This is a genomic window from Kribbella sp. NPDC050281 (genome assembly GCF_040655855.1).
In the GTDB taxonomy this organism is placed as follows: Bacteria; Actinomycetota; Actinomycetes; order Propionibacteriales; family Kribbellaceae; genus Kribbella.
In genome coordinates, this window is the sequence record NZ_JBFAKS010000033.1 from 1 (window position 1) to 57,671 (window position 57,671).

General features: G+C 66.1%; 48 protein-coding genes and 1 pseudogene (1 of these 49 running past the window's edge). 23 read left to right on the plus strand and 26 right to left on the minus strand.

From position 1 onward, the window contains the following. The 4 genes from AB0I34_RS30285 to AB0I34_RS30300 all read right to left on the minus strand — a co-directional run. The coding region (locus tag AB0I34_RS30285) for an iron chelate uptake ABC transporter family permease subunit (RefSeq protein WP_360451686.1) at positions 1–365 on the minus strand (365 nt) is incomplete at its 3' end. 1 nt (position 366) lies between these two features. Beyond that, the gene (locus AB0I34_RS30290) at positions 367–1,389 is read right to left on the minus strand and encodes a Fe(3+) dicitrate ABC transporter substrate-binding protein (RefSeq protein WP_360451688.1); all 1,023 of its coding nucleotides are present in this window, start codon (positions 1,387–1,389) and stop codon (positions 367–369) included. A gap of 5 nt (positions 1,390–1,394) precedes the next feature. Then, positions 1,395–2,267: a PHB depolymerase family esterase gene (locus AB0I34_RS30295; RefSeq protein ID WP_360451690.1), complete on the minus strand. Its 873-nt coding sequence runs from the start codon at positions 2,265–2,267 to the stop codon at positions 1,395–1,397. Next, positions 2,264–3,394, minus strand: coding sequence for a C45 family peptidase (locus AB0I34_RS30300; protein ID WP_360451692.1), 1,131 nt, complete (start codon positions 3,392–3,394; stop codon positions 2,264–2,266). Before AB0I34_RS30300 ends, AB0I34_RS30295 begins: the two co-directional genes overlap by 4 nt. A gap of 126 nt (positions 3,395–3,520) precedes the next feature. Here AB0I34_RS30300 and AB0I34_RS30305 point away from each other — a divergent pair, with 126 nt between their 5' ends. Continuing rightward, a complete protein-coding gene (locus AB0I34_RS30305) occupies positions 3,521–5,263 on the plus strand; it encodes an amidohydrolase (protein ID WP_360451694.1) in 1,743 nt (580 codons plus the stop codon). On the opposite strand, the gene AB0I34_RS30310 is transcribed toward AB0I34_RS30305, so the two are convergent. Beyond that, positions 5,244–5,945, minus strand: coding sequence for a GntR family transcriptional regulator (locus tag AB0I34_RS30310; protein WP_360451696.1), 702 nt, complete (start codon positions 5,943–5,945; stop codon positions 5,244–5,246). The two genes, AB0I34_RS30305 and AB0I34_RS30310, sit on opposite strands and share 20 nt — an antisense overlap. A gap of 99 nt (positions 5,946–6,044) precedes the next feature. Here AB0I34_RS30310 and AB0I34_RS30315 point away from each other — a divergent pair, with 99 nt between their 5' ends. Next, a complete protein-coding gene (locus AB0I34_RS30315; RefSeq protein ID WP_360451698.1) occupies positions 6,045–8,930 on the plus strand; it encodes an aminotransferase class III-fold pyridoxal phosphate-dependent enzyme in 2,886 nt (961 codons plus the stop codon). 27 nt (positions 8,931–8,957) lie between these two features. Here AB0I34_RS30315 and AB0I34_RS30320 read toward each other — a convergent pair whose 3' ends face one another. The 6 genes from AB0I34_RS30320 to AB0I34_RS30345 form a co-directional block, all read right to left on the minus strand. Then, the gene (locus AB0I34_RS30320) at positions 8,958–11,876 is read right to left on the minus strand and encodes an aminotransferase (RefSeq protein WP_360451700.1); all 2,919 of its coding nucleotides are present in this window, start codon (positions 11,874–11,876) and stop codon (positions 8,958–8,960) included. After that, a complete protein-coding gene (locus tag AB0I34_RS30325) occupies positions 11,873–12,643 on the minus strand; it encodes an SDR family NAD(P)-dependent oxidoreductase (protein ID WP_360451702.1) in 771 nt (256 codons plus the stop codon). Before AB0I34_RS30325 ends, AB0I34_RS30320 begins: the two co-directional genes overlap by 4 nt. 84 nt (positions 12,644–12,727) lie before the next feature. Beyond that, entirely contained in the window at positions 12,728–13,636 is a 909-nt protein-coding gene (locus tag AB0I34_RS30330; RefSeq protein WP_360451704.1) for a MurR/RpiR family transcriptional regulator, read from the minus strand. Positions 13,637–13,713: 77 nt separating this feature from the next. Further along, positions 13,714–15,756 (minus strand): glycoside hydrolase family 36 protein, encoded by a 2,043-nt coding sequence (locus tag AB0I34_RS30335; protein WP_360451706.1) that lies wholly within the window; start codon positions 15,754–15,756, stop codon positions 13,714–13,716. Further along, the gene (locus AB0I34_RS30340; protein ID WP_360451708.1) at positions 15,728–16,513 is read right to left on the minus strand and encodes an FCD domain-containing protein; all 786 of its coding nucleotides are present in this window, start codon (positions 16,511–16,513) and stop codon (positions 15,728–15,730) included. The genes AB0I34_RS30335 and AB0I34_RS30340 overlap by 29 nt, the downstream gene beginning before the upstream one ends. Beyond that, positions 16,510–17,829: an L-fuconate dehydratase gene (locus AB0I34_RS30345; RefSeq protein ID WP_360451709.1), complete on the minus strand. Its 1,320-nt coding sequence runs from the start codon at positions 17,827–17,829 to the stop codon at positions 16,510–16,512. The genes AB0I34_RS30340 and AB0I34_RS30345 overlap by 4 nt, the downstream gene beginning before the upstream one ends. Before the next feature lie 142 nt (positions 17,830–17,971). Here AB0I34_RS30345 and AB0I34_RS30350 point away from each other — a divergent pair, with 142 nt between their 5' ends. The 5 genes from AB0I34_RS30350 to AB0I34_RS30370 all read left to right on the plus strand — a co-directional run bounded on the left by AB0I34_RS30350 (position 17,972) and on the right by AB0I34_RS30370 (position 25,529). Continuing rightward, positions 17,972–20,347, plus strand: coding sequence for a glycoside hydrolase family 95 protein (locus AB0I34_RS30350; protein ID WP_360451711.1), 2,376 nt, complete (start codon positions 17,972–17,974; stop codon positions 20,345–20,347). A 25-nt stretch (positions 20,348–20,372) separates the two neighbouring features. Next, a complete protein-coding gene (locus tag AB0I34_RS30355) occupies positions 20,373–21,362 on the plus strand; it encodes an ABC transporter permease subunit (RefSeq protein ID WP_360451713.1) in 990 nt (329 codons plus the stop codon). Beyond that, positions 21,359–22,309 (plus strand): carbohydrate ABC transporter permease, encoded by a 951-nt coding sequence (locus AB0I34_RS30360; protein WP_360451715.1) that lies wholly within the window; start codon positions 21,359–21,361, stop codon positions 22,307–22,309. Before AB0I34_RS30355 ends, AB0I34_RS30360 begins: the two co-directional genes overlap by 4 nt. Before the next feature lie 34 nt (positions 22,310–22,343). Continuing rightward, the gene (locus tag AB0I34_RS30365; protein WP_360451717.1) at positions 22,344–24,029 is read left to right on the plus strand and encodes an ABC transporter substrate-binding protein; all 1,686 of its coding nucleotides are present in this window, start codon (positions 22,344–22,346) and stop codon (positions 24,027–24,029) included. Between the two features lie 66 nt (positions 24,030–24,095). Further along, a complete protein-coding gene (locus AB0I34_RS30370) occupies positions 24,096–25,529 on the plus strand; it encodes an alpha-L-fucosidase (RefSeq protein WP_360451719.1) in 1,434 nt (477 codons plus the stop codon). 121 nt (positions 25,530–25,650) lie between these two features. On the opposite strand, the gene AB0I34_RS30375 is transcribed toward AB0I34_RS30370, so the two are convergent. From AB0I34_RS30375 to AB0I34_RS30385, 3 genes are all read right to left on the minus strand, one after another. Then, a complete protein-coding gene (locus AB0I34_RS30375) occupies positions 25,651–26,604 on the minus strand; it encodes an aldo/keto reductase (protein ID WP_360451721.1) in 954 nt (317 codons plus the stop codon). A gap of 473 nt (positions 26,605–27,077) precedes the next feature. Further along, entirely contained in the window at positions 27,078–27,551 is a 474-nt protein-coding gene (locus AB0I34_RS30380; protein ID WP_360451722.1) for a YcxB family protein, read from the minus strand. Positions 27,552–27,962: 411 nt separating this feature from the next. Then, positions 27,963–28,388 (minus strand): hypothetical protein, encoded by a 426-nt coding sequence (locus AB0I34_RS30385; RefSeq protein ID WP_360451724.1) that lies wholly within the window; start codon positions 28,386–28,388, stop codon positions 27,963–27,965. Positions 28,389–28,689: 301 nt separating this feature from the next. On the opposite strand from AB0I34_RS30385, the gene AB0I34_RS30390 reads away from it, so the two are divergent. Together AB0I34_RS30390 and AB0I34_RS30395 are read left to right on the plus strand one after the other, a co-directional pair. Continuing rightward, positions 28,690–29,721, plus strand: coding sequence for a hypothetical protein (locus AB0I34_RS30390; RefSeq protein ID WP_360451726.1), 1,032 nt, complete (start codon positions 28,690–28,692; stop codon positions 29,719–29,721). 631 nt (positions 29,722–30,352) lie between these two features. Beyond that, positions 30,353–30,697 carry an Imm8 family immunity protein gene (locus tag AB0I34_RS30395; protein WP_360451728.1) on the plus strand — a complete coding sequence of 115 codons (345 nt, stop codon included), beginning with the start codon at positions 30,353–30,355 and terminating at the stop codon, positions 30,695–30,697. A 269-nt stretch (positions 30,698–30,966) separates the two neighbouring features. Here AB0I34_RS30395 and AB0I34_RS30400 read toward each other — a convergent pair whose 3' ends face one another. From AB0I34_RS30400 to AB0I34_RS30425, 6 genes are all read right to left on the minus strand, one after another. Beyond that, on the minus strand, positions 30,967–31,437 hold the full coding sequence (locus tag AB0I34_RS30400; RefSeq protein ID WP_360451730.1) for a hypothetical protein: 471 nt from the start codon (positions 31,435–31,437) through the stop codon (positions 30,967–30,969). Between the two features lie 174 nt (positions 31,438–31,611). Next, on the minus strand, positions 31,612–31,920 hold the full coding sequence (locus AB0I34_RS30405) for a hypothetical protein (RefSeq protein ID WP_360451732.1): 309 nt from the start codon (positions 31,918–31,920) through the stop codon (positions 31,612–31,614). Positions 31,921–32,084: 164 nt separating this feature from the next. Further along, positions 32,085–32,657 carry a hypothetical protein gene (locus AB0I34_RS30410; RefSeq protein ID WP_360451734.1) on the minus strand — a complete coding sequence of 191 codons (573 nt, stop codon included), beginning with the start codon at positions 32,655–32,657 and terminating at the stop codon, positions 32,085–32,087. Between the two features lie 259 nt (positions 32,658–32,916). Continuing rightward, positions 32,917–33,312 (minus strand): hypothetical protein, encoded by a 396-nt coding sequence (locus tag AB0I34_RS30415; protein ID WP_360451736.1) that lies wholly within the window; start codon positions 33,310–33,312, stop codon positions 32,917–32,919. A 189-nt stretch (positions 33,313–33,501) separates the two neighbouring features. Then, on the minus strand, positions 33,502–33,633 hold the full coding sequence (locus AB0I34_RS30420; protein ID WP_360451738.1) for a hypothetical protein: 132 nt from the start codon (positions 33,631–33,633) through the stop codon (positions 33,502–33,504). Positions 33,634–33,692: 59 nt separating this feature from the next. After that, positions 33,693–34,040, minus strand: a complete 348-nt coding sequence (locus AB0I34_RS30425; protein ID WP_360451740.1) for a hypothetical protein — start codon at positions 34,038–34,040, stop codon at positions 33,693–33,695. 195 nt (positions 34,041–34,235) lie between these two features. Between AB0I34_RS30425 and AB0I34_RS30430 the strand changes: the two genes are divergently transcribed. Then, entirely contained in the window at positions 34,236–34,508 is a 273-nt protein-coding gene (locus tag AB0I34_RS30430) for an SOS response-associated peptidase family protein (protein WP_360451742.1), read from the plus strand. 62 nt (positions 34,509–34,570) lie between these two features. On the opposite strand, the gene AB0I34_RS30435 is transcribed toward AB0I34_RS30430, so the two are convergent. Beyond that, positions 34,571–35,101: a hypothetical protein gene (locus tag AB0I34_RS30435; RefSeq protein ID WP_360451744.1), complete on the minus strand. Its 531-nt coding sequence runs from the start codon at positions 35,099–35,101 to the stop codon at positions 34,571–34,573. Between the two features lie 885 nt (positions 35,102–35,986). Here AB0I34_RS30435 and AB0I34_RS30440 point away from each other — a divergent pair. From AB0I34_RS30440 to AB0I34_RS30455, 4 genes are all read left to right on the plus strand, one after another. Continuing rightward, a complete protein-coding gene (locus AB0I34_RS30440; RefSeq protein WP_360451746.1) occupies positions 35,987–37,543 on the plus strand; it encodes a hypothetical protein in 1,557 nt (518 codons plus the stop codon). Positions 37,544–38,111: 568 nt separating this feature from the next. Beyond that, positions 38,112–38,615, plus strand: coding sequence for a hypothetical protein (locus tag AB0I34_RS30445; protein ID WP_360451748.1), 504 nt, complete (start codon positions 38,112–38,114; stop codon positions 38,613–38,615). 309 nt (positions 38,616–38,924) lie between these two features. Then, positions 38,925–39,119 (plus strand): hypothetical protein, encoded by a 195-nt coding sequence (locus AB0I34_RS30450; protein ID WP_360451750.1) that lies wholly within the window; start codon positions 38,925–38,927, stop codon positions 39,117–39,119. A gap of 178 nt (positions 39,120–39,297) precedes the next feature. Beyond that, positions 39,298–40,467, plus strand: coding sequence for an MFS transporter (locus AB0I34_RS30455; protein ID WP_360451752.1), 1,170 nt, complete (start codon positions 39,298–39,300; stop codon positions 40,465–40,467). A 3-nt stretch (positions 40,468–40,470) separates the two neighbouring features. Here AB0I34_RS30455 and AB0I34_RS30460 read toward each other — a convergent pair whose 3' ends face one another. Then, the gene (locus AB0I34_RS30460; RefSeq protein ID WP_360451754.1) at positions 40,471–41,847 is read right to left on the minus strand and encodes a PLP-dependent aminotransferase family protein; all 1,377 of its coding nucleotides are present in this window, start codon (positions 41,845–41,847) and stop codon (positions 40,471–40,473) included. Between the two features lie 113 nt (positions 41,848–41,960). Here AB0I34_RS30460 and AB0I34_RS30465 point away from each other — a divergent pair, with 113 nt between their 5' ends. From AB0I34_RS30465 to AB0I34_RS30485, 5 genes and pseudogenes are all read left to right on the plus strand, one after another. Further along, entirely contained in the window at positions 41,961–42,086 is a 126-nt protein-coding gene (locus AB0I34_RS30465; RefSeq protein ID WP_360451756.1) for a hypothetical protein, read from the plus strand. Between the two features lie 180 nt (positions 42,087–42,266). Further along, a complete protein-coding gene (locus AB0I34_RS30470) occupies positions 42,267–42,431 on the plus strand; it encodes a hypothetical protein (protein ID WP_360451758.1) in 165 nt (54 codons plus the stop codon). 37 nt (positions 42,432–42,468) lie between these two features. After that, positions 42,469–42,963 carry an SRPBCC domain-containing protein gene (locus AB0I34_RS30475; RefSeq protein WP_360451760.1) on the plus strand — a complete coding sequence of 165 codons (495 nt, stop codon included), beginning with the start codon at positions 42,469–42,471 and terminating at the stop codon, positions 42,961–42,963. Positions 42,964–43,102: 139 nt separating this feature from the next. Continuing rightward, complete coding sequence (locus AB0I34_RS30480) at positions 43,103–43,375, plus strand: hypothetical protein (protein ID WP_360451762.1); 273 nt, start codon at positions 43,103–43,105, stop codon at positions 43,373–43,375. 165 nt (positions 43,376–43,540) lie between these two features. Further along, positions 43,541–44,299 (plus strand): annotated as a pseudogene (locus tag AB0I34_RS30485) (IS481 family transposase); the annotation flags it as partial. A 21-nt stretch (positions 44,300–44,320) separates the two neighbouring features. Here AB0I34_RS30485 and AB0I34_RS30490 read toward each other — a convergent pair. Further along, positions 44,321–44,680 (minus strand): hypothetical protein, encoded by a 360-nt coding sequence (locus tag AB0I34_RS30490; protein ID WP_360451764.1) that lies wholly within the window; start codon positions 44,678–44,680, stop codon positions 44,321–44,323. A 161-nt stretch (positions 44,681–44,841) separates the two neighbouring features. Here AB0I34_RS30490 and AB0I34_RS30495 point away from each other — a divergent pair, with 161 nt between their 5' ends. Further along, positions 44,842–45,333, plus strand: a complete 492-nt coding sequence (locus AB0I34_RS30495) for a helix-turn-helix transcriptional regulator (RefSeq protein WP_360451766.1) — start codon at positions 44,842–44,844, stop codon at positions 45,331–45,333. Between the two features lie 1,245 nt (positions 45,334–46,578). Here the strand turns inward: AB0I34_RS30495 and AB0I34_RS30500 are convergent. Beyond that, complete coding sequence (locus tag AB0I34_RS30500; protein WP_360451768.1) at positions 46,579–49,791, minus strand: hypothetical protein; 3,213 nt, start codon at positions 49,789–49,791, stop codon at positions 46,579–46,581. 228 nt (positions 49,792–50,019) lie between these two features. Here AB0I34_RS30500 and AB0I34_RS30505 point away from each other — a divergent pair, with 228 nt between their 5' ends. Next, positions 50,020–51,333, plus strand: a complete 1,314-nt coding sequence (locus tag AB0I34_RS30505; RefSeq protein ID WP_360451770.1) for a hypothetical protein — start codon at positions 50,020–50,022, stop codon at positions 51,331–51,333. Positions 51,334–51,994: 661 nt separating this feature from the next. Beyond that, complete coding sequence (locus AB0I34_RS30510) at positions 51,995–54,490, plus strand: CHAT domain-containing protein (RefSeq protein WP_360451772.1); 2,496 nt, start codon at positions 51,995–51,997, stop codon at positions 54,488–54,490. 6 nt (positions 54,491–54,496) lie between these two features. Here the strand turns inward: AB0I34_RS30510 and AB0I34_RS30515 are convergent, their stop codons facing one another. Both AB0I34_RS30515 and AB0I34_RS30520 read right to left on the minus strand, forming a co-directional pair. Then, positions 54,497–54,955: a hypothetical protein gene (locus AB0I34_RS30515; RefSeq protein WP_360451774.1), complete on the minus strand. Its 459-nt coding sequence runs from the start codon at positions 54,953–54,955 to the stop codon at positions 54,497–54,499. A 592-nt stretch (positions 54,956–55,547) separates the two neighbouring features. Further along, positions 55,548–55,730 (minus strand): hypothetical protein, encoded by a 183-nt coding sequence (locus tag AB0I34_RS30520; protein ID WP_360451776.1) that lies wholly within the window; start codon positions 55,728–55,730, stop codon positions 55,548–55,550. 630 nt (positions 55,731–56,360) lie between these two features. On the opposite strand from AB0I34_RS30520, the gene AB0I34_RS30525 reads away from it, so the two are divergent. After that, on the plus strand, positions 56,361–57,671 hold the 5' end (the start) of the coding sequence (locus AB0I34_RS30525) for a S8 family serine peptidase (RefSeq protein ID WP_360451778.1). It continues 2,613 nt past the right edge of the window; the window shows 1,311 of its 3,924 coding nt (coding positions 1–1,311); its start codon is at positions 56,361–56,363; the stop codon falls past the right edge of the window.

Consider the following 57,671-nt stretch of genomic DNA (forward strand, 5'->3'; position numbering starts at 1 on the left):
AACACCGCACCGGCATTGACGCCCATGATCTCCGGCGCCGCCAGCGGGTTCGCGGCGACGGCCTGCATCAGAGCACCCGCCACCGCCAGGGCGGCACCGACCAGCAAGGCCAGCACCACCCGCGGCAGCCGGATCGACTGAAGGATCAGCTCATCGGGCTGGTCGGCCTTGACGAGCGCTCCGGGCAACCGTGACAGCGAGATGTGCTGACTGCCCATGGACAGACCCCAGACGACGCCGATCACCAAGAGGGCCAGCAGGACCAGGGCTGCCCAGGTGACCCGCTGCTTGCTGGTGACAATCCTCGGACGACGGTGAGTTGCGTCCTCGGTGGCGGTGGGCAGAATGCCCGTCGACTGCGACATGTCAGGTCCCGTAGAGGTTCTTGACGGCTTCCTGGGCGATCAGTTCCGAGGCGACCAGACCACGTGATCGCGACCAGACGTTCTGGTCGACCTTGTACGTCGCGTTGTCCTTGACCGCGGGAATCTCCTTCCAGAGCGGGCTTTTCTCCCACGTGTCGGCCAGGGTGTCGCCGGTCTGGCCGGCGATGAACATGATGTCGGGCTTGGTGGTGACAACTGTCTCCAGCGTGAGCGAGACGGTCGCGTCGCCACTGTCGTCCGCCAGCGGGGACTTGATCCCGAGCAGGGCCAGCACGCCGGGGGTGTAGGCCTTCGGTGGGAACCCGGTGAACTCCTTGTCGGACGACACCGCGAACAACGCCGTGCGGGTCTCACCGGACTTCGCCTTGGCCTTCAGATCGGTCAGGATCTTGTCGTGCTCGGTCAGCCGGGTCTTCATCTCGTCACACTTGTTCAGCGCGATCGCCGCGGACATCTCGCTGTCCATCACCTGCTGGTAGTTGCCGTTGAGGCTGGCGTAGGCGACGGTCGGCGCGATCTTCGCCAGTTGGGCGTAGATCGCCTTGTGCCGGCCGCTGTCGGCCAGGATCAGGTCGGGCTTGAGTGCGGTGATCACCTGGATGTTCGGCGTCGCCCGCAGGCCGACCGACTTGTACTCGCCGACCTTGTCACGCAGGCCGGGGATGATCCGCTCCGGCTTGTCGTCGTCGGCTACCCCGGCCGGCGCCAGGCCGACCGCGACCAGCGCGTCGACGAAGGAGAACTCCAGCGCAACCACCCGCTTCGGGTCGCCGGTGACAGTGGTGGTGCCGAGGTCGTGCTTGATCGTCCTGGTGGCCTTGCCGCACTGCTCGAGATTGACATCCGAGCTGATCCCCTGTGCGGCCGCGGACCGGTTGGCGTTCGGCGCGTCGCCGGTGGCCGGCGACGCGGACGTGCCGCCGCATCCGGCCAGGCCGACCGCCGCGACGGTCAAGGTGAGGACGGCGATCGACCGCCGCGGCCTCGAAGCGGTGTTGGACATGGCAATCACTCCTGGTGTCGAAGATGCGTTACAGGGGTGGGGCGGCGAATCTGGGGCCGGGACCGCAGCAGTCCGGCGAAGAAGTCCCGGACGGCCGGAAGGATCAGTGAGCCGCGGTGGGCGACTCCGGGGACGAGTTCGAACCGGACGTCGATGCCCTGGGCAAGGAAGTCGCGCTCGAGTGTGCGGAGCCGCTCGATCCGGGTACTACCGGTCTTCTCGGCGCCGTCCATCCAGTTGGACTCGCCGGGGTTGTCGATCTCCCAGGTCTCGACGTCGTTGTCGCCGACAACCATCAGGATCGGCACGCGGCGCAGCGAGTCGAGGTCGACCGCACGACCGAAGCGCTGCTGGAGATCCTTGGTGCCGAGCCACCAGGGAAGACTGTCGTCGAGCTGGGTGATCCGGCCGGGAGCACCGATCGACACTCCGGCCAGGCGATCGGGATGGAGATAGAGGAAGCGATGGGCGAACTGACCGCCGCCGGAGAATCCGTGCAGATAGAACACGTCCGGGTCGACCGGGTACCGCCGGCCGACCTCGTCGACCATGGCGAGCAACGCTTGGTCGTACCGGATGCCCTGGTACTCGATGAACTTGAAGTTGTGCAGATCCTCCGGATCGATGATCCCGGCGGGGAACAGCGGCGCGAGTACGACGATCTGGTGCTCTTCGGCGAACGCGGCCATGTGGTCGCGGTACAACGAGGCGTTGCGCTCGGTGCCGTGCTGCATGACGAGCAGCGGGGCCCGGTCGGTGCCCAGGGTCTGCGGCACGTAGAGGCAGTAGCCGAGCCGCTGGTCGTACTGCGAGGCGAAGATCGGGGTCTTGCCCCGCGCGAAGTGGGCCGAGGTCGGCTCGGCGGGCTGCCCGGTCATGGCCGGAGTTCGTCGTACAGGTTGAACGGGACCAGTTCGTACTTGTTCTCGCACGGAGATCCCGCGGCCACGTAGTACTCGCCGGTGGTGAGATCGACGCAACTGGACAAGGTGGTGGACCACTGCTCGACGGCGGGAAGCCGCTCGTCCGGGTGGGCGCAGAGCGAGTCCGGGTAGCCGAGGTGGTCCGACATCGCTGTGTGGATTGCGTTCCGGACGTCGTCCGGCATGGCCCCCTCTGCTGCCTTCACCAGGCCCCGACGAGCGCGTGGTACCCGGATCAGTGAGTCGGGGGAGATCAGTCGCCCGGTGCTGCCGACCTCCGTCGGATTGAGGACCTGGTAATGGTTGCCGTGCACAATCAGCCCGTTCTCGCCGTACTCCCAGCCGTGTCCGCCTGGAGTGGTCTCGATGTCGATCGAGAAACCGTCGCGATGGGTGAGCAGGGCGTTGCTGGCGATGTGGGCCTCGGTCGAGGTGAGGATCTTGACCGCGTCGGCGATGTTCGCGGCGTCGAGCACCGCGCGGCGGATGACCGTCTGAGGCATCCCGACCGAGTCGTCGAAGCGCCCGCCCAGGCCGTTCGCGTTCAGTGCGAGGCCGTCGGAGTTCGCGCCGTGCCGGCCGATCTGCCCGGCCTCGACCTGCAGGATCAGCGTCGGCTTCGGTGGCTGCACGACCCGGAGGACGACGACGGATCCGCGGACCGCTTCGCGCCAGTCCCAGTTCTGGCCGGCGTACACGTGCCCGTCGCCGGCCGCTCCGTCGATCAGGGAGAACGACGTACAGCCGTCGACGTCCTCGCGGACCGGGGACTCGGGGAACCAGTTGTCGTAGATGATCTCGCCGCGACAGTTGAGGGCGACGATCTCGGGCAGCGTGACGCCGGCGCCGTCGGCGATCCCGGCCATCTCTGCCAGCAACTCGGGGTGGTCCCGCTCGACGAGACGCTGCCACGGCCGGGTGTGATCGAGCACCTGATCCCAGGACAGACCGGTCTGGTGCGCGAAGCCCTCGCGGTAGTACGCAATCGCGTCGGCGATCAGATCCGCGGCGGCACTCCCGTACTGACGGCCACGTTCCTGGGCGGACGGGCTCGCGATCTCGATGACTCGGAGACTCGGCACACGCGCTCCTCAGCTGAACACTCTTGGCTAGAAAGAGAACATTGACGCAATACTGTAACGGCTATTACGGTCCTGTCCAGACCTTGCGCACAACGGACCTGTAATCCAGGTGAGGAGCCACAGCGGATGACCACTCCACCGCCCACACTCGAGCCAGTCGACCTGATCCTGTACGGCGGGATCGTCTGGACCGCCGATCCGCACCACCCGCTCGCCTCCGCGATCGCGGTCACGGGGGACCGCATCGCCCGCGTCGGCGGGGACCCCGAGATCCTGCCCCTGGCGAGCGAGGGCACAGAGTTGGTCGACCTCGCCGGACGGATGGTGTGCCCGGGCTTCAACGATGCGCACACGCACTTCGAGAACGCCGTCGACTGGCATTTCCAGGTCGCACTGACCGACGTCAACGACCAGGTTCGGCTCGAGGAACGCGTCGCGGCCACGGCTGCGCGATTGACGCCCGGCGTCTGGATCACCGGGGGAGATCTCGGTGACTTCGCCTCCACCCGGGAGGAGGCCGTCACGCTGATCGAGCCGGACCTGGCCGCGATCGATGCACTGACGCCCGGCAACCCACTGCTTATCCGCCGTGCCGACCACCAGTACTTCGCCAATTCCAAGGCACTCGAGGTCGCGAACATCGATCGCGAGACGCCGGACCCGCGCGGTGGCAGGTTCGGCCGGGACGCCGACGGCGAACTCACCGGCATGCTCTACGGACAGGCCGGTGAGTTCCTGCACCGGCTGGTCACCCCGATGTCGCTGGAGCAGAAGCTGCTCGGTGCGCGCGGCGTGATGGCAGGGCTGAACGCGGTCGGGATCACCTCTGTCCACGACATCGCGCGGCTGCCGTCGGTGACCGACGAGACGATCCCGCCCGTCTACCTCGAGCGCAGCTTCTCGAATGCGCAGATCTTCCAGACCCTCGCGGACCGCGGTGAGCTGTCCGTCCGCGTCTACGCCTTCCTCCCGCTCGACACCCATGACCGGCTGCCCGGTCACGGCGTCACGCCGAAGACCGGTGACGACTGGCTGCGCTTCGGGGCCCTGAAGATCTTCGTCGACAGCGGTGCGATGCTTGCGCCATTCGACCTCGCGGGCGCATCAGGTACCGGCCTCACCGACAGCTGGTCGTACCGCTTCGTCGGCGAGGAACGCCTGGCCGAGCTCGTACTGGCGGGTGACGCGGCGGGTTTCGACATCGGCGTCCACGTCCAGGGCGATCGCGGCTGCCGGATCGCGATCGACGCGTTCGAACGGGCGGCGCTCCTGAATGGCCCGCGCGACCGGCGGCACCGGCTCATTCACGCCTGGCACCTGGCAGCCGACGACTTTGCTCGCGCCGGCGAGCTGGGACTGATCGCCGACGTGACGTCGGACCAACTCCTGCATTACTCCGCGAACCTCGACCAGGCGCTCGGCCTCGCCCGCTCCGCGAACGCGTTCGCCTGGCGCCGGATGATCGACAGCGACATCACCGTCAACCTGGTCTCGGACCTCCCCGGAGCGTTCAACAAGTCGCACGTCGCCGAGATCAATCCCCTCCGCAACATGTACGCCGCGATCACCCGCAAGGCCGGCGATTCAGCGCAGAGCGAGCCGTTCCACCCCGACCAGGCGATCACTGTAGACGAGGCGCTGCTCGCGTACACCGCCAACCCCGCCTACTCGTCGCACGAGGAGGACGTGAAGGGAAGCATCACCCCGGGCAAACTCGCCGACCTCGTCGTGCTCAGCGAGGACATCCGTGCCGGCGCTCCCGAGGTTCTGCTCAGGGCGAGCGTCGAGCGCACGTACCTCGGCGGCCGCCTGGTCCACGCCGTCACTGACCACGGCGCCGGTACGACGGTCAGCGTGCGAGAGCCGTGATGTCTGTCGAGGCCACCACGTCGACCAGGAGTCGCTCGTTGGACTCGGCGTGCTCCAGGACCAGGCGGCCGGCTTCGGCGGCATCGCGGCGCACGAACGCCTGACAGATGGCCCGGTGCTCGTCGAGCGCCTCGGCGGGCCGATGGGTCGACTCCCGGTAGGTCGTCTCCAGGATCGACAGCGCGAAGCGCATCTCGACCGCGATGTCGGCGAAGAAGTCGTCGACCCGGGTGCTGCCGATCAGGCCGACCACCGCCTGGTGGAACTCCAGATCGCGCTGCACGATCGCCTGGGCACGGCCGGAGGTCGTCGCCTCAGCGAGTTGGTCGAAGGCCTCGGTCAGCCGCTGCAGCTGTGCATCGGTCAGCGTGGCAGCCAGCGCCGCGGCGCTGCTCTCCAGCGTCTTCCGGACGCGGTAGAGGTCGTGGATGTCCGCCTCGGTGAACAACACGACTCGCGAGCCCTTGTGCCGGTAGTGCCGCACGATCCGCTCCCGCGCCAGAATGCCGAGCGCATCCCGGACGGTCCGGCGGGAGACGTCGAACTGCGCTGACAGGCCTTCCTCGCGCAGTTGCTCGCCCGGCTTCAGCCGGCCGTCCATGATCGTCTCGCGAAGCAGGGCCGCAACTTCCTCGGCGGTCGTACCGCGATTCAGCATCGAGACTCGTCCGTCGACCGGCATGCGGCTTCCCCTCTCACCTGCGCAAAGCTCCAGCGCACTCTATCGCGCACCACAACCATGGTAGCATTGGTGCATTGTTCACCAATCGTGTGGGGCGTGATGAGCACTGTCCAGTCCAGGTCTCCCGTGGCGCAATGGAGCCAAGCGAGCATCGCCGAAGTTCTCGCCCAGGAGTTCGGTCTCCGGGCGGTCGCACAGTCGCCGTTGGGTGGCGAAGTCGATCAGAACGTGGCTGTCGATCTCTCCGACGGATCCCGCGTCGTCGTCAAGATCTCCTCGCCCGGAGCCGATGCCGACGAGATCCGCTGGCGGCACGGCCTGCAAGCGCTGGCCGGCCGGCCGGGTGTCCTCGGGTCGGTGCACGTCGCCACGGCAGTTGCCGCGTGCAACGGAGATACCGCCGTTGCGATCGACCGCGACGGGACGCGCCGGATCGTCACAGTTCAGTCGTGGCTGGCCGGTCGGACCTTGTCCGAGCTGAACAGTCATTCCCAACAGCTCAGGGGCGAACTCGGCCTGACCGCCGCTCGCATGGTCCAGGCGCTCGCGCCGGCCACCAGATTGCCCGGGGCAACGACTCATCACTGGGATGTGCTGCGGTCGCCGGAGGCGATTGCCGACGGCATCGATGCGGTCGAGGACCCGACCCGGCAGTCCCAGGTCCGGCGGATCGTCGGGTGGTTCGACCGGGCGATGGACAGTCACCGTGCCGGGCTTCCGAAGTCGGTCGTCCACCAGGATCTCAACGACTTCAACGTGCTGGCCCGGCCGGGGACAGACGGTCGCCACCATGTGCACGCCGTACTGGACTTCGCCGACGCGCTGTACACCGTGCGGATCGGCGAATTGGCCGTGGCGGTCGCCTATTCGATGCTGCGCACGGCGAATCCGCTGAGCGCGGCCGCGGCCGTGATCCGCGGGTACGCCGCGGAGTTCGAGCTCACCGAGGACGAGCTCTCCGTGCTCTACCCGCTGGCCGCGACCAGGTTGTGCGTCAACGCCGTCACGTGGACGAAGCGTTGTGCGGACAGCGGTACGTCGTACGGCCACGAGCGGATGAAGCACACCTGGCCGGCGATCGCTCTCCTCGCGGCAACCCCACCGGAGGTCGGCGAATTCGTCGTTCGCTCGGCGGCCGGCGCTCCGGTCGAACCGGGGAGGCCGGTGCCGGGTGCCGGCGGTCGATGGTTGGTGCCTGGCCTGGACCTCGTGCCCTTCGCACCCGCGCACGAACCGGTCGGTCGTGATCACCACGCCCGGCTGGGCCGTCATCTGCAGGCCGATGCCGGCACAGTCGTGCGGCGAACGACCGCGTCGGGTGAGGCGGCAACGCTCAGGCTCGGCGTGGAGATTGCGGCTTCACGGCCGTTTCAGGTCGTCGCGCCCCATGCCGCGGTCGTGGAGGAGCGTGATACGCCGTACCTGATCCTGCGACACGAGGGCGCGGAGACGATCTGGTCCCGATGGACCGGACTCGACTCATCGCTGTCGGCCGGCGCCTCCGTGGCCGCGGGTGACCCGATCGGTGACGCGCGGGCAACCCTCCGCGTAGCGATCTTTCGTTCCCACGAGACAGCACGCGTCAGTGGGAGGCAGTTGGTCGCGCCCTCCGAGGCGCCTGCGTGGGCGATCGTCTCGCCCGATCCGTCGGAGTTCCTCGGACTCGGTGCCCGGCCGGGCGGCGCCACGGACTGGACGGCCGACAAGGTGCTGGCGACGAGGAACGTGCGGTTCGCCCGGTCGCAACGCTCGTACTACGACCGGCCGATGAATCTCGTCGGCGGGCGGGGCGCCTGGCTGTACGACGAGTTCGGCCGCGGCTACCTCGACGCGATGAACAACGTCAGCCACGTCGGCCACGGCAATCCCCGCGTCGTCGAGGCCGCGACCGCGCAACTGTGGCGGCTCAACACGAACAGCCGGTTCCTCTACCCGGGCATCGCCGAGTACGCCGAACGGCTGACCGCGTTGCTGCCCGATCCACTGGAGGTCGTGTTCCTGGTCTGCAGCGGGAGCGAGGCCAACGACCTGGCCGTCCGGATCGCGCGCACGGTCACCGGGCGCTCGGACGTCCTGGTGGTCGACGGGGCCTATCACGGCAACACCTCGGTGATCACCGGGCTCAGCCCGAACCGCTACAAGGGCCCGGGAGGCACCGGTCCCGATCCAACCACCCACGAGGTACAGCAACCCAACCGCTATCGCGGCCCCTTCGGGTACGACGATCCGGACGCGGGCAGCAAGTACGCCGCCGACGTCCAGCGGCAGGTCGATCGGCTCACCGCGCTGGGTACGCCGCCGGCTGCCTTCATCGCGGAATCGGCGATGGGCACGGCCGGCAGCATCTTCTATCCGGATGGCTACCTCGAACGGGCACACGCCTCCGTCCGGTCCGCCGGTGCCCTCTGCATCGCCGACGAGGTCCAGGTCGGTTTCGGTCGCTTCGGTGACGTGTTCTGGGGATTCCAGAGCCAAGGTGTTGTTCCGGACATCGTCACGATGGGCAAGCCGATCGGCAACGGGCATCCGATGGCGGCCGTCGTCACAACCCGGGAGATCGCCGACGCCTTCGACACCGGGATGAGGTACTTCAACACCTTTGGCGGCAATCCGGTGTCGTGTGCGATTGGGACCGCCGTACTCGACGAGATCTCCGAGGGAGGCTTGCAGGCCCACGCGGCTGAGACCGGGCGGATCTTCAAGGACAGGCTCGACGAGCTCGCCGGGCGGCACGAGTTGATCGGGGACGTACGCGCCCACGGCATGTATCTGGGCATCGAGCTCGTCCGTGATCGGGTGACCAAGGAGCCGGCGGCACGGGAGGCGCTGGTGCTCAGCGAGCTGATGAAGGACGAGGGGATGCTGGTCTATCCGGCGGGATCGGCCGGCAACGTGCTGAAGATCAAGCCACCGCTCGCCTTCACGCCGGCCGACGCCGAACTGTTCACCGAGGTCCTCGACGAGGTACTGACCCGGGACTGGTGATCGGGGTTCCGCACGGTCGTGGCAGCTTTACCACCCTTCGGTGAGAACGCGGTCAAGTGTGTCGGCGAAGAAATCGGCGTCGGGGATCGTGATGCCCAGTGGCGGCTTGATCTTCAGTACACACAGGCGATCCGACGTCGGCTGCATGATCACGCCGAGCCGGCGCATCCGCTCGCAGATCGCTGCGGTCTCCGCCGGTGCGGGCTCCAGCGTTGTGCGATCGCGGACGAGTTCGACACCGACGTACAGCCCCATCCCGTGCACGGCGCCGATGATCGGATGGCGGTCGGCGAGCTCCAGCAGTCGCGCCCGCAGATGGTCACCCACCACGCGCGCATTCTCCTGCAGTTGTTCGTCGCGAAGTACGTCGAGAACCGTCACGCCGGCGACACAACTGACCGGACTGCCGCCGGCCGACGAGAAGAAGTAACCCTGGCTGCGGTAGCCCGCCGCGATCCCGGCCGTCGTGATGACCGCACCGAGCGGATGCCCGTTGCCCATCGCCTTCGCCACCGTGACGATGTCCGGGACGACGCCTTGTTGCTCGAAGCCCCAGAAATGGTCGCCCAGGCGGCCGTATCCGACCTGGACCTCGTCGGCGATGCACAGGCCGCCGGCCCGCCGTACCGCAGCGTAGATCTCTTGGAGATAGCCGTCCGGGAGAGCCATGCCGCCGGCGTTGCCGTAGAACGACTCGGACAGGAACGCAGCGGGCGGGCGGCCGGCCTCGCTCAGCTCGTTGATGTAGGCAGCGGCATCCTCGCCGTACCTGTATGCGTCGGCTCCTCGGTACTGCCCGCGATAGGCGTTCGGTGCGGCGACCGTGTGGACCCACGAGGGCCGCGAATCGAGGGCGTTGGGATTGTCGGCGACCGACGTCGAGATGGCATCGGTGGCGTCGGACCAACCGTGGTAGGCCTCTCGGACCGCAACGATGTCACGCCGTCCGGTGTTGGCCCAGGCGAGCCGGAGGGCGAGGTCGTCGGCCTCGGTGCCGCTGTTGACCAGGAAGACCGTGTCCAAGGGGTCGGGCAGTAGCGCTGCCAGGCGCTCGGAGAACTCGACGACCGCGCGATAGTGGAAACGCGAGTTGGTGTTGAGCAGACGCCACTGCCGTTCGATCGCCGCGGCGAGGCGCGGATGCCCGTGGCCGAGGATCGACACGTTGTTGACCATGTCGAGGTACGACCGGCCATCGGTGTCGAACAGGTGGTTCCGCCAGCCGCGCTCGATCTGCGGCGGCTCCCGGAAGTAGTGCTCCTGGACCGGAGCGAACGCGGTATCGCGGCGATCCAGCAATGCCTCGCGATCGGTGGCCAGGGGAGTGCGGACCCCGGCCGGATCGATCAGGCCAGTCGGGTCCGGGCACGACTCTGCCCACGCGTCGGCCAGACTTGCCGGAACGAAGAACGGCGGCTGAGCGTCGAGGTCGCTGACCTGCACCCACAGCGCGGCCCCCGATGCCAGCCGACCGAGTACATCGCCGGTCTCGACAGCGCCTTCAGCAGTAACGTCCGCACCGCTGAGCCACAAGGTCACACCGTCCGGGCCCGTGAGCGCCGCGGTGTCGCCCTGCCGCTGCACTACCCCGGGCCACGGCGCCCGGATCTCCAGCTCTCGTCCTGCGAACACCTCGACGCCAAGACCGATGGAAGCCGGAGCCTCGAACGAGTTCAGCCGAGTACGCGTCAACCGCGGCTGGAGGAACGGAACAGCCACGGCCGCCGATCCGGCCCGCTTGATCGCCGCCGCAGCCGCGGCGGCCTCCGCGCCGTCGAGCAGGAAGCGTCCGTCGTGCAGGTCGGCACTCGTCGCCGACAGATCCAGCTGAGCCGGAACGACGGGCTGGTCGTCGATCCACAGCAGGGCGGAGCCGTCGGCGGTCCGGTGCTCCTTCCGGGGTCGCACCGAGGCGCGGATCAGTTCGGTCAGGACCTCGAGCGGAACCGAGATCGCCCGCTCGAAGATGCGCCACTCGCGCGCGAGGTTCTCCGTCGCGTACCGGTTGTCGCGGTCGACTTGCGTCTGCTGCTGACCACTCACCATCAGCGCGGCGGCCCGCAGTACGACGAGCGGCCCGAGCGCCGCGAGTCCGTCGTCGGAGATCGGCCGGATCCGGTCGTACGCGACGATCGCCGGGAGCATCGTCGACGGATCGGAGGAGTAGTGCAGCAGCGACGTACAGGTCACCGCGAGTTCGGCGATCGACCAGCTCTCCGTGAGGTCGCCGAAGTCGATGACGCCGACCGGCCGGCGACGCCCGTCGGCGTCGACGGTGGCGATCACGTTGTCGTCGGTCAGGTCGCCGTGGATGGCCTGTAGTGGCAGGTTTCCGGCGTACGGCGCGAGCGCCTTGGCGGCCGTCCTCGCCGCGGCGCGGGCGGCGTCCGGTCCGCCGGGCACGGTCACGAAGTCGGCCAGTCGTGCCACCACCTCGGCCGCGTTCCGGAGATCCCATTGGAGCGAGCGGGGCGGGACCTCGCCGGCGAAGCCGGCCAACGCGCGTGAGGTGCGAGCGGCGAGATCGCCCAGGGCAGCGACCACCTCGGGCGCGAGGTAGCTGCTGTTGCTCAGGACGTCGCCGGGCACGAAGGTCACCAGCCGCGCGTACGTCGGCCGGCCGCCGAGCGTGACGCGCTGCACGGTCGAGCCGTCGGCCCCGGGGACCGCCACGGGGACCTGAATGTCAGGCTCGCGCTGGGCGACCTGGGCGGCTGCGAGATCCTGCGCTGCCAGATCCTCGCGCGTGAAGGCGGCGTTGGACACCTTCAGGACGTACTTGGTGGCCGCCGCGCCGACGAGGAAGTTCGCATCCTGCTGGCTGCCGAGTTCGGTGACCTCGCCCTCGATGCCGTACGTCTCCCGCACGTACTCCAGCGCCTGGGCCACGGTGATCTCCGGTGCGGGGAGGGCCGCTTCCTCGAAGAAGTTGAAGGACTGGGTCATGCACGTTCCTCCGCGATCGAGTTGCCGCCGTCGACAATGACGCACTGGCCGGTGAGATAGGACGAGGACGGTGAACACAGATAGGCGATGAGGCCCGCGACTTCCTCCGGGGTACCGCTCCGGCCGACCGGGGTCCGGAGCCCCTGCCGGTGCTCGTCCGGCGTCTGTGAGTCGGTGGCGATCCACCCTGGGGCCACTGCGTTGACCGTGACCCCAGCGACCGCGGAGTCGAGCGCGAGTCCTCGGACCAGCCCGACCACGCCGGCCTTGGCGGCGCAGTACGCGACCTCGCCGCGCATGCCCATGGCCGGTCCGGTGAGGCTGGCGACCATCACCAGGCGCCCGGCGCCGGACTCCTCGAGCGCCGGCATGACGGCGCGGGCGAAGAGGAAGGCCGAGTCCAGGTTGCGTGACAGGCTCGCCCGCCACGTCTCGAACGACAGCTGCCCGACTGCTCCCGACTCCGGCTCCGGACGAGTGGTCGAGGTCATGCCCGCACAGTTGACGGCGATGTCGAGCCGGCCGAACCGGGACGTGGCGGCTCGGACAAGGACCCTGGCGGTGTGGTCCCGGGTCAGATCACCGGAGATGGCAAGGGTGCCGGTGGGGAGTTCGGCTGCGCGCTGGTGGACCCGGTCGCCGGTCGCCGAGATGACGAGCGACGCACCACGGGCGCTCAGTGCCCTCGCCACCGCGAAGCCGATGCCACGTGGTCCGCCGACCCCAGTCACCACCGCGGCTCGGCCCGCCAGGTCGAGGTCGCCCACGCACCGCCACCTTCCTATGATTGGTGACCAATGTAGCAGCTACGGAATTGGTGAGCAATCGTGGGTTACAGCGGTGGGACGAGGTCAGAAACCGAGTCGCCGGCGGAGGGCCGTGAGCTGCTCGGACGCCTCGACAGACCGGGAGGCCTCCAGGGTCGCGACGCCTTGCGCCAGCACGTCCCCGACGACGATCGAGGTCAGCGGTTCGCCGGTCAGGCCGGTGGGCGTCGTCGGGGAGTGGAGCGTGACTGTCACCTCGTGGGCGAGCTTGCTGCTCGGGTCTTCGGTCACCAGTACGGTCGCGGCCCCGACCTCTCGGGCGCGGTCGAGCAGGACTTCGACCTCGACGACCGAGCGGCCGGGCGCGAAAAGGACGACCACGTCACCCGGGCCGATCGCGAGGAGGTCGTCGGCGAGCCGGAAGCCCCCGGCATGGAGGGCCGTCACCCGGAGCCCCACCCGCCGCAGAACCAGGGCCAGATGATCCGCGGCCACGAACGAGGCACCGAAGCCGTACGTCAGTGTGTGCTTGGCATCGAGCAGTAGCTGCACGGCGTGCTGGTAGGTGTCGAGGGAGAATGTCGGCTGCATCAGCTCGAGCCGGTCCAACGACTCCGCCAGCACCTGGTGCCAGACGCTCTCGAGATCCCCACCGGTCGACTCGACCCGCTGGCGGGCGCGGACCGCCGGTCGGTTCGCCTGCGTGAACGGCGCCGCGATCTTCGCCTTCAGCTCCGCCAGGCCGGAGTACCCGAGCGCCTGGATGGTGCGGATGACCGTCGCGTTGCTGGTCTTGGTCTCGGCGCCGAGGTCGGCCGCCGACAGGAAGAGCAGTTCCTCCGCCGGCCGCTCGGCCAGCGACCGGCTGACTGCCCGCGCGGCCGGCGAGAAGCCTTCCCAGCGCTCCCGGATCCGCGACCGCAGGTCGGCGATCACGTCTGCCTGGGTCGCAGCGGTGACGGCGTTCGTGGAAGCATCGCGAGGCTCATCCATGTCATGGATGGTACGAGTCGGAGCCACCCTGCGCGGCGGCCGACGTTCGGGAGAGTCGCCGACGACATCGCGATCGCTTATGTTCGTTCGCCGGCGGGGGTCAGGCGCAGGACGCGGGCTGAGGGCTCGAGGGTGTTGGTGGTGATGCTGAGTCCGTCGTCGGTCCAGGTGTAGGTCCAGTCGCCGAGGTCAGTGGGGAAGTGGGGGGCAATGCTCGAGGGTGGGATCGGGAGGGTGATGGCGGACGGGCCGGGACCGCGGTGCCACAGAGTCAGATAGGAGGTGTCGGGGCCGTTGAGTGCAAGGGCGATCCACTCATCGGTCCAGGCCGGGAGTCCGAGTGGCCATGCGGGGACGAGTGTGTGCAGATCGCCAAGTACGGCGCGATGGGCGGTCAGGGCGGACTGGACGAGGTCGAGCTCGGCCGGTGTCATGCGGTTGAGGTGACCTGTCAGGTAGAGGCGGCCGGGGATGCCGTTGACGAGGGCGAAGGTGAACTCCTCGCGGGTGGTGCCGGTGATCGGGTAGGCCCAGTGGCCGGCTTGTTCGGGGCGTACGGCGGCGGGGGCGGCGGCGGTGATCGGTGCGTAGAGCAACGGATGTTCCTGGTCGGACGTCGACTGCAGATGAAGGCGGGACAGCATGGCGTAGTCCATCCGCATCGCGCCCGAGGCGCAGTTCTCGATCAGCAGGTCCGGGTGGCGTGTGTGGAGGCCGTCGAGCCAGTCGAGCAGCGCCCGTTGGTGTTCGAGCAGTCCATGGCCGAGCGACGTACCGCCCTTGTCGGTGCCTGGGCCGGTCATCGTGTTGTTGTCGAACTTGAAGAAGCCGATGCCGAAGTCGGACACCAAGCGGTCGACCGTGTCGTCGAGATGCTTGCGGGCGGCTGTGCTGCGGAGGTCGAGCAGGTAGCGACCGGACTCGGCGACCCTAACGCCGCGGCGGGTGAGGAAGGCTTCGTCGGGGAGTTCGCGTGCGATCGGTGAGCGGACGCCGATCACCTCGGGTTCGAGCCAGAGGCCTGGGACCATGCCGCGTTGGTGGATCCGGTCGATCACCTCGGCAAGCCCCTTCGGGAAGCGAGTCGTTGACGGTTGCCATGCGCCGACGGTGTTCCACCAGTCGCCGTCGGCGTACCAGCCGGCGTCGATGCAGAAGTAGTCCGCCCCGACGTCCGCGGCCGCGTCGATCAGCGGCAGGAGTTTCTCTGTCGTCGGGTCGCCGACGAGGGTGTTCATGTAGTCGTTGAAGATCACCGGCATCCGGTCGTCGATCGGACGCCGGTTCCGTACGGCGCGGCGTTGCCGGGTGAGTGCGGCGAACACACTGTCTCGATCCGTTCCGGCGACGAGTGAGACGGGCACCGTCGTGAACGGCTTGTCGGCTGTGAGCTCGACACTCCATTGATGTTCCTGGTCGGTGGGGCCGCTGAGCAGCAAGTAGCCGCCACGCCGGGTCTCGCCGATCTCGTAGTGCCACGGCCCGTTGTGCTCGATCTGCCAGCCGAGGGCGTACGGCGTACCCGACTCGACCAGGACACCGACGGGCAGCCGCTCTCCGCTCGACCATGAGCCGGTGTTGGTCACCGCATCACGGCTTCGGGCGACGTGATGATGCGGATCGCGGACGATGTTCGCCAGAGCCTCAGCGCGCAGTGGTCGGCTTGACCACCGGTTCTCCGCCATCCAGCTGTTGGCGGCGGAATACAGCTCGGCGTCGATCGACGCCAGGCCGACGACCAGCGACGACAGGAAGGTGAGCTCGAGCGTGCCCGGGCCGGTCATCGAGGCTTCGGACCAGGCGCGCACGCCGGTGTGGGCTTCGAACACAGTCGTGACGCGCAGACCCGTGGTGGGCTCCTCCTGGATGATCCGCAACGTGCCGTCGCCTTCTTCGTGACGGACGTAGCCCAACTGTTGGCCGAGACTGGTGTCGACGTGCCGGTTGGTGCTCGGCGAGAGTCCGTGCCCGACGGCAGACACCTCGACCAACGGCTGGCTCGGAACTAGATCATCGCGGTCTGGCCGGGAGGCTTCGCGGACGCCGATCAGTCGCACCGGACCGTTGTCGAGAGCGAAGGTCAGTGTGAGCTCAGGGCTGCTCCAGCGCAGGAGATTCATCCACAGGTCTCGTTTCGTCGTCGGTTCGGCGGCGGGTCTCGAGGAGGTAGTCCTCGACCGTGAACAGGTGGGCTGCCATCCGGATCCGGGCCCGATCGGGGTCGTGCGCCGTCAGCGCGGCGAGGATCGAGAGGTGTTCCCCGTGGGCGGTCTCGTCGGCGCCCGGTTGGGTGATCGATCGGCGCAGCCGGTCGCGCATCGTTCGTCCACCCAGCGCGTTGATCAGTGCCGCCAGCACCGGGTTGTCGGCCGCGTCCGCGATGATGCGGTGGAAGGCGATGTCGTTCTCGATCACCGTCTCGTGATTGGGTTCGTCGTGCCTCAGTTCGGCCTCGTTGTTGCGCAACAGTTCGGCCGCGGCCTCGAGGTCGGCCGGCGCGATCTGTTGCGCCGCGAGGGCAGCCGCCTCGGTCTCGAGGACCCGTCGTACCGCGTGCAGATGGTGCGTTCCGCTGCCGTCCTGCAGGTCGACGACGAATCCGATCGGTGCGAGCAGCATCGACGGATCGAGCTTGGTGACGTAGGTGCCGTCGCCTTGCCGGGTCTCGAGAACTCCCATCATCGACAGCGCGCGGACCCCCTCGCGCAGCGGGTTTCTGGACACGCCGAGTGCCGTGGCGAGGTCCTTCTCGACCGGAAGCCGGTCGCCGGACCGGAGCCGGCCGTCGATGATCATCTGCCGGATGCCCTCGATGACGACATCGGTCTGGGAGGTGCCGGGTGTACGAGCTTTCTCGACCACCTTGCCGGGGGTCATGGTCGTGGGTCTCGTTCCGTGCCGGCCGACCAGTAGACGCCGTCCGGGAACCGATAGGTCTGAAGTGACTCCCTGTGCATCTCGGCACTGTAACCGGGCGCGGCCGGAAGCACGTACGCACCGTCGCGGATCACACAGGGGTCGACGAAGTGTTCGTGCAGGTGGTCGACGTACTCGGTGACGCGGCGGTCGAGGCTGCCCGATACGGCCACGTAGTCGAAGATCGCGAGGTGCTGGACGAGTTCGCACAGACCGACGCCACCCGCGTGTGGGCAGACCGGCACGTCGAACAACGCGGCGAGAAGGTAGACCGCGAGTACTTCGTTGACGCTGCCGAGGCGGGCTGCGTCGAGCTGGCAGTAGTCGATGGCGCCGGCCTGGAACATCTGCTTGAAGAGCACCCGGTTCATCCCGTGCTCGCCGGTGGCGACGCCGATGGGCGCGACGGCCTTGCGGATCGCGGCGTGACCGAGGATGTCGTCGGGACTGGTCGGTTCCTCGATCCACAGCGGGTCGAACTCGGCCAGCGCCTTGACCCATTCGATCGCCTGCGGCACGTCCCACACCTGGTTCGCGTCGATCATCAGGTGACCGTCCGGCCCGAGGACCTCGCGGGCGATGCCGCAGCGCCGGATGTCGTCGTCCAGATCGGCGCCCACCTTGAGTTTGACGTGTTTGTAGCCTGCGGCAACGGCTTCCTCGCAGAGCCTGCGCAGCTTGGCGTCGGAGTATCCGAGCCATCCGGCGGAGGTGGTGTAGCACGGGTAGCCCGATGCCTCGAGTTCCTCGATTCGTTGCTTGCGGCCCGATTCTTGCTGCTTCAGCAGGGTGACCGCTTGCTCCGGTGTCAGTACGTCGGTGAGATACCGCAGGTCCGCGGCCTCGACGAGTTGTTCGGGCGACATGCCGGACAGCAGACGCCACAGTGGTACGCCGGCCCGTCGGGCGGCCAGATCCCACACCGCGTTCATGACCGCGGCCAGGGCCAGATGGATGATTCCCTTGTCCGGACCGAGCCATCGCAACTGACTGTCCGACTGTAGCTCCCGGTAGATCGCGCCGGGGTGTTCGCACAGTTCGTCGACAGACCGGCCGATCAGTGGCTCGGCGCGCTGAGCGGCGGCGGCGACGCACAGGTCGTTGCCACGCCCGATGGTGAAGGTGAAGCCGTGCCCGGCGAGATCCGGGTCCTCGGTGTGCAGGACGACGTACGCCGCGGAGTAGTCGCCGTCCTTGTTCATCGCGTCGGATCCGTCCTGGGTCAGCGAGGTCGGGAAGCGGACGTCGATGACCTCCACCGAGGTGATGCGCGGCATGGCTGGGCCCTCACGATCAGCGATAGATGGGATCTTTCTTCAGCTTTGATGCCGTTCAGTATGGACCAACGTCCGAGCGAGCCGCTACGATCCCGGAAATTCATAGGATTAATACCTCGTCGTCTCGACGGAGGACAGTGGTATGGGCAACCTGGTGGGCTCGAACCGCTCCGGCACGCAGTGGCTGTTCTACGACCGGCCGGCCGCAACGTGGCTGGAGGCATTGCCGCTCGGCAACGGGCGGATCGGTGCGATGTGCTTCGGTGGTATCGGCAGGGATCGGATCGGACTGAACGACGAGACGTTGTGGTCGGGCAGCCCCGAGACCGCTCGGTCGTTGTCGACCCCGCTCGGTGCGACCGGCGCCGACGCCGTACAGGCTGTGCACGACGCGCTGAGGGCGGGCGACATTCGCCGGGCCCACGAGTTGGCCCGCGGTTTTCACTCCGGCTACTCGCAGGCGTACCTGCCGCTGGGCGACCTCCTGCTCGAGGTTCGCGTCGCCGGCGCCACACCTGCTGCCGCCGATAGCGAGCAGTATCGCCGGGAACTTGATCTCGACGCCGCGATGGCCACGGCGGAATTCGAGATCGGGGGAGTCGCGGTTCGGCAAGAGGTCTTCGTCAGCGCGCCGGACGGTGTACTGGTCCACCAAATGAGCGCATCCGAGCCGGTACTCGCGCTGACGTGCCGGCTGGCCTCGCAGTTGCCGTCGCGTCCATACGCAGTCGAGAACGGGCTCGGACTACTCCTGCAGGCTCCAGCCGATGTCGCTCCTCCCCACCGCGACGTGCCGCAGCCGATCCGGTACTCCGACGACGAGGATCGCGGCATGGCAGCCGCCATCGCGTTGCGCACCGCGACCGATGGCGAGATCTCTGCGAGTGGTTCTGAGCTCGCTGTCGAAGGTGCAACAGAAATCAGCCTGATCCTCTCGACCGCTACTGGCTACGACGGTCCGTTCACGGCGCCGGCGCGGACGGCGGAGGAGTGCTGGTTCGCCGCGGATCAGACCGTGCTGGCGGCACTTGAGCGGGAGTACGACGAGCTCGTGACCGATCATCAGAGGGATCACCGGCGGCTGTTTCGTCGTGCATCGCTCGAGCTGGCTGGATCGGCGGAGCATTCGGAGCTGCCGACCGATGTGCGGGTGGCCCGGGCAGTCGAGGTCGAGGACCCTGCCTTGGCTGCGTTGATCTTCAATTACGGCCGCTACCTGATGGTCGCGAGTTCGCGACCAGGTGGTCTGCCGACCAATCTGCAGGGCATCTGGAACGACATCCTGCGGCCGCCGTGGAGTTCGAACTTCACGGTCAACATCAACACCGAGATGAACTACTGGCCGGCGGAGACGACCAACCTGCCGGAGTGCCACGAACCGCTGCTGAGGTATATCGATCAGCTTGCCCAGGCGGGGCGTCGTACGGCTCGCGAGCGGTACGGCTGCGGCGGTTGGACCGCGCACCACAACGCCGACGCTTGGTGCTGGACCCTGCCTGTCGAGGGTGATCCGCGGTGGTCGAACTGGCCGATGGCCGGCGCATGGCTCGCCCGTCATCTATGGGACCACTACGAGTTCACCGGCGATCTGGAGTTCCTCGGCGAGTCGTGGCGCGTACTGCGGGGCGCGGCGGAGTTCTGCCTCGACTGGTTGGTCGAGTTGCCGGACGGCACGCTCGGTACGGCGCCGTCGACGTCGCCGGAGAACGACTACATCGCCGACGATGGACTGCCCGCGTCGGTGACCCGGTCGGCGACCATGGACCTGGCCCTCATCTCGGACCTCTTCCAGCGCGTCGAACAAGCCGCCGAACTGCTCGATGTCGTCGACCCCCTTGTCGCTGAGCTCTCCACCGCCCGCAAGCGACTGCCCGAGCCACCGATCGGTGCCCGAGGACAGTTGCAGGAGTGGGCGGCGGACCTCCCCGAAGAAGCTCCCCATCACCGGCACATGTCGCACCTGGTCGGACTCCATCCGGGCGATGCGATCACGCCGGACCGCACGCCGGTCCTCGCGGCCGCGGCAGCGCGGACGCTGGACTTGCGGGGTGACGAGGCCACCGGCTGGTCGCTCGCGTGGAAGATCAATCTGCGCGCACGCCTTCGCGATGCAGCAGCCGCGCACCGTCTGGTCCGGGCGTTCCTGAGGCCCGCGGACGACACGGCGACGGGGCGACCTGGCAGCGGCGCGGGCGTCTACCCGAACTTGTTCTGTGCTCATCCGCCGTTCCAGATCGACGGGAACTTCGGTGCGACGGCGGGAATCGCCGAGATGCTGCTGCAGAGTCACAGCGGCGAGATCGAATTGCTGCCGGCGCTGCCTGCCGAATGGCCGAGCGGGCGGGTGACGGGCCTGAGGGCTCGCGGCGGAGTCACCGTCGACATTGCGTGGACACCGAGCGGCGTCGAAGCAGTCCTGACCGCTGATCGGGACCAGGAGCGGGTCGTACGCCGCGGCGGCGATCGGATGCCGGTCAGATTGACGGCCGGCGTCGGTCACCGCGTGAGCTCGAGTTGATCGCCGGTTCGGACGAGGAGGTTTCATGGCAACCCTGACAACCATCCGGCCACCGGCCGGTGAGACACCAGCTCGGCCCAGGCGACAGCGGCGGGAGCGCCCCGGGATCAAGGGGCTGCGGCGCAGTCTTCAACGCCACTGGACGCTGTACCTGCTGATGGTCGTGCCGCTGATCTGGTTCGCGGTCTTCAAGTACATCCCGATGTCGAACGCGGTCTTGGCGTTCAAGAGTTTCAACGTGACCAAGGGCATCTGGGGAAGCCCGTGGGTCGGGTGGCAGAACTTCGATCTGTTCTTCCACAACCCGGTGTTCTGGACCCTGGTGAAGAACACCTTCATCCTGTCGGTCTACACCGTCGCGGCCAGCTTCCCGATCGCGATCATCCTCGCGCTGGCACTCAACGAGATCCGCCTCGGCCTGTTCAAGCGAACCGTCCAGCTGGTCACGTACGCGCCGTACTTCATCTCGACCGTGGTGGTCGTGTCGATGACGATCCTGGTGCTGTCGCCGCGCCTCGGAATCGTCAACGAGGGTCTGGGGTTCTTCGGCGTTCCCGCGATCGACTTCCTCGGGAACCCGGACTACTTCCGGCACATCTATGTCTGGTCCGACGTGTGGCAGACCACCGGGTACTCCGCGGTGATCTACCTGGCCGCGTTGTCCGGCATTGATCCGGCGCTGCACGAGTCGGCCAAGATCGACGGTGCCAGCCGGCTGCAGCGGATCCGGCACGTGGATCTGCCGGGCATCATGCCGACGGCGGTGATCATCCTGGTGCTTGCTGTCGGCAACATCATGGCGATCGGCTTCGAGAAGGCGTTCCTGTTCCAGAACCCGTTGAACCTCAGCCAGTCGGAGATCATCGCGACCTACGTTTACAAGACGGGTCTGCTGAACGCGGACTTCAGCGGCGCCACCGCGGTCGGGCTGTTCAACTCGGTGATCAATCTGGTGCTGCTGCTGATGGTCAACATGATCGCCAAGCGGATCACCGGGAACGGACTGTGGTCATGAGCGCTCAGACCGAAGCGAGAACGTTGCCGGGTAAAAGGGGCGAGCGCCGTGCGGCGCGGGAACGCCGGATCCGCGAGCCGCGGACCGACCGGATCTTCCTGATCTGTGTGTATCTGTTGCTGGCGGTGTTCTTCGCAGTCGTTCTGTTGCCGCTGCTGTACATCGTGGCCAGCTCGTTCAGCAGCCCCGAAGCTGTGTCGTCCGGGCGGGTGTTGCTCTGGCCGGTGGACTTCTCACTGCGCGGGTACCACGCGGTCTTCGCCAACCCGCAGGTCGTGCAGGGGTATCTGAACTCGTTGTTCTACACGGTGGTCGGGACGATCGTCAGCGTCACGATGACGATCGCGATCGCCTATCCGATGTCGCGGCGTACGCTCGTCGGGCGCAATGTCGTGATGACGCTGATCCTGTTCACGATGCTGTTCACCGGCGGCCTGATCCCGACGTACCTGGTGGTTCAATCCGCCGGGCTGCTGGACACCCGGTGGGCGCTGATCATCCCGCAGGCGATCGGGGTCTGGCAGGTCATCATCGCCCGCACCTACTTCCGCACGGCGATTCCCGAGGAACTGGTCGAGGCCGCCGAGCTGGACGGATGCGGTGATCTGCGCTTCCTGTGGTCGGTCGTCATCCCGCTGGCCAAGCCGATGATCGCCGTGGTGGCGCTGATGTACGCGATCATGCAGTGGAATTCGTACTTCGACGCCTTGATCTATCTCAAGAACCCGGACTTGTTCCCGCTGCAGCTGGTCCTGCGCAACATCCTCATCCTCAACACGACCGGCGGTGGAGCAGTCGACGCCTCTGTCGTCATCCAGCGCCAGCAAATGGCCGATCTGCTCAAGTACTCGCTGATCGTGGTCGCGAGCGTGCCGGTCCTGCTGATCTATCCGTTCGTCGCGCGCTACTTCACCAAGGGAATCATGATCGGCGCCGTCAAGGGCTGATCCTCCGCATCACCTCGACCCCTGTGAGGGACCTATGTCTGTTCAGTTCAGAAGGAGGAGGCGTGCCGCGATCGCCGGCATCAGTCTCCTGGCACTCGCACTTGCGGCCTGTTCCGGTGGCGGCTCGGACGACGAGCAGGGCAAACCGTTGCCCACGGTCACCGGGAATCCCGCGGTCACCATCGATGTGTTCGCACCGCAGGCGGCCGATTGGAACCTGGCCACGAACGACTTCACGAAGGTGGTGAAGCAGAAGTTCAACCTGACCCTCAAGTGGCAGAACACGACCTTCGACGGTGGGCCGGCCAAGGAGAAGCGCCAGATCTCCCTGGCCAGTGGTGACTATCCGGACCTGTACCTGCTGATCCCGTGGGTCGACCAGTTCACCCAGGCGGATCTCCTCAAGCTGTCCAACCAGGGCGTCGTCGTACCGCTGAATCAGCTGATCGACCAGTACGCGCCGAACATCAAGAAGGCGCTGGACGCCACCCCGGAGTGGAAGGCGATGGCCACCGCGCCGGACGGCAAGATCTACGGTATGCCGCAGTGGGTGGACTGCTTCCACTGCACCTACCAGGACAAGTTGTGGATGAACTCGACGTGGTTGAAGAAACTCGGCCTCGAGCAGCCGAAGACCACCGAGGACATGCGCAAGGTCCTGCAGGCCTTCAAGACCCAGGACCCCAACGGCAACGGCAAAGCCGATGAGATCGCGCTCAGTGCCGACGTGCGGGACGTGCTGATCCCGTACTTCATGAACGCCTTCATCTACGACCCTCAGGGCACCAGCGGCAACAACCAGTCGACGCTGGTCCTCAACGACGGCAAGGTCGACCTCCAGGCGAACAAGGACGGCTGGCGAGAAGGCCTGAAATACCTGAATTCGCTCTACAAGGAAGGCCTGATCGACAAGGGCGCGTTCACCCAGAACCCGGACGCACTGCAGCAGCAGGGCAACCACGCCGGATCGGTGATTCTCGGTTCCGCGACTGTTCTGCACCCCGGCATCTTCGTCACCACTGGTTCGCCGGACGGACGGGACAAGCAGTACGACGCCGTACCGCCGCTGACCGGTCCGGACGGAGCGAACTTCACCGGCTACAACTTCCCGAGCGCACCGGGTGCCACCTTCGTGCTGACCAGCAAGGCGACACAGGAGGAGCAGATCCAGGCGATCAAGCTGCTCGACTACATGTTCACCGACCAGGGCCAGATCAACGCGTTCTGGGGCACGGAGGGCAAGACCTGGATGAAGCCACAGCCCGGTGACGTCGCGCTCGACAAGTCGCTCAAGCCGATCTACAAGCAGATTCCGCAGAAGCCAGGGGGAACGCCGCCGAACTCGGGCTGGCAGGCGCTGGCTCAGTACAACAACAACGCGACCTATCGGAACTCCGAGGCGATCAGCACCGACCTCTACTCGCAGGCAGGCTATGAGCGCCGTCTGTTCGAGGCAACCAAGCTGTACGCCGGCCACGAGGACAAGGCCATGATCTATCCGTACTGGAAGGTGTGGATCGATCCGACCCTGGCCAACGAGATGGCGACGCTGCAGACCAACATCGAGAGCTACGTGCAGCAGAACGCACTCCAGTTCGTCACCGGCTCGAAGAACATCGACAGCGATTGGGACGCCTACGTCAAGGGTCTCGACGGGCTCGGTCTGAAGCGCTACCTGGAGATCCAGCAGGCCGCCTACGACAAGATGCCCAACAAGTAGATCAACCCTGGACCGGCCGGAGTACGCCGGCCGGTCCACCGTCCTATCGCTGACAAGGAGCGACCAGTGCTGTTCGATGCAACCTTCGAGTCCCTGGCCACGTTCGAATGCCCGGACTGGTTCCGGGACGCGAAGCTCGGTATCTGGTCGCACTGGGGCCCGCAGTCGGTGCCTCGCTACGGTGACTGGTACGCACGGCACATGTATCGGCAAGGCTCTGAGCAGTACCGGTACCACCTGCGGACGTACGGGCACCCGTCGGAGGTCGGGTACAAGGACGTCGTCCGGCAATGGAAGGCGGAGCGCTTCGATCCGGCTGACCTGATGGACCGGTTCGTTGCGGCCGGTGCCCGGTACTTCGTCGCGCAGGCCGTCCATCACGACAATTTCTTCAACTACGAGTCGTCGGTGAACCCCTGGAACTCGGCGAAGGTCGGGCCGGGCAAGGACATCGTGGGCTTGTGGAAAGCCGCCGCCGAGGAGCGTGGACTGCCGTTCGGGATCACCGAGCATCTCGGTGCCGCACTGACCTGGTTCGCGGCCAACAAGGGCAGCGACAAGCACGGGCCGTTGGCCGGTGTGCCGTACGACGGGACCGATCCGGCGTACCGGGATCTCTACCTCGACAACGCCAGGTTTCTTCCGGCGGCGGACACCCCGGTGCAGGACCCGTGGTACGCCCAGGATCCTGCCTGGCACACGTACTGGCTCGAGGCGGTCACCGAGATGATCGACCGGTATCAGCCGGATCTGCTCTACTCCGACGGCCCGCTGCCGTTCGACGAGGGCGAGTACACGTCCGGTTTGACCGCGGTCGCCCACCTGTACAACACCAGTGCGCGGATCCACGGGACCAACCGTGCCGTGTACCAGCAGAAGGACCGCCGGCCTCAGGTGAGCGTGGTCGGTGTGATGGACATCGAGCGCAGTCAGACGCCCGGCATCCACGCGCTGCCATGGCAGACCGACACCTCGGTCGGCGACTGGTTCTACAACGTTCGTGACGTCTACAAGACGGCCGGTCACGTGGTGGAGCTGCTCGTCGACATCGTGTCGAAGAACGGGAACCTCCTGCTCAACGTGCCGCAACTGCCGGACGGATCGCTCGACCTCGAATGCACGCAACTGCTCGACGACCTGGGCGCCTGGATGAAGGTCTGCGGTGAGGGCATCTACGGCACGCGACCCTTCACGGTGTTCGGTGAGGGGCCTTCGAGCGTGATCATCGACGGTTTCACCGAAGACCGGGTGAGTTGGACGAGTTCCGACTACCGGTTCACCCGCCGGGAGAACACGGTGTACGCCTTCCAGTTGGCCTGGCCGGACGACGGGCGTGCCGTGATTCGTAGCCTGGCAGGCGAATCGGTGACTGGTGTCCGTCTGCTCGGCCACGGCGCCGTACCCTTCGAGCACGCCCACGGCATTCTGGTCGTCCGATTGCCTGAGCAGGCGCCGCTCGAGGTCGCCAACTGCCTCGCTCTCGACCTCCACGCCGGCTGAGTCCAATGACATCCAGCGACAGGCCCGAGTACGTGGGCTATGGGTCGGCGTGTTTCACGCCGCGTGCTGAGTACCTCCTTGGGTTGTTGCAATCCGGCCCTGCCCCTGCTCGGGGTGAGTTTCAGTAGGCGGCGTCCAGCCGGGCCCGCTCCTCGGCCGTGAGTTCGGTGCCCGCCGCGGCCCACGCTTGTTCGACCTGCTCCGACCGGCTGGCGCCGACGATCGGAATCAGTTGCGGATCACCGTCGGCCAGCCAGGCCAGCACGATCTGACCTCGGGACAGTCCCCGCTCCTTCGCAACCTCGTCCAGCGCCGCGATCCGCCGGGTGTTGCCCGGGTGCTCGTACTCGCTGGACAGTGTCCGGTTGTCGCGGTCGTAGGCGCCGAGCAGCAAGGACGTATAGACCCAGCCCGCCAGGTCGTCGTTGCGGCGCAGTAGTTCCAGACCGTCCGCAGACATCATGCCGAGCGGGATCGGCTGCCCTTCGACCGGGGCGCCCGGCGCCGGCTGCAGATAGGAGTAGCGCTGCTGGTAGGCCGTCGGCATCGCCAGTCCGGCCTGGCCGGCCAGGAGCCGCGCTTCGGCCACGCGCCAGGACGGGTGGTTCGACAGGCCGTAGGCCCCGACTTGGCCGTCGGCGACCAGTTGGCCGAACGTTCCGATCAGGTCAGCCAGCGGCACGTTGAGGTCCTCCACATGCGCCCAGTACAGGTCGACCTGGTCCCTGCCCAGCCGTTGCAGGCTTTCCTCCAACGAGCGACGCACAGTCGGTTCTGCCAGCCCCTCCAGGTGGTCAGGGAAGCCGCCGGGGTGAGTCGGCTGGGCTCCCACCTTGGTGCTGATCTTGACCGGGAGGCCCGGGTTGGCGCGTAGCCAGCGGCCGATCACGGCCTCACTCTGGCCGCCGAAGCCCGACTCGTCCTCCCAGAACGAGTAGTTGTTCGAAGTGTCGATCCAGCGGCCGCCCAGTTCGACATAGCGGTCCAGTACGGCGAAGCTGCCCCGATCGTCCAACCGAGTGCCCAGGTACATCGTGCCGAGGACGACCCGATCCGCGGTGATTGTGGTGTTCATGACTCCACCCTGACTACTGGAGCGCGCTCCAGGTCAAGTCCGACGGCGACCATCCTGGACAACGCCGGACAGCGCGCGCTGCAGATCGCGGACCAGCTCACGCCCGGCCGTCGCTGACCCAGGACGTCTACATGGACGTCGAGCGAAGAACCCGGCAGCACTCGAAGCCGCGCCGAACAACCGTCCGGAAGTCAAAAGCATGGGACAAGGCATGCGAGCCGGACACACGAAAGCCCAGGTCAACACTCTGACCTGGGCTTTGTGCGCCGCCAGAGACTCGAACCTCGAACCCACTGATAATCGAGCTGATCTACTCGATGCTGCTCCTCGTTGCCCGAAAGCGCTTTATTTCTAGGGCATCCGCCGCATGGCGGTCGTTCGTCGCTGCTGCTCGTTCCCGGGCGTTACCCGTCGAATCCCGACCCGTAAGTCGTCCCGCGTCACCGCCCGGCTCTGTGCTGGGCTCACCCACGCTAGGCGGTGGTCCGCTGCTGCTCGTCCTTGATCAGCCGGTGTTGGGCGAGCACCTCTCGAACGGCCTGCCTGTCCATGGGGGTGAGTGCGTGCTTAGGTACGTGCAGGAGTCCACCGCCGGGAAAGCGCATGATCCAGTGCCGTTTCGTCTCCCTGCAGCTGGTGATCCCGTCCCAGGCGACATCGAGATTGGTGAGGCGCGTACGGATGTTAACGCCTTCGTCGGAGAGGACATACCTGTACGTCCGCCCATACTTCCGCGATCGCAGATGCATGACGGCGCCGCGCAACTCAGGCGTGAGGCCGGCCACCACCGCGACCAGGATGTACGAGATGGAGAGGTCGAAGGCAATGACCCAGACGAGGTAGCTGACGCCCAGTAGTCGGAAGAACCATGTGAATGGAGGCGATTGGCGCCTCGAGTTACGCATCCGATCCCAGACGTTCACTTCGACGACGGCGCTGATGTTCATCGGGGCCTTCCTGCCGCAGGTGTGCCCGCGAAGACTAGCGCGACTGTGGTCGACGGGCGAGAGGATCCGCCCCGTGCCGCAGCGCAGCGAGGATGAAGTTTGACCACCCTCTGTCCGGGGTGGGTCGTCATGGTTCGCGCCACGGTCGTTGCCTGGTTGCCAGACCTCTGCGAACGGGGGCGGATCGAGGTGAACTGGAACTATCGATGCAACTGCGATCGCAGGCTGACTACTTCCAGGCCATGGGTGCGGGTCGCGCCATGGTGTGGACGCTCGCACAGCTCGATCCGTTGCGGGCAAGGCGTTCGGGCCTTCCTGATTGCGGCCCGTTCGACTCGGTTCGTGGGTGTTTTGACGCGCGGTGGTCTCCCAAATCTCTCCCACGGCGAAACTGCCTGCGGGTCTGGCGCCTCAGACGGACCGATGAGGCGGTCTGATGCCGTACTTCTCGAGCACGAAGCGCCAGAACAGGGGAACCGCGTCGGAGGGTGGCCTGTCGATGAAGTCGTTGTAACCGGTGCTGGACAGATGCTCGATGCGCACGTGGCCGGCAGTCGCGGCCGGTCTCAGCGAACTGGGGGCTCGTACGACGATCAGGTCGCGAACGTGTGGACCGACGGGGTGAGGCGTGACCATGAGGTCGTGCATCGATGTGCCACCCGCGAGGAGTACATCCGCACCAGAGTCCATCACGCTGTCGATCACGTCGACCAGGTACCGGAACTCTGGGTCGCTGGCCGCCATGCCGCCCAGGAACGATCTGGTGTCCACCCATGGTCGTTCGCCGAACCCACGTCCCCAGGTTCGGTCCGTGAAGCCGATTCCCCAACGTGCCATGTCGCAGAGTCTCGCACGCGTCCGGCCGCGAGGTTTATGTTCGACCAGCCCCTGTTCGGGTGCGTTCAAGGACGTTCGCGTCAGGCTCACGGTGGTGACTGCTGGTCGACCCGAACCAGCGTGGACCGAGCCGAACTACAACCACTACTGCAGCCAGGCCCCTCGTTGCCGGCCGCTCGAAGTCGCTGGTCCTTGGGGGACGCGACGTGCGATGCATCGGCTACTGAGAGCAGGATTTGGCGCGTCTGCCCAGCAGACGAGATCATCGGTCGGCTCGAACTCCGACGAAAGCGAGAGATGAATGCGCTGGACCCCGGCGACCGCCCTGGTCGTTGCTCTTATCTTTGCGACGGCAGGCTGCGGCGGTGATGACGAGGGCGCCGAAGACCGGGCCGCCACCGTCTCGTCGAAGCCGTCCCCGTCGCCCCGGCCGAAGCCGAGCCCAGCGATCAGCACGCGTGGAGCGGAGGACGTGCTGAAGCGGTACATGTCGGCTATCGGCCAGGCGAACACAAAACTGGACCCGGCACGGGCTGCGAAGATAGAGACGGGATCGGCTCTGAAGATCCACAGCGCGCAGTACCGCGTGTACCGGAAGAACGACTTGCGCTACCCGCCGGTCAAGTACGTCGGAGCGCTGGGTGCGGCGCCGATGGTCACGGGCTATCCCAAGTGGTTCTTCACGGCCGCGACGGACCGCGGTTCGGCGCCCGCGACGCGGGACTTCCTGCTTTTCGTCCAGGAGCGTAGCGGTGCGCCGTGGCGCGCGACCTACGCGCCGTTCTCGAGCAGGGCGACCGGTGCGCTCGCGCCCGAAGTGGACGTGGCGGATTTCCCGGCGGTCGTGGCCGCAGGCGACAACACCCTGGCGACCCCACCGGGCAAGGTCGCCGCCGTGTTGGCCGGCGCCGTGACCCAGGGCAGCGAGAGCCCGTACGCGAAACGGTTCGCGCAGGATGACATCTTCCAGACAGTGCGGGGCAAGATCGTCGATAACCGGAGTGCCTACACGAGCAACGACTGGGCCGGGACCAGCCGTGCCGTTGCCGCGCCGACCCCGGTATTTGCCGTGCGGACGAAATCCGGCGGTGCGCTCGTCTGGTTCGGGCTCGACCTGCTGCACTCCTATCGCAACAAGGGTGACACCAACATGGTGTGGGATACCGAGTCCGCGGGCGACATGCAGCAGGGATTCGGGCTGCCGTCAGAGGTCACGTCGTCGATCACTCGGCAGGAGCGCTACGAACTGGTCGCCTACATCCCCCCGAAGGGCAAGGGCACGATGCGCCTCCTCGCGAGTCGCTGGTTTCCGCTCTCGGTCCGCGGAAACTGAAAGCCCCGCACCCGGGGCGGGATTCGCTCGGCGATGAGTGGTTGCCTCCACAACCGCTGACACTTACGCGTCAAGGTGCGCGGGCAGTCTCTCCGCACCGCCCCGATAGCCGCCGCCGTTAGGTTCGGGGCGGTGCGGGCAAGGGGTTGAGGCTGCTCGATCGCGGAGAGATGCCGGAGGCGCCCTTGAGGCGTGCCGGGCCGGACCGCACTTCCCACGATTGCTAGCGGGGCGATGCGGAGCCCAGCTCCACCGCTCATACGGCAGACTGCACCGGTCCTGAGGTCGCGGGTAGCCGGGCCCTTGCGTGCGTGGTGCATCGGCAGGGTGTCGATCGTTGATGGCGAGTTTTGCTGTCTTCGACCGGGTTGGCCCCTGCGCGCCAAGCCAAGGGACGCGCCCAGAACGCAGCGAAGCGGAGTGGCTGGCAGGCGTCCCGTCCTGCGGTGGCGGCGCGCTTTCGGGGTCCTGGAGGGGCCTGTCTTGAAGACGTAGAGACTTGTCAGGCAGATCGACGAGCGCACTTGTCCTCCGTCGACTGATGTGCGACACCCGTCCGCCAGGTGATGCGCACAGTCGAAAGCACGGATCACAGCTATGAGCGGACGTCTGGTAGGGCAGGATCAGCCGCATGCGAGCCATCCTCAAGAGATCCGACCCTTCGACGCTGCCCGGCGATCCCGCCGAGTTCGCGTTGCTCGCCCGCATGATCGTCGGCCCACCCGGCACGCCGAGCGAGGAGTCCTTCGACGTGACCGTCTGCTCGCCGGAGTGGTTGGCCAAGAGATGTCGTGAGGTCGGCGGTATCTACAACGCACGGCACCATCTGGTGGTCAATCTCGAAGACTTCGACGTACGTGCGCTCCGAGCCTGGCTCGCGGCGAGGGTGCAGGCGGTCGAAGCCGAGTCCTGGTCGGAGATCGGCGAACGCCTTGGCGGGTTGGGCTACTGGGAGTTCGAGGACTACCGCCTGTAAGTCCGCTCATCGGCATGACGCGCACCCCTGACAGCGGCAGATCCGGACGTTACGCGAGCCGATGGCGCACCACTCGCGGCGGATGACGCATGCGCTGGCTCGGCGAGGGATGCACAAGTAAAGCTGACATCTCACCGCACTCGCTGACCGTGGCGTACGCCCGTTGTGCGGGCCGCTTGGGCCGGGCGCCGGCGCGGCGCCAGCCTGGGACGACTACGTGGTCGTTCAAGCTGCCATGCTGCGCTGGTTTGATCCCGACAAGGTCGTCGTCAGCTATGCCCGGCAGAAGGTCGTGGTCGCTGGGTGGTCGTGCGCCACGCTGCTCGGAGGGCTTCGAGTTCGTGTCGGGGGAAGGGCCGGCCCCACTGAGTCTGGTAGTCGACCTCGCCGAGGTCGGCGGCGACGGCGTCGAATGCACGGATTACTGTCCAGGCAAGTGTGGTGATCGGCTGTCGACTGTGCCAAATCAGATTTCCGGCATGCTCGGGTGTTCTCGAATCGGCTGCTTCGACGAGGCGAATGTCGACCGTGTCGCCGTGACGATGGAAGAACCATCTGTAGACGGTGGGTTCGGCCTCGAACTCGGCCTGTGTGTCGGTCTCGTACAGGACGATCCTGGATACGGCGCTTAGCAGTTGTTCGGGACCGTCGGTGACGTAAGAGACGACCGCCTCGGCACTGGTGTGGTCATCACTGACCGAACAGAAGGCCCATCCGTGATGTCTCAGCGTCCAGATCACCCGCACACCCTGCATTGTTGCACGACACAATGGCCAGGTCGTCATTCAATCGGGTCGGTTGCCTGCTGTGATTCTGCTTGCGTCGGCGCCCCCTCATCGGCTATGACCGTGCGCGGAACGCGGTATGAGAGTGCGTTCCGCGGGAGGTTGTTAGGCAGTGCTGGGACGCTGAGGTTAGTAGAGTTGGCACTCCCAGGGCTCAAGGTCCTCCTCGCCGAGAGGAAGTTCTCCCGTGCAGTATCGGTATAGCCATGTGGCGGCGCGTCTCTCGGCGTACTTCTCGTTGATGGGGTCTCCCTGGTCGTCCAGTTCAAGGACGTTGGAGAAGATGGCGAAGCAGATCTCCATCTGAGAAGGCGAGTACTTCAGCTCGCTCCAGTAGTCGATCCCGTCCAGCATGGGGTGACCGACCGAGCCGCGGGCGACCCATCCGGCGAAGCGGCGGATCGCCCCTGATGCGCCATGACTGAGCCCGGAAGACATGGAGGGACCCTACTTCGTGAAGCTCGATGCGACACCCTCAATTCGGCATGTGGGTGTATTAGCCGACGTCCCAGGATCAGGCCAGGCTTCGCGACAGGCTAGCGTGCCTGGAGCGCCTGGCCAACGCACGGATCTGCCGATGAGCGGTAACCGGGCTTGCTCTGTCAGACGGACAGTTGGATCCAGCCTGATCGCCGGCCTGTAACAAGGAACGAGAAGTCCCCGAGGTCTTGGGCGTGCTGGTCGCGCAGGCGCCACCGTGTTCGATCCCCCTTGGTGTCCGTGCTCCGAACCAGCAGGACTCCCAAGGAGACGCCGACCTCGGGGATCGTGAGGACGGTCAGGGGATCACCGGTGTAGCCCGAAGCGCCAACTGCGACGTCCACGCTTGTCGCGGCGACCGGATCCGCCTTCAGCGCTGCGGACTCGAAGGCCGCCCTGATTCCGCCCGCCATGACCTGTACTTCGTCCGACCGAGTCCAGTCGTACGGCCTGAAATGGATACTCAACTCGGCGACACGCTCTGGATGACGGGCCCAATCACGTGCGTAGAGACGGACGCCATCCGAATCCAGGAACGCAGCCGCTCGGAAGGGCATCTCGCACGCGAACCGCACCGAGAGCGCCCACTCGTTGTGGAGAATGCCGGACGGACCTCCGGTACGAACGACTTTGGAAGTCCACTCGATGCCTTCAACCACAATCCGCTCACGGGTCAGGGAGCCGATCGGAGCCATGCCGCAGACTCTAGGCGGTCAGCCGCTCCGGACCGGCCAAACGACCGCCCATGCCGCGATTGGTGCGTTGACGGTCGCAGATCACCTGGCGGACGGGTGTCGCACATCAGTTGACGGAGGACAGTCAGGGACCCCCTCCTTGTGATCCCCCAACAGATCCGCGACACATTTCGGTCAGCTGGTGTGCGACAGGCTAGACGCCAGGCGACCAACGCAGGCGGCCGGCCGATGCGGTCATGCCGGTGAGCGGTGACCAAGATCAGGTCGGTGGCATGGGTCCGAGCACGGCGAGCGCAGCGACGACGGCGGCCTTGTCGGGCGCGAGGAATACGACGCAGGCGGGGTAGCCCGTAGCGCCTTCCACGCCCGCGAGCCGTAAGGACGTGTGAGGCGTCTCCTCCAGACGTTGAACGGCCTCCCGGAACCCCAGACTCGGCAACCCGATGTCTTCAACGTGGCCGGCACGACGGCGGTAGATCGTCAGAAGGTTCGAGGTCGCCACCGGATCCCTGTCCGCCCAGTCGGCATGAACGCTTGCCTCCGGCTCGTCCAAGGCCGCCAAGCATGTCGCCACGGCCTGTCCGTGCGCGTCGGTCAACGCTCGCCTGAGGTCATCTGGAGTCACGACGGCATCATCGCCCAAACGCACTCTCATGACGCGATCCCCACGCTCACTGGTCGGTCCGGTCGACCTTGAGCTGGAAGACGCAGGATCCCGATGTCGCGGCCGCGCTCGGTGTGCTGCCGGTCGTGATCGGCATCACACCGCATCGTCTGGACCAGGTAGGCCTTGTCGATGTCGTAGAACCCATCAGCAGCCAGACAGCGATACTGAGCAGGGTTCTCATGCGGTACTCCGTGAAGTCGAGACGATCGAGTGCGGGGCGGCGCCGGGGCTGGGACCGTCATCGCCGGTGCTGAACACGTAGGTGGCGAGGACCAGGTACAAGACGAACACGGCGATCACAGCCGCCATGACCGCCAGGCAGCCGAGCCCAAGGCGTGTCCTCGGAGATAGCCGCTGGCCGAGTCGCGTCACTTCGCACCACCCATGAGGTTGAGCACGGCGCCGGATCGGATAGCGGCGGCGCGAGCCAGCACATGCCCCACCGAGACGGCAGCGAACGGAAGGCCGAAGGGTCCACGGACTGTGCCGATCGCGCCATCGGCCTCCCGCTCCGGCGCCTTCGCCTTCACCTCAGCTTCATCGCGGAACACGCCAGCAGCGAGCAGGACATCGACCTCACGCCAGGCTTCCCTGTCGCGCAGACAGTCCCGCGCTTCTTCTTGATCGCACTTCCGCCCGAAGTGCCGCTCGCGGTGCAGCACTTCGGTCGCGTGCTCTCGGGAGGCTTGGCGCGAACGGCGTGTGAAGAAGGACATTCTCATCGACACTCCATCCCTTGCGGAGTTCCTCGTTGGCCGAGGATTGACCGTTCGCGGACTAACTCCGTCGGCTCCACCCTCGGTCCGGACGGGTACCGGTAGGCCGAACTGGCGCCAACTCGCCAGGTCAGAGCTAAGCCGCGGCGGGATCTACACCGAGGCTGGTCGGTCGAGCGTGGCAGCCTGGCGGGCATGTGTGGTCGATACGCCTCGGTGGCCAGCCGCGCCGAGCTCCTCGAGCGTTTCGTCGTCGACAAGAGCAACGCCGACGAGCTGTGCGGCCAGGACTTCAACGTGACGCCGACCAAGGACAATCCGGTGGTGGTCGCCCGCGTCCCGCAGGGCGCCGGCGAGGACGCGGATCCGGCGCGCGAGCTCCGCACGTTCCGCTGGGGTTTTAGCCGGACCACGCAGCGGACGTCCCAAGCGCCCGTCGATCTCGGGATTCCGACAGTCGACGCCTGACACGTAAAGGATCGGTGACAGGGCAGCCCGGAGACCGAATAGATGGCCCCGGATCACATTCCTCACATGGGCGAGCGTCGCGCCGCTTCTAACGCCTCGGTTGCAACCTCGCGAATTCCTCTGCCGGTGGTCAGGACCTCGAAATCATCCACGCTGGCCGCGTCGAGGATCCCGTCCAACTGTCCGGCCCGCTCAAGATGCCAGGCCATCGCCTCCGGCTCGCCAACGTGACGTGTGCGAAGCCGACGACTCAGCTCCGGTTCATCCGCTCGTAGACGACAAACCTGAAGCCGCGTCCCCAACGCTCGCTGATACCGATCACGGTCTGATCGCGTCTCCACCACCCCGGAGACAAGCAGCCACTCGACGTTCGCCGCCAGGTAGTTCGCGGCCATCGCACGCAGGTTGCCAAGCGTGACGCCGATGTTGAAAGGATCACCTGTCGGCGCTGGCCACATTTGCCCGAGAGCATCCAGATCGATCACCGCGTGGGAGACCTGCTCGCCGGAGAGGACGTCTCCGGCAGCGGCGGCGGCCGGCGGTCCCCGGTGGGTCGCCCCCTTCCGGGCTGGTTTTCGACGGTTGGTCAGCACTCATGCTTCACCCGTGAACGCAGCCCAGCAGGCTCACCAGGGCACTCGGACCCTGATGCACTGGGTCTTCAGACCTGGGTCCGGCCGGCTCGTGTCCTTCACCGTCCCCGTGACCGCGACGGCCCGATCCCTTGAGAAGCCGCACATCCTTTGCGCTGCACCACCGACGACATTCGCACATTGATTGATTGCCGGCGGCAAACCGACCGCGCTACCGATCGCCGCGTGGAATTCTGGCGACATCGGCGAAGTGGCCGGTCAACTCTTTTCATCAAGTGCAAGATCGTGATATCCACGTATTGGGGTCTATGCCGGAAACTCGGGGAAGCGACGTCGCGAGGCGGAGGCCGGGGAGCGTTCAGCGAACCCGCCGCAGGCGTTCCCGATCGGTCCAGGGCCTGGGGATGGGGGCTGGGGCTGGGGCTGCATTGCGCGGCTGGGGGAGGGAAGCGTGTGGGGCGTCGAATGGTAAGCGAGGCTGTTGCCCGGCGTCGCGGCGTATCCCCGGCGTTCCGGGCCAGACCTGCCGCTCCCACGGGGACGGGGGTGCGTCGACGGCCTCCCACCGATCGCAGGCGCGGCGCCAGAGACGACCGGCGCCGCAGGTCAGGACGCCCCGGTGGAATGGCTCAACCGAACCCACAGAGTCCGGTGCCGACATCAGCGGGGAATCCGAAGGCCCGGGCGGACATCCGCGCGCCGCCAATCCTCGGCGGGCCCGCTGCTCGATCGGATGGACGCGTACCACCGGAGCAGTGCTGAGCACATCAGGGAGATCAAGTAGGTCGAAGCCTCCCGCACCGCGGATGCCGTGACTGCGCCGAAGGAGCACGCGGCTCCGATTCAGGGCGCGGGGCGCGGGGGGGACGAAACTGGGGGGCAATCATGCGCTGTGGGCGCATCGGGTCGATGGCGTGCCGGGTGATCGGCGGTGTTGCGGTGCTGGTGTCCGCCGGCATTCTGGTGGCGCCCCGGATGTCGAACAACGAATACAGTCCAGTGTGGCTGCTGTTGGCAGTCGCCGCGTCGGCGGCTGCCTTCGCCGGATGGATGCGCCGCGGTCGACGGCGGGAATCCCGGTTCACTGACCGCGCCTGGAATCTGATCATCGGCATCGTCGGCGCCCTCATGGTGATGGCGACCGGGTTCGTGGCCTGGTGGGGGGCCTACATCCCCACCTGGGACGCTCGGCTGATCAAGACGTCATCTGGCCGTGCGCCGGAGACGTACTCGACGTACATGGTCGATTACTTCTCGAGATATCCGAACAATCACGCCGTTCTGGCGCTGGGGCGGCTCGCCCGGCAGGGCGAGCGGATCGGGCTGGACTACGAGGCCACTTTCGCGCTGATGAACTCCGCGTCCCTGGCGTTGGCGGGACTCGCCATGGTCGCCACCGTTCGGATGCTGGCCGGTCCTCGTCGTGCCCTCGTGGCGATGATCGCCCTGTTCGTCCTGATTGGCCTGTCGCCCTGGACCTCCGTGCCGTACACGGACGTGTCAGGGGTCTGGGCCCCGCCGGTGGCCGTGTTCCTGTTCGTTTACTGGGCCCGAGCCGGCCGAAAGGCCGGGCGGATCGTCGCCGCGCTCGCCTTTGGCGGGGTTCTTGCCATCGGCTACGTTCTGAGGATCTTTCCTGTCGTGGGTCTGGTCGCCGCGGCGCTGGCGCTTCTCCTGGCGGGCAGGAGCTCTGCACGGCTTCGAGCGCGCCCGTCCGGCGTGGCCTTCGTCGCCTTGTCGGTGACCGCTTTCTTCGTCACCGTGCAGCTGGCTACCGCCGCGTCGACGGTGGTGGCAGACCTGCCCCCGTTGAAACAGGGGTTTTCCGCTGCTCCGCTCATGTATGTGGCTGCTGGCGTCCGCGTCCAGACCTCCGAGACAGCGAAGCCGACGTACGGCGGGTTCGACCGGGAGGTGAACCGGCGCACCTGGGCCAAGTCCCACGACGAGCAGAACCGAATCTCCCGGCACTACATCGAGCAGGCCTGGGACAGGCGCGGGCCAGTGGGGACCGCGCGGTTCATGGCGTCCAAGATGCTCTTCCTTTGGGGAGATGGCATGTTCTGGGCCAGGGGAGAGGGAACGGACATGGATGTGCCGCCGTTGCGGCACGGCTGGCAGTCGGATCTCGTCGCGGCGGTGAACACGCCGAACGGTCCGGCTTATGCCGTCCGGGTGCACGTCGCGCAGGTTCTGTGGGTGGTACTCCTGATGGCTGCGGGCTGGGGACTTCTGCGGGGGCGGTGTAGCCGGGAGGTCCTGCTCATGGCCGTGACCATCGCGGGCATTGCGGCCTTCACCCTGCTGTTCCTGGGGCGTTCCCGGTACTTGCTCGGCGATGTTCCGGTTCTGATCGCGCTGGCGTTGACGGCGCTGCCGGCCCGCCGCCCTGCCCCGCGCCGTGGCGATGGAAAAACGAGACCATCCACGCCTGGGCCATGAAACGAGTCACTAGTGCCGGTAAGACCTCCGATGGGTTGTAGGAGTCAAGTGGCGATCTCGGCAATGGTTCCGGAGGCATCGGTTCGACGTGGTGCATCTACAGCCTTGTGCGGGTCGAGGTACTGGCTGGTTGTAGGCACTGGCGGTGCTGGCAAGACCGCTGATGGTCAAGCCGGGCGGTCATTGCTGTGCAGACCAGGGGGTACTGCGGTTTGCGTGCCATGACGCAGACGTGAGGTCTCTCGCCTTGGTCGAGAAGGGTCCCGACCTCGATGAAGCCAGTCTCTGCGAGCATCTGGCGGATCAGTTCAGGCGGGTATTTGTCAATGGTCAGTGATATGTCGTGGCGAATATGCGTGGTCGACGCCCTGTTCCTCGCTCATGCTGCCCCTCCGTGTCATCGGAGTTCGACCTTAGATTAGGCGTCGGCGATCGCAGCCGACCGCAGCCGCGGAGGTCCGCGTAGAGTTCTTCATGCGGCCTTCTTTTTGCGGGGGTTCTCATGATTGAGGTGTCTTCGGGTGCCACGTCCAGGCATTGGTGGCGCGTCGTTGCCGTTGTTGTGGTGGTGGCTGCCGTTCTGGGGTTCCTCGCCTGGCGGGCGATCCGCGGCGATCTGCCGTCGGATGCGGAGAAAGCCGAGTACGTCGCGAGTCTCGAGACGACGGTCCTGCCCGTGGTCGAGGACCTGCAGGTCGAGTACGTCATGGACGAGCCCGATTGTGCCAACCTCACCTACCCCCGCGGTGACTTCATCGACGGCGACCCGGAGTACTGCGGCGGATCCAGCGGCGACCCGGCCCCCTTCGACGACATCGCGCGGGCGGACCACGCCCGAGTTACTGCCGCTCTAGAGGAGTCGGCTACGCCGATCGACCGCGCGGGAGGGAACTTCACCAGTCGCGACCTCCGCTACGCCGTCTTCACGTCAACCGACGGTGCGCCGTTCGCCACGTCGTGGGAACTTCTGTACGACCCCGACGACCTGTACCCGAAGACGGCCACTGACCTGGTCGCGTACACCCCGGTCCCCGGCGAGGCCGGCTGGTGGTTTGCGTGCTGCGCAGACTGACTGCCGCTCGCATGACTGACGTTCCCGAGGCCGCGACCGGCCTCGCTGTGTTGACCCCCGGTGTCGAAGACCTTGACGGAAAGAGTGGACTGACCCGACGTCAGCATCTCAGTCAACGGCCGCAACCCGTTCGAGCAGGTCGCGCGGGGTTGGTGGGGTTTCCATCCCGACAAGATTCTCGGCGTACCGTCGCCACTGGTTCCCGACGATCTGGGAGTCGCGTGGCCGTGTATCGGTGTTCCTGCCGCGAGGCCGGGTGCGGCGTCATCGCGCCGTTCATGTCGCTTCGCCGGATCGCAGGCGGATCTCGTGGGTCGATTTCGGGACTACGTCGGTGTCTTCAGTGGTCCCGTCGAGCGAGCCGCCAGTGACTTCGAAGGCAAACTGTGGGACTTGCCTGACATCCACTTCGACTATGACGAGTACGTCGCCGAGGTCCAGCGCGCCAGGAGCGATCGCCGCTGGCCGACCAGCGGAAGCGCTGGCGGCACGCGACCTCGGTGATCTGCGGCAGATGCGCAACCACGTAGCCAGTCACAAGTCCGTCCGCCCTTCTCGTCACCACCGTTCGATTTCATCCTAGGAGCGATTGCGGCAGTTGTGCGTCCGGTTGTCGCTGGTCCCCGGAATCGAGCGCAGATCGGCACCAGACAGTGCTGCGTGCCGGCGACACGCTTGATGGATGCCTGATCCAACGATTGATGACGTCTTCCGGTCGACACCCAAGCCGGGCTTCCTGCGCTCTCTGATCGGCCTTGCCGCGGTGTACTTCGGGTGTCTGTCGAGCTTCTCCCTGTTGCTGGCGGTGGTGCCGCTGTATCTGTCCGAGCGTGATTCTGCGGTGCAGACGACACCTGGGCTGTCGACCGGTGTCCTGATGTTCACGTCGATGGCCATCGGTCTGCTGACACCGGCCCTTGGATCCCGCCTGGGCTATCGCGTCTTCTTCCTCACGGCGTTGGCGCTGATGGCGGCGACATCTGCCGTCTGGCCCTTCGTGTCCGACGGGATCACGCTCGTCTTGGTCTCCGCCGTACGGGGCGGTGCCTTCGCCGCCGTCGTGGTCGGCGTGGGGTCGGTGGCTTCGTGGACTCTGCCGGCAACTCGAAGGGGGGAGGGGCTCAGCGTGCTCGGCATCGTGTCAACCTGCGCGGGCCTGATCGGACTGCCATTGGGAGTATGGATGGCCCGAAACGTCGGCTATACCAGCGTGTTCGTGGTCGCGGCTGCCGGACCTCTGACGGCTCTGGTTCCGGCCTGGTCGCTGGTGACTCCCGCGCGAGTTCGTACGACGTGGTGGGTGACCGACCGCGCCTCTTTGTGGGTCACGCGGCGCTCCGCTCTGGGGATCGGAACCGGCGCGCTACTGAGCGGTGTCATGGTCACGCATCTGCCCGCAAACCTCGGCGGCGCGGCAGCACTGGTGCTGTTTGTCCAGGCCGGATCGTTGGCCGGTGCGCGCTGGCTCGCGGCCCGATGGTGCGATCGGGCCGGCAGCGCCCCGTCGTTGGCCATCGCCGCCTCGATGCTTCCAGGGGCCGCCGGTTTGACGCTCACCATGGCGAGATCGCCAGGACTCCCGCTGCTGATCGGGGCGGCTGTGGCTCTGGGGGCGGGCTTCGGGGTGGCTCAGTCGCTGACGATCGCCTCGATGCTTGCGCAGCTGCCCGCGGCTCGGGTCGGCGTGGCGAACGCGCTGTGGAATGCGGCGTACGACCTCGGGTGGGCGGTCGGGGCCGTCTTCGTGGGCGTCGTCATCGATCAGTTGAACTACGCCGGTGGGGCCGCGGCTGCCGTGGCTGCCGCACTGGTCGCCGCCGTGTATCTCGCGAGTGCCCGTCAGAAGCCGTGAACGTCAGTACGACGTGAGGACATCGCTGACGCGTCGTATCCCCTCGCGGATGCCGCGCTCGGAGAGCAGACCAAAGCCGAGGACGAGCTGCGCCGGACGGTCGGAGCCGGACTCCAGCCAGAACCTGCTCATCCCGCGAAGCCCGACCGACCAACGGGCCGCCTCCTCGATCACGTTTTGCTCACTGACCCCGGCGGGAAGGTTCAGTACCAGGTGCAGGCCGGCCGCAGCTCCGGTGACGGAGACCGCTGGACCCACATCTTCCAGCGCCTCGAGGAGCACCGACCGGCGGGCGCCGTACACCTGACGCATCCGGCGGAGATGGCGGTCGAACCGGCCCGAGCGAAGCAGCTCGGCCAGGATCAGATGGTCGAGGACAGGACTACCGCCGTCATCAAAGTACTTGCCATCGGCTACAGGATCGACGAGGTGTGACGGGCAGACGACCCAGCCGATCCGCAGTCCCGGAGCCAACGACTTGCTCACCGACCCAAGCAGGACAACCCGTTCGGGCGCCAGACCCTGCAACGTCCCGATGGGGCTCTTGTCGTAGCGGAACTCGGCGTCGTAGTCGTCCTCGATCACGAGGCCATCGGTGCGCTTCGCCCAGTCGATGAGCGCGTGGCGGCGTTCGGCGGACATCACCGCGCCGGTCGGGGATTGGTGCGCAGGTGTCACAACGACCACCGAGACCCCTGAGGAGGCGAGGGCCGTTACGTCGAGTCCGTCGTCGTCGACGGGAATCGGCACGCAGGTCATGCCGATCCGCCCGGCCACGTCCTGGCGGTAGGTCGAACCCGGGTCCTCGACCGCAACTGTTCTGATCCCCTGCTCATTGAGTGCCCTGAGCACCAGACCGATCGCCTGGGTGAAGCCCGCGGTGACAACCACGTTGTCCGGCTGAGCGACCGCACCGCGGACCCTGCGGACGTACGCGGCGATCACCTCCCGCAGATCGACCAGACCCCGCGCCTCGTCCTCGTACCCGAGCCTGGCCGACGGAAGGCCGCGGCTGGCCTGACCGGCCGCCCAGAGCCAGTCCGCGCGCGGAAAGCTCGCCGGGTCCGGGACGAAAGGCCGGAAGTTGAACTCGTACTCGGACATGTCTGCCCGGGGCCGCGGCGCAGGGCTGACGCGCTGGACTCCCGGCGACACGATCGTGGCCGCGCCGGGGTGGGAGACCAGATAACCCTCACTGACCAGTTGCTCATAGCAATCGGTGACGAGGCGACGAGAGATCCCCAGCTGGTCCGCGAGCACTCGGCTAGACGGCATCCGCTCACCCGGCTCGAGCCGGCCGTCCTGGATCGCCTGCCTCAGCTCGTTCTCGAGCTGCGCGCGGAGCGGCCGCCCGGCGTGACGATCGAGCGCGATCGACAAATCCGGTCCCAAACCGGTCCACGAAACGGGCACAAAACTGGAGCTTACGTTCATACCGGGCCACCGGCCATCGTGATTGTCATGCCGATCCGCGGCCCGAACAGGAGCACGACATGACGCACAACCTGACCATGACCTTCACCGTCGCCGACCGGTCCCGCGAGGAGGTATTCGCCGCGATTCTCGATGTCTCCTGCCTGGTGGGGACGGATCGACGGCAGCACGGACCAGTTGGGTAGCGAGTAGACCTACCGCGTCCAGGACATGCACTACACCAAGATGCGCACCACTGAACTGGTTCCGGCTGAACGGGTTGCCTCGCTGGTCGACGAGAGTTTCCTCGGCTTCGTGCAGGACAAGGAAGAGTGGACCGGTACCTCGCTCGTCTTCGAGCTGGCCGACGTCGACAGCGTGCCGAGGTGCGGTTCACCCACGACGGCCTCAACCCCGGACACGAGTGCTACGACGTGTGCTCCAACGCCTGGGACCAATACATCTACGGCAGCCTCCGCGACCTCCTCGTCAGCGGCGCCGGCCGACCCAACTCACTCGAGGGCAACGATGCCATCGAGGCCGCCCGCTGACGCTTGGCGGCAACCGCCAACTGACTCAAGGAGAACCATGAGCGACTTCACCACCACCGCGACGATCGACCGTGCTCCGGCCGAAGTGTTTGCCGCCATCCTCGACACCCGGAGCTGGTGGAACGAGGCGATCGAAGGAGCCACGAGCCACCGCGGCGACGAGTTCGGCTTCGAGGTTCACGGTCTCCACCGCACGCGGATCCGGGTCACAGACGTCATACCGGACAAGCGGGTCGAATGGCTCGTCCTCGAGAACGCCTTCGAATTCATCGAGGACCAGACCGAGTGGCTCGGTAACCGGATGGTCTTCGAGCTCAAGCCCGCCGGAGACGCCTGCACGCTGTCCTTCACCCAGTTCGGCCTCGTGCCGGACTACGAATGCTACGAGGTGTGCTCCAGCGCGTGGACCTTCTTCATCCGCGACAGCCTGCGCAACCTGATCGAGAAAGGGAAGGGCAATCCCGAGTCCGCAACAGCCGACAAGCCGGACGTTCCGCGGGACGAGTTCTTCAAACCCGACAGCCTGGCATGACCTGACACGGACAGACCGGCGCCGCCAATGGTCGGCGCCGGTCCCGGTCGGGGCACCGAAGGGATGGCCATCCAGGTTCTGGACGGTCAATCCTGGCATCGATTCCATAGGTTGGGTGAACCTGCCTGGGGAGGCTCTGATGAGACCGATGCTCGATGCCCTCGCGTATCCCGATGCCACCTTCACAACGGTTGCGATTGATCAGCGCGAGAGTCTGCGGACGATGCTTGCCGAGCATGGCCGGCCGGACGAGCCGGAGGCGATCACCGCGTTCAAGACCGCCCTCGCCGAGCATCTCGGGCCGCTCGCGTCAGGCTTCCTGCTCGAAACGGGGTACGACGCTCCGCGCGGGCCGGCGTGGATCGTCGCGGTCGACGCCTTGACCGCAGGAACGCGGCGGGGCGGTTACTGACACGAGGTTGGATGAGATCGTCGATCCGGTCGCCGTCCGAGAGGCCGGTGCGGTGGCGCTGAAGTTGCTGGTGATCTGGAAGCGCGATGATCAGCAGGGTCGTCGGCTGGAGATGGCCGCCGAGTTCGTCCGGCGCTGTGCGGAGGCAGGGTTGTTATCCGTCGGTTGCGGTGGCACCGTCGGCTCGGCCCGCTGCAGATCGCGGGGCGTCTCGGTATGCCGGCCTCGACCGTGCACGCCGTACTGGTCCGCTGCCGGATCAACCGACTGTCCCGGATCGACCGGGTCACCGGTGAACCACTGCGCCGCTACGAACACGACCACCCCGGTTCGCTACTGCACGTCGATGTGACCAAGTTCGGCAACATCCCCGACGGCGGCGGTTGGCGCTACCTCGGCCGCCACCAGGGCAACCGCAACGCCCAGCACACCGCCAGGACCCGCACCGGCTACACCGACAAGTACCACCCCAACAACGGCACCGCCTACCTGCACACCGCCATCGACGACCACTCCCGCGTCGCCTACGTCGAAATCCACACCGACGAGAAAGCCACCACCGCGATCGGCGTCCTGCACCGGACCATCGCCTGGTTCACCGAACGCGGCATCACCGTCGAACGAGTCTTGTCCGACAACGGCTCGGCCTACCGCTCCCGCGCCTGGCAAGACACCTGCCAACAACTCGGCATCAAACCAAAGAAGACCCGGCCCTACCGCCCCCAGACCAACGGCAAGATCGAACGCTTCCACCGAACCCTGGCCGACGGCTGGGCCTACGCCCGCTTCTACACCTCAGAAGCCCAACGCCGAGCAGCCCTCCCCGGATGGATCCGCTTCTACAATCACCACCGACCCCACAGCGCACCTGGGGGCCAACCATCCATCACCCGACTAACCAACGTCCCTGGACACCACATCTAGATGTCGACGTGCGGTCTATTGCTACCGCGCACGCCAGTGCATCAGGTAGAGCCGCCGGTGGTGATATCCGGTCCAGGACGGGTCAGTGTCTCCGACCTGCAGATGGAGCTCGACGCTCGGCATCGGGTCGACGATTGGATCCATTGCCGACTCCAGCTCGTCAACCAGTTCCTGCATGTCCTCGCGAGTGTCGGCGTCATCGGTGCTTACGCAAGCATGCAGGACCACCCGCTCGTAGCCGGCCTCGACCGCCAGTCCTCGAACAGCGGTACCGATTCGGCCCTGGGAGGCTTGGAGCGCCTGCACCAGGACACCGTTCTCCCACTCGATTCGGGGCCCGTAGTCCGGTCCATAGGTAGTCTCGGGCGGCTCATGACGCATGGCCGCATCATCCCGTGACGGAGGTGAGAAGCGCTACCGGGTGCCAGCGCACTCAATTCGGCTACTTGTGCGTGCGTTGGCCGGCGTCCCAGGATCAGGTCGTCCGGGCCAAGGGCGAGGGACTGCTGCGGACCACGACGAAGTCACGTGCGGGGGAGCGGGTGCTCAAGATCCCCTCGTGGTGCGTGGCGATGCTGCGTGCGCGCTTCGTACAGGGCGTCCGGCTGACTGATCCGGTCTTTGCGGACAGCACGGGTGGTTTCCGTGACCCCTCGAACACCCGCCGTTCTTTCCGGGATGCTCGTTCGCGGGTCGGTACGGAGCTTCGTCGTGACCTCGGTCGCGTTCTGAAGGAGTGCCGCCAGTTGGCCGGCCTCACGCAGAAGGAAGCCGCGGCTTCGATCGGCTGCGCTCAGAATCGGGTCAGCCTGATGGAGAACGGGCGCGTGCGCATCGAGGTCCAAGACGTTGAGCTGATACTCACCGCCTACGGCACCCCGGCAGATCGTCGGTCGGAGGTCATCGAGATCGCGGCTGAGGCATCCGCGCCGATCGCGGCAGACGCTATGGCATGGATCACATCGCACGCATTCAGGAAGACGACCCGCGACCATCCTCGACGATGCCGGCCAAACCGCCCGGCAGATCGCTGACCAGCTCGGGCACGCTCGTCCGTCTCTGACCCAGGACGTCTACATGGGTCGGAAGGCTAAGAATCCGGCAGCCGCCGACGCACTGGAGACGATCGCCGATGATCTCTAACGAGAAAACCCATCCCGTAAAACGTATCTGGGATGGGTCCTCAGAGGCGGAACCCGCCTCTGACCTGCTGTTTTGTGCGCCGCCAGGGACTCGAACCCCGAACCCGCTGATTTCCACCTGAGCTTGATCGCCGTTGGTCAATGATGAGCGAAAGCTCTTACTGGCAAGGGATTCGGGGATGGCCTCGTTCCCGTCGATTCTCATCGCTCACCATCTTCTCGCGCTGATTGAGGTGCGGAAAGAGGTGTGCGTCGTGTCGCCGGCTGACCCGGTCGCCGTGCCGAGTCGTAGCTGACGGTGAGGATCGCGCGTGCCGCGGACGTACCGGCCGATGCAGATTGGTAGATGAGCTGCAGGTGACCGCCGTTGTCGCCTCCACACCCGTCGCTGTCATGACCAATATGGGTCGTCGCCACGTCTTCGCCGATGCCGAACCTGGAGATGCGGAGCTGGAGAGCGGTCAAGCACCCGGCGAGCCGTGGTGTGAGAGTTCCCACTGGGTGAATGAACCTGGATGGCTGCTGGCTGAGAACGAGACATTGGGAATTGGGATGAAGGATCTCAGAGGTCTCTCGACATGCTTGGCGTTACGGTCGACCATCGCGTGTTCCGGCCTTTTCAGCTGAAGGAGGTCGACAAGGTTGAGGCGCCGTTCTCGGTGAAAATGCGTTATCTCGTCAGGCCTTTGCCGTCCGCCGCCGGTGGTGATCGCGGTCTCGTGGCGGGCGAGGGCGGCCTCGATGTCGGGGACGTGACCTCAACTGTTGAGGCCACGTACGACGCGCATCCACCACGACGTTCCCCGTGCCACCACTGGCTCATTCCGTGTTGATCAGATGACGGTGGTCCAGATTGTCGTGCCCGCCTCGTTGCCGACGAAGGGGTTGTTGACGACCCAGAGGACACCTTGGAGTGTTCCGTTACGTCGAAGTTGCATATCACCCAGCCGCCGTCCGCGCCGCGGCTCTTGAAACATTCGCGGTACCAGCCCGAAGGCGATGCATCTTCCTTGATCGTGGCCGCGGCGGATGCGCCGTTCGCCTTGGTGTCCTTCACCCAGACGCGGTCTCCGTACTCGGGTGGGACGCCGCGGCGTTCGCGTTGGATGGTGCGGTGCGGACGAGTTCGTGTCCGCGCTAAGGCTTTGATGGCGGTTGCAGGATGTCGGTGAGGTCACGCAAGGTGGGGTAGCAGGGTGCTGGGCACCCGTTGTCTGCTTGTTTCGTGAGGTCGTCGTTGAGGTCGCTTTGGCTGGTTGCCGACAGCACCCACCCGAGCGGAGCCGACAGCGATGGCTGCTTGCTTTGGCGGATGACGAATACGTTCCTCGGCATCATCTGCGAGCTCCGGATCTCGTCGCAGAACGGGGTACACAGTTGGTCGAGTTGTTCGGCCACAGCTGTCAGCATCGCGTTGCTGTCGGTGCTGTCTCCCTTCGCGGTAACGAATTTGGTGACCAGGGGAACGACGCCTTCCGGGACGAGGGACAGATTATTCTGCCACTCGGTGCCGATGCCGGGCGTCACTCTGTCGTCTACGGCCGATCCGGCCTGGCCGGTGCTGTAGTCGGGTCCGGTTCCGTTCTCGATGTACACCACCACTGGTACGACGAATTGGCCCGAGCGGCGCGTGGCGACGACGGCATTGTGGTCGCGGACGATCTTGGTCCACTGCGGTGCGAGGTCGACGATGGTGCCCAAGCCGGTGTTGTCGGTGTAGCCGCCATCAACCAGTTGTGCGGGGTCGAGGCCGCGGCAACCTTCGATGGTTCCGGACGGAGTCACGTACGGGAAGCGGTTGGCGAGCATCGTGGCGGCCAGCGCGGGGAGATTGCCGACACACTGCTTGGCTTCTCCGCTTGATCTACGGCCATAGGCGCCGAACAGGTCGTAGTTATGGGGGCCGGCGGCGTCCGAGCCGCACAGTGGTGCGCCGTCTGCGGTTCGGAATCCAGCGTTGAGGTCTACTTGGCTGACCAGGGCCAGGCAGCCGTCGCGGACGGCGGTCGAGTTGAGAATCAGTTGTCCGGTGACGGTCTTCGGTCCGTCGTTGGCGGCGGTGGTGCTGTCCCCGGCGAGGAACGGGGTGCGAATGCCCGCCAGGACTTCTTCCCAGGTGGTCTCCATCAAGCCGGCTCGGTCGAGTGGTTGGCGGGTGGGGTCGCGGTGCGGTGAGTCCGTTGCGAACCGCAGACCGGTGGTGCTGGCGAGCAGGTCGGCGGTCACGAGGGAGATCGTGGCGGCACCCAGCGCCTCATGTCCTGCAATCGATGTGGCCGCTGCGTTCGGATCGGCTGTGAATCTGGCGAGGCTGAGTCCCAGCGCACCCCCGCTCGCACCCGCCGAGAAGAGTGCGGAGTGTTTGCCACATCCGTTGCCGGTTTTGGCGATCCGGCCCAGCGCGGACGCGGTCCAATAAGCCGCGCGGATGCCGCCGCCCTCGGCGGCCATCATCAGCATCGGGCGGACCGTCAGTTCGTCCTGATCGCCGGGGTGGGTGCCGTGGACGGCCGGTACCTTCAGCCCAATACTGCAGCCCTCGTTCTGTTTCAGCCAGGCATCGAACGCCTGCTGCAGGGTTGGTCGGTCAGGCAGCAGTCCGTCGGCGGTGACGGGATGGATGTCTGTTCGTCCGCCTGCCAAACCGGTCGCGAGCACAGCGATGAGGAGCAGCGTGATGATTGGCGTCGAACGGGTTCGCAGAGGTTCGAAGCCGATCTGGAAGATCTCCGGCGGTTGCCGATCCTGCATGAAGACAACCAGGACGCCGACCATCGTGACGAGCGCCGTCATCGCAAGGGTCGTCGCGGCCAGCACGCCCAGAACGTCGCCGATCTCCCGCGGCCAGATGGCCAGCACCAAGTAGAGCGCGATCGACAGGCAGAGCAGAATCAACCGCGTCCAACTGTGAGGCTCGACCTTGATCCCGGAGTTCTCCTGCGTGTTCATTCCGGGAGTCAGGAATCGTCCGATCCAGCGGCGGCGTTTGCCGCTCGCATCTGTCCAGTCGGCAATCATCTGTCGGAAGGGACCGGCAACTAGCCAGGGCCCGACTGCCAGTACCGCACCGAGGATCGAGGCAGCCAGCGGTGGCACAGGTGGCGGTGACGGAATCATGCCGGCACGGTCGAGCGCGGTTAGTCCGGAGAATGCACGGATCATGCCCAGGCCGGCAAGTGACAACGACGCCACCGCCAGGGCATCGCCCGCAGTCATCACGTCCGCTGGGTACTCGGGGTAGATGGGTCGGAGTTTCCGCGGATGGCGTTCAGGCCAACCCCGCACGAGGCGCGAGAACACCACGACTGCCAACGGGATCGCGCAGAACACCAGCAGCCGCGGCCAGAAGACAGTGCCTCGGTTTGTCAGCTCGACCAGTCCGGCACCAGCCAGCAGCAGCGCTGGTCCGAGGACCCAGGGGCGGGAGTCGTACCGCCGATCCTTCGCCGTACCGTCCACCTCGTCGAAGAATGGCCAGCCCTCGCCGCCTACGCGTCGTACCGCCCAGTCGGCACGGAGCCGGCCAAGCGCGAAGATCGTCGGCAGCAGGATCACGAAGTAGACGAAGGCTGCGAGCTCGGCATGCCCGAGCCCCAGACCACCGACCTCGCTTGGGCTGTCTGTACCGCCGTCCAGCCAACGTCGCTGGACATCCGGCATCTGGTCCAGGACGCTGCTGCCTGGTACGACAGCCAGTACGGCGATCGGCAGGAACGCGAGTAGACTGAACCGTTGGATGTAGAGAGCACGGACGATTCGGCGCAATGGCCTGTCCTGAACCTTCGCGAGGCCGATCGCGACAAGTGCGACGAAACCCATCCACTTCAGGCCAGTGAGCCAGGCGAGTCCGGTGATCAACCCATCATCGATATCGCAGCCGCCAGCCGGTGTGCACCGTTGCTGGCCGAGCAGGAACATCAAGATGTTCTCAGCGAGATCGACAGCCGGGATCAGGTAAACGGCGCTCCAGATCCATCTCTTCGGAACCAAGCGGTACAACGCGAAGGTATACGTGGCGATGAAGAACAGGTCCAAGACGAGGTAGCCCGTGAGCAGATGCTGCCAGTCGGGGAGCTGTTCCTGGGTCAGAAGGCTGTGCCACTCGTCAGCACGTGCCCGGTCCTGAGGCCCCACCATCTCATTGAATGCCCACGACGTGTTCGTCGTGGTCAAAAAGCCGGCGGACAGCAGGCTAATCTCGTTCATCGCCAGCCAGAGAACGAGCAGCACCGACAGAAAACCACCGACCGGACTTAGGTTGGCCGGCTGCGGAGTGTCCGCTGATTCCTCAGGTGTCGAATCCGCTGGCGGTTGAGCGACGGATTCTGGCTGTGGCACAGTACTGGTCACGTTCGCCTCCCCGAACGTGAAAGCCGGCAGCGTTCCGGCGCCCTGACGACAGCGCGCCGGGAGGCATCAGCGCACACCGAACTTCCCCCTGGTTCATACATCGGGAAAGCGCGCCCGTCCGTTACGGCCAGCCCGGAGTCGGACACCAGTGGCGCCTCGATAAGGTGCACCGCTGGTTGCTGGACATCGCTCAGTCAGACATTCAGAATCTCTGCCGGGGGGAATCGGATGAGCGAGGGCATCAATGTGCGGCCGACAGTGGTCGCAGCTTTCGTGACCGCTGGGGTTCTGCCGCTGTTGGGGAGCCAGCTTCAGCAAGACCTGGGATGGACGTTCACCCTGCCACTGGTGGGCTGTGGTGTCGTGGCCGGCCTGTGGGCGGGCGTACGAACCTCGTACTCTGACCATCTTCATCGGTGGGGCTACCCGGCCCTGATCGTCACCTACGTCATATTGCTCCTGTGCCTGACTGCTCTCCGCAACGTTCCAGCAATCTGGGCGATAGTTCCACCCGTAGCACTTTGGGCCGGCGCAGTGACGATACTGGTGCGGTCACCGGACGCCAACCAGCACGAGCAACTGGCCGAGTCCGGGTTCCGGGTCGCGATCCTCGGTCTGGGGATCGTTGGCTTGATTCGGGGCATCAAGGCCGTGGTCGCAAGCAGTTGGCTGGAAGCGTCTTCCCTTCTGGGGTGTAGCGTCGCCGTGTTGCTGTACAGCGCATTGTCGTTTGCACGCCTGTCGCCGCGGGTTCGCTCGGTTGGAGTTGCCGCGGCGATCATGGGCACGGCAGTTGCCGTAGCCGTGCAGACGATCGGCGGTGAGTACGGCGACCTGAACGTTGCTACGCCGATCGTCTTCGCAGTCTGGATGGCAGTTCTCGCGATCGCTTTGCTGCTGAACTTGCGCAAGCCTTCCGGGGTTCTCACTGCCATAATGGGCCTTTCTGCAGCAGGTAGTGCAGTCATCTTTACCGCTGACGACGCCGGCATCCTGTCGATCGGAGGCAGTGTGAGTCTGGCGTTCGCCGGCATCGGAGGCGGCATCGCCCTCTACCGCGGCAGCCGCCGCATAGCCAGGGCTGTGGTAGCCATCGGGCTGGGGCTGACCTTCATAGCCGTCGCCCTTCTGCAGTATGAGGTGAACTCGCTCAGCCCTGGTTTGGTCGCCCTCGGTGTCGGTGCCGTCGGATATGGATTCTCGAGGTTTGGCCACGAGAAACCAACGCTCGCCTGCGCGTGCGTCCTATCCGGCCTGAGCGCCCTGCTTGTCTTGATACTGCAGACTGCTCACTCCACGGACGTCGAGTGGATGCTCGGGATCACGACTGTTGTCCTCTTTGTCGGCACAGGCACCGTCCTATTGCTGGACTCGGACCTCCTGACAATTACCTACATCCACTGTGCGTCGGCGATCTTCATCATCCTTGGCGTGTCGGACTTGATCCAACGAGAGTTCGACCTCGGCGTACCGGTCATTGTGGCCGGCCTCATCGGCACCGCGATAGCTCAGTTCGGCTGGCGACACCGCAGCATCCTCTGACGGTCGATCGCAGCACGAGCTGCATCGTGGGCGGCCACTTGATGCGTGGTCAGATGCCCCGGTGGCACGATACTTCGCGCTTCCGGGCGCGACCTATTTGATGGCCGTAGCCCCCACAACCCCCTTCTTGGTCACTCATCATCTGTGAGGCCCGGGTGGTCGAGCAAGGGGAGGCGGCTTCCCCAGCAGAGGGTCTGTTCCTGACCTGACCCTGGTGACCACTGTGGGAGTTTGCTGACATCGGCGGAAGTTTGCCGGATTATGAGGCGGGGAGTCGGACATGGGGCGGGGAAGGCTGGGGATGGACAGGGCGGGAGCGGTCGAGGCTTCGCAGGAGCTGGGGAACTTGCTGGCTGCGGCTGTTGGGTTGTCGGCGACTGACGTTGTGACGACGGGCCACATTTGGCGGGCGCTGCGGGCGGACTACCCGGGAGCGTGGCGGCGGATCAGTCCTAAGGATATCGATCCGCTCGAGTATGTGTTGCTGAATGCTGGCGGGGCTCGGGCAGTGGTTGGCGGGGTCAAGGTCGACGGGCATGTGGTGGTCATGCTCGAACTGGCTGCGACGTTCGCGGCTCGTGCACGATCTGCACGGGTCGAGGTCGTACATGTGGCGGTCGCACTGGCTGCGTCGAGGCGGTCAGGTGGTGGCTCGCGGCTCATGACCGTGGTCGCGAAGGCATTCGGTGGCGCGGACCTTGGCGATCTCGACAGTGCTGTCACAGCGTTTGTGCGAGATGGTGGGCCGACAGTCGGCGTGCGGCTGGATCTGAAGCCGGACGTGCCGCGGAGAAGCAAGAAGCGCTACGACCGAGCTTGGGACCGGATGTTCAAGATGTTGGACCGCCGTGCCTGGGATCGGACGCTCGAAGTCACCGCGGAGGTTCGGTTGCTGGCCGCCGAGTGGGGTGACCACTGGCACGCACAGGCCAGCATCGGTCGAGCTTGGCTGGTAGAGGCTGAGGTTCACGGCGAGTGTGAACGATTCCAGGATGAGATCACTTGTCTTGAGCTCGCGACCCGGTACTTCGAGCGAGATCCGGAGAACGCCGACGATCTCGGACGTGCGCTGTTCGGTCTCGGTGTCTGCCTGCTGCACATTGGCGGAAGCGAGGTGGCGCTGCCGTACTTCAGAAGGGCACGTCGGTTCATCAGCGCCAAAGATGAAGACGGTAAGGATCAGCGATCGTTCGTCGATTCGACGCTGATGACTGCCGAACTGGCCGAACTGTCTGCGGGACGCCTGGAGCAACTGGTCGAGATGATCGGCAACATCCCGGATGTCGCATATCGGCGCTCCGCAACGCTTTTCTTCGTATCGAAGGTTTTCGAGCACCGCATCGAGACGCAGTATGCGCGGGCGGTGTGGCTTCTCGATCGCCTGGCCGGCGAAGCCCGACAGGCGGAAGACGTCGAGACCGCTCTGCGGATCGCTGGTCTGATGGGACTGTGCCGCGAAGGTCTATCACCTGTACCAGACGCCGTCCGCAAACTGGTCGGATGGCTGTCGGAGCGCGTCGCATCCTTGGTCCCAACCGATCAGGCAACGGCATTGGTCGGGCAGGCCATCTGTCAGCATCTGGACGGCCACCTGGACCAGGCCGTGGTGTACTCGGTTCGGGCCGTGGCGATCGCTGACTGCAGCGATCGAGACATGCAGTCGACATTTCTCCGTAGAGCGACCAGCGGCATCGGCGCTGGCATCCGCGAGGCGGCTTTTGATGCGGCGATAGCCTACGGCGACCTGCGGCTGCTCGCCGAGCTCATTGAGACGGCGCGATCGGGTGGGGCGGCACAGCCTCACGAGGCGAGTCCGGCTGTCGGTGAGGTGACGCGGGCGTTCCTTGGTGGCGGCGTTGTGTTCGGCCCGATGGTGCCGCTGACCGTTGGCGGGATCTCCGCGCTGAGCGCCTGGTATCCCAGGGACGTGCCGGTAGGAGACAGCATCAGTCTCGAGTGCGTCATCGAGTCCGTGTCGGGTCAGGATTCCTGGTGGTGGGCGACGTACTGGGGCGTGAGCAACCTGTACTGGATAATGCGGAGCCCGGACGGTGAGTTCAGTGGCGGGAGCACTTCTCTCACCATCGAACTGCGGACCCTTGTCGACAGCGTCTTCCGTGAGGTTGATCCGACGAGCTTCGTCAGCGAATCGGAGATGGCTGCGCGCCACGGCAATCGAGCAAGCTGGAAGTACCAAGAACATCTCGATGAGCTGATCGCGGCCAGCACATTCCGGAAGGATCCGGAGGGCGAGCTGAAGGTGATGCAAGAGCTGGGCGAGGCGATCCTGCCCCCGCTTCTCGTCGATCAGATCCGTCGCCGACGACACCGCGCACCGCTGCGGCTGGTGACGTCGGGGAACTTTCTGCCGCTGCTGCCGATGGCCACACTCGCGATCGGACGCAACGACGACGTCCGCCTGATCGAGGGTGCGATCCTGATCACGGCTCCACCGGCAGAGCTCGTCCAGCAGGTCCTGCGGACACCCGTCGTCGAAGGTGCCAGTTTTCCCGCGGCGCTTGTCGCCGTCGATGCCAGGGGCGAGTTCGAAGATCTGCACAAATGCTTGCCGGCGGCACCGATCATTCTGACCGGTCGACCCGACGAGGCGCCGCCCGCTTCGGCGATGGTCGCTCCGCTGGACAGGGAGACGCTGAGGTCGGCGTTGGCCGGCATCGGTGCCGGAGCAGCAGCCACCCTGTTCTACAGCGGTCACGCCAGCCATAGTGCGAGTCCTGGAGATTTCTCCTCCGGGATCCCGCTCGCCGGCACAGACGTGCTGACCGCAGGCGAGCTCATCGCTTCGGCAGGGACGCCCGAAGCATGGCAGTTCCCGGCCCGCGTCGTACTGGCAGCCTGCAGCTCCGGGGGATCGACCGGCGCCGGACGGGGCGAGTGGCTTGGGCTGTCGGCGGGACTTCTGCTGAACGGATCGCGCCAGATCGTCGCGACGTCGTGGCCGACCTGGGACACACCCGGTACGGCGCGCTTCGACCGATCGATCGCCGAGATGATGACGATGTCGCCTGATCCGGCCACGGATCTGCGAGTGATCCAGCTCGATCAGCTCGAGCGCTGGCGGACCCTGGGAGCGAGTGCTGGACTTGACGCGTCCCCGGTCTGCTGGGCGGCGTACCACGTCATCGGCGTGCGCTGAACAGCCTCAGTCGTCCAGCACCCACTGCTCGTCGAGCTCGCTCCAGCGGAACGTCGGACGTACTGCCGGCGGCTGGTGGTTGCTCGAAAGGTGCGTCACCAATTCCGCGAGTGCCTCTCGCGGCACATCCTTGTCGATCAGGTACCGGCGGCCCGTGGAGTCGTCGTCGAGGATGATCAGCCCGTCGCGCCGGGTCCGATGAGCTTCGTAGAGATCGCTGACCAGCCGACGCAGTCCATCGACGGTGGCCTCGGCGCCCTTCTTCGCCAAGGTGCCCAGAAATAATGCAAGCGGACCGCTGGCAGCGACGACCCACGGCAACGACGAAGCATCGGCTCCCTTGCCACGCTCCCGCTCGACGATGACCACACGGTCGTCAATGGCCAGAAACGCCTGCCGGACGCCCTGGACTTCACCGTCGGTCGCACGCGGGTCGGTACTCACCCTGAGCTCGAAATCTTGCATGCCGGAAATGTAGCTGTCCGAACTGTCGCCACGGAACCACTTGAATCCCTTCGTCGCCCTAGGCCAGGAGTCAGGTTCTGTACAACGGCGGACGTGGTTGGAGGTTCCTGGCGTGCACCGAGCCGGTCGGTGTAGCTCTGGCTCAACCGAGGAGTCGTTCGTGCGTTGGTCGCAGCTCACCGTCGTCTCTCTCGACCAGCTTGTCCCGGGCTGGCCGAACTTCGCACCAGTACTTCGAGATCCGCGTCCATCTCGCCAGGCGTAACCGCTCATCGGCCTGCTCCACCACTGCTCCGTGAGAGGCTGACAAGCGTCGATCATCGCCGCGCACTGATGAGACTAAGGCCAGATCAGGGCGCAGATTGGCAACTCTGACTGGTCGGGGCGGTCAGCACCCGCAAGATCCTCGACATCTTCGAAGGCACCCAACAAATCTCCAGCTAATCGTCGCCCGCGGACTCCGCGGCAAGACATCTGCCGAGCTGAAATCGCCATACCTGTAAGGGATCTCGGCCTGCGCCATTGTTCCGTCAGCGCAGGCCGGGGCAACCATCGAACGGTCCACCCTCGGGACCGTGATCCCTCTGCTCCGTCAGCCGCGAAGCAAGCGCTCCAGTCGGCGATCCACTGCCCGCCGGGCCCGGTCGTAGGACGACGGGAGCACATGTGTGTACATCTGCAGCGTGGACCCCGGGTCGTGGTGACCGGGGTACTCGGACGCTTCCTTGATGTTGACTCCGTCCGCCAGGGTGATGCTGGCGAAGTGGTGGCGCAACGCGTGCAGACCGCTCGTAAGGTCTGCTTGGATCCTCGCTCAGCACTCACCTGCCGCTGAGTTGACCGTTACGCTCCAAGGTGCTGTGGACAGGGTCCAAGACGACCTGGAAGAAGCTCGTCACATCGGCGACCTCAGCAGGGTGGCCACCTTGCAGCAGGAACTCGCAGGCCGCTGGGCGATCGCGTCGTAGCCCGGCACGACGAACCGGTGCCTTGTGGTCCCAGTCGGTGTAAGGCTGACCCTCGGACCGTTTGGTGGCCGCCGCTGGCCCATCTGATGGCAGGTCGAACGGCGTAACGCTGCGGTGTGCGTGAGGTGACCTTTGGCGTGGGGATCTTCACGACCTGCACCAGTCGCCGACGACGACTTGCGGCCCGTGGCTGCTCGAGAGCCAGGGCCGCCAGCCACGGGCTGACAGTAGCGACGGACCGCGACCTCGGCTCCTGCACGTTGGAGCTTGCCGCGGGGATGCCACTCACCAGGGTGACTGCACCAGGACTCCCGCTGGCTGAGCACTTCTGTTCACGAGCAGAAGTGCTCGCCAGTGGTCCGCTGACACGCGACCCGATCTGTCCTAGCTTGAGCGGGCGCCCAACCCCTGACGCGCGGCGTCCCCAGGAGGAACGAATGAGCAGAACCTTGCCTGCGGCAATCCGGATCGGTGCTGCCGGAGTCGCCGCGGCCTTGGCGACCGCAGTTGTGCCCAGCACCCCTGGGGCAGCCGCGCCGCCTGGTGTCCGGGCGGACACAAGCGTCGTAGCTCGGCACACCGTCGCGAACAGCTCCCCTGCGGGGGCTGCACTCGCCGGTTCCGCCGGCGCAAGCGTCCTCGCTCGGCACACGGTCACGCTGCTCACCGGTGACGTTGTGAAACTGACGCGTTACGCCGGCGGTAGGCAGGCGGCAACCGTCCACCCGCCAGCTGACCGCAGCGACGTGGGCTACTCCACTCAACAGGTGGGCGAGGACCTCTACGTCGTCCCGAACGACGCTGCACCGCTGCTCGCAACGGGCACACTGAGCCGGGACTTGTTCGACGTCACCAAGTTGGTCGCGGCCGGCTACGACGACGCGAAGGCCGCATCCCTGCCGATGATCGTGCAGTATCGCGAGAACCGGATGCATGCCCAGGCGGCGCCGACGCTGGCGGGCACCAGCCGAGGCGCGATCTTGCAGAGCATCAACGCGGTCGGGGTACAAGGAAGCAAGCGTCGCGCGCACGCGTTCTGGAGCTCGCTGAGCGGCAACACCGCCAAGCAGCTCGGCAACATCAAGCGGGTCTGGCTGGACGCCAGAGTCAAGGCCGACCTCCACGAGAGCGTCCCGCAGATCGGGGCGCCGCAGGCCTGGGCGGCCGGTTATGACGGGACAGGAGTCGACGTCGCGGTCATCGATACCGGTATCGACGCGTCGCATCCGGACTTCGCGGGCAAGATCGCCGCCAAGCAGAACTTCGTGCCCGCCGGTGCACCAGGCGGCGGCGACCCCGCCGACGTGACCGACCGGGTCGGGCACGGCACACATGTGGCCTCGATCATCGCCGGTTCCGGCGCCGCCGACGGCGGCCAGGACAAGGGTGTCGCGCCAGGCGCCGAGCTGATCGTCGGAAAGGTATTCGACGACAGTGGCAACGGGACGGCATCAGCGGTCATCGACGCGATGGAGTGGGCCACCCAGACCCAGCATGCCCGGGTAGTCAACATGAGTCTCGGATCGAACCAGCCGAGCGACGGTACAGACCCGTTGAGCCAGGCCGTCAACGACCTCACCGCGCAGACAGGCGCGCTGTTCGTGACCGCCGCGGGCAACGCGGGACCGGGCGAAGGGACGGTGGCGAGTCCCGGCGCAGCCGACGCAGCGCTGACTGTGGGCGCGGTCGACCAGTCCGACCACCTCGCCGACTTCTCCAGCCGCGGCCCGCGGTCCGGCGACTACGCG

Excerpts from the sequence above, each read along its gene's own strand:
- AB0I34_RS30410 (WP_360451734.1), bottom strand. The coding sequence starts at position 32,657 with ATGGCTCCGATCGGCTCCCTGACCCGTGAGCGGATTGTGGTTGAAGGC.
- AB0I34_RS30415 (WP_360451736.1), bottom strand. The coding sequence starts at position 33,312 with ATGAGAGTGCGTTTGGGCGATGATGCCGTCGTGACTCCAGATGACCTC.
- AB0I34_RS30380 (WP_360451722.1), bottom strand. The coding sequence starts at position 27,551 with ATGAACATCAGCGCCGTCGTCGAAGTGAACGTCTGGGATCGGATGCGT.
- AB0I34_RS30290 (WP_360451688.1), bottom strand. The coding sequence starts at position 1,389 with ATGTCCAACACCGCTTCGAGGCCGCGGCGGTCGATCGCCGTCCTCACC.
- AB0I34_RS30420 (WP_360451738.1), bottom strand. The coding sequence starts at position 33,633 with ATGGCGGCTGTGATCGCCGTGTTCGTCTTGTACCTGGTCCTCGCCACC.
- AB0I34_RS30320 (WP_360451700.1), bottom strand. The coding sequence starts at position 11,876 with ATGACCCAGTCCTTCAACTTCTTCGAGGAAGCGGCCCTCCCCGCACCG.
- AB0I34_RS30515 (WP_360451774.1), bottom strand. The coding sequence starts at position 54,955 with ATGCAAGATTTCGAGCTCAGGGTGAGTACCGACCCGCGTGCGACCGAC.
- AB0I34_RS30385 (WP_360451724.1), bottom strand. The coding sequence starts at position 28,388 with ATGGCACGTTGGGGAATCGGCTTCACGGACCGAACCTGGGGACGTGGG.
- AB0I34_RS30390 (WP_360451726.1), top strand. The coding sequence starts at position 28,690 with ATGCGCTGGACCCCGGCGACCGCCCTGGTCGTTGCTCTTATCTTTGCG.
- AB0I34_RS30480 (WP_360451762.1), top strand. The coding sequence starts at position 43,103 with ATGAGACCGATGCTCGATGCCCTCGCGTATCCCGATGCCACCTTCACA.
- AB0I34_RS30405 (WP_360451732.1), bottom strand. The coding sequence starts at position 31,920 with ATGTCTTCCGGGCTCAGTCATGGCGCATCAGGGGCGATCCGCCGCTTC.
- AB0I34_RS30490 (WP_360451764.1), bottom strand. The coding sequence starts at position 44,680 with ATGCGTCATGAGCCGCCCGAGACTACCTATGGACCGGACTACGGGCCC.
- AB0I34_RS30365 (WP_360451717.1), top strand. The coding sequence starts at position 22,344 with ATGTCTGTTCAGTTCAGAAGGAGGAGGCGTGCCGCGATCGCCGGCATC.
- AB0I34_RS30475 (WP_360451760.1), top strand. The coding sequence starts at position 42,469 with ATGAGCGACTTCACCACCACCGCGACGATCGACCGTGCTCCGGCCGAA.
- AB0I34_RS30425 (WP_360451740.1), bottom strand. The coding sequence starts at position 34,040 with ATGTCCTTCTTCACACGCCGTTCGCGCCAAGCCTCCCGAGAGCACGCG.
- AB0I34_RS30355 (WP_360451713.1), top strand. The coding sequence starts at position 20,373 with ATGGCAACCCTGACAACCATCCGGCCACCGGCCGGTGAGACACCAGCT.
- AB0I34_RS30440 (WP_360451746.1), top strand. The coding sequence starts at position 35,987 with ATGCGCTGTGGGCGCATCGGGTCGATGGCGTGCCGGGTGATCGGCGGT.
- AB0I34_RS30350 (WP_360451711.1), top strand. The coding sequence starts at position 17,972 with ATGGGCAACCTGGTGGGCTCGAACCGCTCCGGCACGCAGTGGCTGTTC.
- AB0I34_RS30335 (WP_360451706.1), bottom strand. The coding sequence starts at position 15,756 with ATGAATCTCCTGCGCTGGAGCAGCCCTGAGCTCACACTGACCTTCGCT.
- AB0I34_RS30295 (WP_360451690.1), bottom strand. The coding sequence starts at position 2,267 with ATGACCGGGCAGCCCGCCGAGCCGACCTCGGCCCACTTCGCGCGGGGC.
- AB0I34_RS30430 (WP_360451742.1), top strand. The coding sequence starts at position 34,236 with ATGTGTGGTCGATACGCCTCGGTGGCCAGCCGCGCCGAGCTCCTCGAG.
- AB0I34_RS30455 (WP_360451752.1), top strand. The coding sequence starts at position 39,298 with ATGCCTGATCCAACGATTGATGACGTCTTCCGGTCGACACCCAAGCCG.
- AB0I34_RS30360 (WP_360451715.1), top strand. The coding sequence starts at position 21,359 with ATGAGCGCTCAGACCGAAGCGAGAACGTTGCCGGGTAAAAGGGGCGAG.
- AB0I34_RS30345 (WP_360451709.1), bottom strand. The coding sequence starts at position 17,829 with ATGCCGCGCATCACCTCGGTGGAGGTCATCGACGTCCGCTTCCCGACC.
- AB0I34_RS30465 (WP_360451756.1), top strand. The coding sequence starts at position 41,961 with ATGACGCACAACCTGACCATGACCTTCACCGTCGCCGACCGGTCCCGC.
- AB0I34_RS30375 (WP_360451721.1), bottom strand. The coding sequence starts at position 26,604 with ATGAACACCACAATCACCGCGGATCGGGTCGTCCTCGGCACGATGTAC.
- AB0I34_RS30315 (WP_360451698.1), top strand. The coding sequence starts at position 6,045 with ATGAGCACTGTCCAGTCCAGGTCTCCCGTGGCGCAATGGAGCCAAGCG.
- AB0I34_RS30395 (WP_360451728.1), top strand. The coding sequence starts at position 30,353 with ATGCGAGCCATCCTCAAGAGATCCGACCCTTCGACGCTGCCCGGCGAT.
- AB0I34_RS30330 (WP_360451704.1), bottom strand. The coding sequence starts at position 13,636 with ATGGATGAGCCTCGCGATGCTTCCACGAACGCCGTCACCGCTGCGACC.
- AB0I34_RS30505 (WP_360451770.1), top strand. The coding sequence starts at position 50,020 with ATGAGCGAGGGCATCAATGTGCGGCCGACAGTGGTCGCAGCTTTCGTG.
- AB0I34_RS30340 (WP_360451708.1), bottom strand. The coding sequence starts at position 16,513 with ATGACCCCCGGCAAGGTGGTCGAGAAAGCTCGTACACCCGGCACCTCC.
- AB0I34_RS30510 (WP_360451772.1), top strand. The coding sequence starts at position 51,995 with ATGACCGTGGTCGCGAAGGCATTCGGTGGCGCGGACCTTGGCGATCTC.
- AB0I34_RS30310 (WP_360451696.1), bottom strand. The coding sequence starts at position 5,945 with ATGCCGGTCGACGGACGAGTCTCGATGCTGAATCGCGGTACGACCGCC.
- AB0I34_RS30305 (WP_360451694.1), top strand. The coding sequence starts at position 3,521 with ATGACCACTCCACCGCCCACACTCGAGCCAGTCGACCTGATCCTGTAC.